45 protein-coding genes (1 of these 45 running past the window's edge) are annotated in these 57,671 nt (G+C 59.0%); 29 read left to right on the top strand and 16 right to left on the bottom strand.

Translation table 11 applies throughout. The annotated features are described in order from the left end of the window. The 7 genes from EGJ68_RS12630 to EGJ68_RS12600 all read left to right on the top strand — a co-directional run. A protein-coding gene (locus tag EGJ68_RS12630; protein WP_123034935.1) for an indolepyruvate ferredoxin oxidoreductase family protein crosses the window boundary here: on the top strand, positions 1 to 1,887 show its 3' portion. Its footprint begins 1,659 nt before the window's first position; 1,887 of the gene's 3,546 nt are visible here — the last part of the coding sequence; the start codon falls outside the window, past its left edge; it ends in the stop codon at positions 1,885 to 1,887. Between the two features lie 31 nt (positions 1,888 to 1,918). Beyond that, entirely contained in the window at positions 1,919 to 2,809 is an 891-nt protein-coding gene (locus EGJ68_RS12625) for an SDR family NAD(P)-dependent oxidoreductase (RefSeq protein WP_123034934.1), read from the top strand. Between the two features lie 49 nt (positions 2,810 to 2,858). Next, on the top strand, positions 2,859 to 4,007 hold the full coding sequence (locus EGJ68_RS12620; protein ID WP_123034933.1) for a thiolase C-terminal domain-containing protein: 1,149 nt from the start codon (positions 2,859 to 2,861) through the stop codon (positions 4,005 to 4,007). Between the two features lie 45 nt (positions 4,008 to 4,052). Next, a complete protein-coding gene (locus EGJ68_RS12615) occupies positions 4,053 to 4,454 on the top strand; it encodes a VOC family protein (RefSeq protein ID WP_123034932.1) in 402 nt (133 codons plus the stop codon). Positions 4,455 to 4,512: 58 nt separating this feature from the next. Beyond that, positions 4,513 to 5,229, top strand: a complete 717-nt coding sequence (locus EGJ68_RS12610; protein WP_123034931.1) for an SDR family oxidoreductase — start codon at positions 4,513 to 4,515, stop codon at positions 5,227 to 5,229. A gap of 235 nt (positions 5,230 to 5,464) precedes the next feature. Continuing rightward, a complete protein-coding gene (locus EGJ68_RS12605) occupies positions 5,465 to 6,085 on the top strand; it encodes a TetR/AcrR family transcriptional regulator (protein ID WP_123034930.1) in 621 nt (206 codons plus the stop codon). A 114-nt stretch (positions 6,086 to 6,199) separates the two neighbouring features. Then, positions 6,200 to 7,390 (top strand): acyl-CoA dehydrogenase family protein, encoded by a 1,191-nt coding sequence (locus tag EGJ68_RS12600; RefSeq protein WP_123034929.1) that lies wholly within the window; start codon positions 6,200 to 6,202, stop codon positions 7,388 to 7,390. Positions 7,391 to 7,598: 208 nt separating this feature from the next. Here EGJ68_RS12600 and EGJ68_RS12595 read toward each other — a convergent pair whose 3' ends face one another. From EGJ68_RS12595 to EGJ68_RS12555, 9 genes are all read right to left on the bottom strand, one after another. Continuing rightward, positions 7,599 to 8,786, bottom strand: a complete 1,188-nt coding sequence (locus EGJ68_RS12595) for a cytochrome P450 (RefSeq protein WP_158283648.1) — start codon at positions 8,784 to 8,786, stop codon at positions 7,599 to 7,601. Positions 8,787 to 8,817: 31 nt separating this feature from the next. Next, on the bottom strand, positions 8,818 to 9,624 hold the full coding sequence (locus tag EGJ68_RS12590; protein WP_123034927.1) for an enoyl-CoA hydratase-related protein: 807 nt from the start codon (positions 9,622 to 9,624) through the stop codon (positions 8,818 to 8,820). A 10-nt stretch (positions 9,625 to 9,634) separates the two neighbouring features. Then, a complete protein-coding gene (locus tag EGJ68_RS12585; RefSeq protein WP_123034926.1) occupies positions 9,635 to 10,828 on the bottom strand; it encodes an acyl-CoA dehydrogenase family protein in 1,194 nt (397 codons plus the stop codon). Further along, entirely contained in the window at positions 10,825 to 12,006 is a 1,182-nt protein-coding gene (locus EGJ68_RS12580) for an acyl-CoA dehydrogenase family protein (RefSeq protein ID WP_269845668.1), read from the bottom strand. Before EGJ68_RS12580 ends, EGJ68_RS12585 begins: the two co-directional genes overlap by 4 nt. A 70-nt stretch (positions 12,007 to 12,076) precedes the next feature. After that, positions 12,077 to 13,354, bottom strand: coding sequence for an acetyl-CoA hydrolase/transferase family protein (locus EGJ68_RS12575; RefSeq protein WP_123034924.1), 1,278 nt, complete (start codon positions 13,352 to 13,354; stop codon positions 12,077 to 12,079). A gap of 45 nt (positions 13,355 to 13,399) precedes the next feature. After that, positions 13,400 to 14,137, bottom strand: a complete 738-nt coding sequence (locus tag EGJ68_RS12570; RefSeq protein ID WP_158283647.1) for an enoyl-CoA hydratase/isomerase family protein — start codon at positions 14,135 to 14,137, stop codon at positions 13,400 to 13,402. A 29-nt stretch (positions 14,138 to 14,166) separates the two neighbouring features. Beyond that, on the bottom strand, positions 14,167 to 14,940 hold the full coding sequence (locus tag EGJ68_RS12565) for an SDR family NAD(P)-dependent oxidoreductase (protein WP_123034922.1): 774 nt from the start codon (positions 14,938 to 14,940) through the stop codon (positions 14,167 to 14,169). Positions 14,941 to 14,964: 24 nt separating this feature from the next. Continuing rightward, positions 14,965 to 16,182, bottom strand: coding sequence for an acetyl-CoA acetyltransferase (locus EGJ68_RS12560; RefSeq protein WP_123034921.1), 1,218 nt, complete (start codon positions 16,180 to 16,182; stop codon positions 14,965 to 14,967). Positions 16,183 to 16,248: 66 nt separating this feature from the next. Continuing rightward, on the bottom strand, positions 16,249 to 17,721 hold the full coding sequence (locus EGJ68_RS12555) for a zinc ribbon domain-containing protein (RefSeq protein WP_233248806.1): 1,473 nt from the start codon (positions 17,719 to 17,721) through the stop codon (positions 16,249 to 16,251). A 236-nt stretch (positions 17,722 to 17,957) separates the two neighbouring features. Here EGJ68_RS12555 and EGJ68_RS12550 point away from each other — a divergent pair, with 236 nt between their 5' ends. From EGJ68_RS12550 to EGJ68_RS12530, 5 genes are all read left to right on the top strand, one after another. Next, positions 17,958 to 19,121: an acyl-CoA dehydrogenase family protein gene (locus EGJ68_RS12550; protein WP_123034919.1), complete on the top strand. Its 1,164-nt coding sequence runs from the start codon at positions 17,958 to 17,960 to the stop codon at positions 19,119 to 19,121. A 25-nt stretch (positions 19,122 to 19,146) separates the two neighbouring features. Then, a complete protein-coding gene (locus EGJ68_RS18510) occupies positions 19,147 to 19,560 on the top strand; it encodes a PaaI family thioesterase (RefSeq protein WP_123034918.1) in 414 nt (137 codons plus the stop codon). A 336-nt stretch (positions 19,561 to 19,896) separates the two neighbouring features. Further along, a complete protein-coding gene (locus tag EGJ68_RS12540) occupies positions 19,897 to 22,164 on the top strand; it encodes a TonB-dependent receptor (protein ID WP_158283645.1) in 2,268 nt (755 codons plus the stop codon). Positions 22,165 to 22,764: 600 nt separating this feature from the next. Beyond that, positions 22,765 to 24,486: an N-acyl-D-amino-acid deacylase family protein gene (locus EGJ68_RS12535; protein WP_123034916.1), complete on the top strand. Its 1,722-nt coding sequence runs from the start codon at positions 22,765 to 22,767 to the stop codon at positions 24,484 to 24,486. A 37-nt stretch (positions 24,487 to 24,523) separates the two neighbouring features. After that, positions 24,524 to 25,411: a Coq4 family protein gene (locus EGJ68_RS12530; protein WP_123034915.1), complete on the top strand. Its 888-nt coding sequence runs from the start codon at positions 24,524 to 24,526 to the stop codon at positions 25,409 to 25,411. Positions 25,412 to 25,458: 47 nt separating this feature from the next. Here EGJ68_RS12530 and EGJ68_RS12525 read toward each other — a convergent pair whose 3' ends face one another. Together EGJ68_RS12525 and EGJ68_RS12520 are read right to left on the bottom strand one after the other, a co-directional pair. Continuing rightward, entirely contained in the window at positions 25,459 to 26,223 is a 765-nt protein-coding gene (locus EGJ68_RS12525; RefSeq protein ID WP_123034914.1) for a DUF2889 domain-containing protein, read from the bottom strand. Between the two features lie 6 nt (positions 26,224 to 26,229). Beyond that, positions 26,230 to 26,544, bottom strand: a complete 315-nt coding sequence (locus EGJ68_RS12520; RefSeq protein ID WP_123035325.1) for a DUF1330 domain-containing protein — start codon at positions 26,542 to 26,544, stop codon at positions 26,230 to 26,232. A gap of 191 nt (positions 26,545 to 26,735) precedes the next feature. On the opposite strand from EGJ68_RS12520, the gene EGJ68_RS12515 reads away from it, so the two are divergent. Continuing rightward, a complete protein-coding gene (locus EGJ68_RS12515; RefSeq protein WP_123034913.1) occupies positions 26,736 to 27,506 on the top strand; it encodes an SDR family NAD(P)-dependent oxidoreductase in 771 nt (256 codons plus the stop codon). A 24-nt stretch (positions 27,507 to 27,530) separates the two neighbouring features. On the opposite strand, the gene EGJ68_RS12510 is transcribed toward EGJ68_RS12515, so the two are convergent. Next, complete coding sequence (locus EGJ68_RS12510; RefSeq protein WP_158283644.1) at positions 27,531 to 29,213, bottom strand: diguanylate cyclase; 1,683 nt, start codon at positions 29,211 to 29,213, stop codon at positions 27,531 to 27,533. Positions 29,214 to 29,447: 234 nt separating this feature from the next. Between EGJ68_RS12510 and EGJ68_RS12505 the strand changes: the two genes are divergently transcribed. From EGJ68_RS12505 to EGJ68_RS12495, 3 genes are all read left to right on the top strand, one after another. Beyond that, entirely contained in the window at positions 29,448 to 30,875 is a 1,428-nt protein-coding gene (locus EGJ68_RS12505) for a M20/M25/M40 family metallo-hydrolase (protein WP_233248805.1), read from the top strand. Between the two features lie 148 nt (positions 30,876 to 31,023). Next, positions 31,024 to 32,166 (top strand): serine hydrolase domain-containing protein, encoded by a 1,143-nt coding sequence (locus EGJ68_RS12500; protein ID WP_233248804.1) that lies wholly within the window; start codon positions 31,024 to 31,026, stop codon positions 32,164 to 32,166. Positions 32,167 to 32,270: 104 nt separating this feature from the next. After that, a complete protein-coding gene (locus EGJ68_RS12495; RefSeq protein WP_123034910.1) occupies positions 32,271 to 33,365 on the top strand; it encodes a CNNM domain-containing protein in 1,095 nt (364 codons plus the stop codon). Here the strand turns inward: EGJ68_RS12495 and EGJ68_RS12490 are convergent. The 3 genes from EGJ68_RS12490 to EGJ68_RS12480 are packed head-to-tail and all read right to left on the bottom strand — an operon-like array spanning position 33,362 to position 37,496. Continuing rightward, positions 33,362 to 34,255, bottom strand: coding sequence for a sterol desaturase family protein (locus tag EGJ68_RS12490; protein ID WP_123034909.1), 894 nt, complete (start codon positions 34,253 to 34,255; stop codon positions 33,362 to 33,364). The two genes, EGJ68_RS12495 and EGJ68_RS12490, sit on opposite strands and share 4 nt — an antisense overlap. Further along, positions 34,248 to 36,254 carry a hypothetical protein gene (locus tag EGJ68_RS12485; RefSeq protein ID WP_199228042.1) on the bottom strand — a complete coding sequence of 669 codons (2,007 nt, stop codon included), beginning with the start codon at positions 36,252 to 36,254 and terminating at the stop codon, positions 34,248 to 34,250. Before EGJ68_RS12485 ends, EGJ68_RS12490 begins: the two co-directional genes overlap by 8 nt. Before the next feature lie 18 nt (positions 36,255 to 36,272). Beyond that, a complete protein-coding gene (locus EGJ68_RS12480) occupies positions 36,273 to 37,496 on the bottom strand; it encodes an ATP-grasp domain-containing protein (protein ID WP_123034908.1) in 1,224 nt (407 codons plus the stop codon). Positions 37,497 to 37,676: 180 nt separating this feature from the next. On the opposite strand from EGJ68_RS12480, the gene EGJ68_RS12475 reads away from it, so the two are divergent. From EGJ68_RS12475 to EGJ68_RS12465, 3 genes are all read left to right on the top strand, one after another. After that, a complete protein-coding gene (locus tag EGJ68_RS12475; protein ID WP_199228041.1) occupies positions 37,677 to 38,759 on the top strand; it encodes an ADP-ribosylglycohydrolase family protein in 1,083 nt (360 codons plus the stop codon). 16 nt (positions 38,760 to 38,775) lie between these two features. After that, positions 38,776 to 41,178, top strand: coding sequence for a S9 family peptidase (locus tag EGJ68_RS12470; RefSeq protein WP_158283643.1), 2,403 nt, complete (start codon positions 38,776 to 38,778; stop codon positions 41,176 to 41,178). Positions 41,179 to 41,272: 94 nt separating this feature from the next. Further along, entirely contained in the window at positions 41,273 to 41,845 is a 573-nt protein-coding gene (locus EGJ68_RS12465) for a hypothetical protein (RefSeq protein WP_123034906.1), read from the top strand. Positions 41,846 to 41,902: 57 nt separating this feature from the next. Here the strand turns inward: EGJ68_RS12465 and EGJ68_RS12460 are convergent, their stop codons facing one another. Continuing rightward, complete coding sequence (locus EGJ68_RS12460) at positions 41,903 to 42,259, bottom strand: hypothetical protein (RefSeq protein ID WP_158283642.1); 357 nt, start codon at positions 42,257 to 42,259, stop codon at positions 41,903 to 41,905. A 356-nt stretch (positions 42,260 to 42,615) separates the two neighbouring features. Here EGJ68_RS12460 and EGJ68_RS12455 point away from each other — a divergent pair, with 356 nt between their 5' ends. From EGJ68_RS12455 to EGJ68_RS12410, 10 genes are all read left to right on the top strand, one after another. Continuing rightward, positions 42,616 to 43,782: a metallophosphoesterase family protein gene (locus tag EGJ68_RS12455; protein WP_123034904.1), complete on the top strand. Its 1,167-nt coding sequence runs from the start codon at positions 42,616 to 42,618 to the stop codon at positions 43,780 to 43,782. Beyond that, the gene (locus EGJ68_RS12450) at positions 43,779 to 46,403 is read left to right on the top strand and encodes an AAA family ATPase (RefSeq protein ID WP_158283641.1); all 2,625 of its coding nucleotides are present in this window, start codon (positions 43,779 to 43,781) and stop codon (positions 46,401 to 46,403) included. The genes EGJ68_RS12455 and EGJ68_RS12450 overlap by 4 nt, the downstream gene beginning before the upstream one ends. 557 nt (positions 46,404 to 46,960) lie before the next feature. Further along, on the top strand, positions 46,961 to 49,348 hold the full coding sequence (gene hsdR, locus EGJ68_RS12445; protein WP_123034902.1) for an EcoAI/FtnUII family type I restriction enzme subunit R: 2,388 nt from the start codon (positions 46,961 to 46,963) through the stop codon (positions 49,346 to 49,348). 29 nt (positions 49,349 to 49,377) lie between these two features. Further along, positions 49,378 to 50,802, top strand: a complete 1,425-nt coding sequence (locus EGJ68_RS12440; RefSeq protein WP_123034901.1) for a class I SAM-dependent DNA methyltransferase — start codon at positions 49,378 to 49,380, stop codon at positions 50,800 to 50,802. A 2-nt stretch (positions 50,803 to 50,804) separates the two neighbouring features. Continuing rightward, the gene (locus tag EGJ68_RS12435) at positions 50,805 to 52,166 is read left to right on the top strand and encodes a restriction endonuclease subunit S (RefSeq protein WP_158283640.1); all 1,362 of its coding nucleotides are present in this window, start codon (positions 50,805 to 50,807) and stop codon (positions 52,164 to 52,166) included. After that, the gene (locus tag EGJ68_RS12430; RefSeq protein WP_123034899.1) at positions 52,159 to 52,728 is read left to right on the top strand and encodes a hypothetical protein; all 570 of its coding nucleotides are present in this window, start codon (positions 52,159 to 52,161) and stop codon (positions 52,726 to 52,728) included. Before EGJ68_RS12435 ends, EGJ68_RS12430 begins: the two co-directional genes overlap by 8 nt. Beyond that, positions 52,718 to 53,614, top strand: coding sequence for a Kiwa anti-phage protein KwaB-like domain-containing protein (locus tag EGJ68_RS12425; RefSeq protein ID WP_158283639.1), 897 nt, complete (start codon positions 52,718 to 52,720; stop codon positions 53,612 to 53,614). The genes EGJ68_RS12430 and EGJ68_RS12425 overlap by 11 nt, the downstream gene beginning before the upstream one ends. Before the next feature lie 97 nt (positions 53,615 to 53,711). Then, positions 53,712 to 54,641, top strand: coding sequence for a restriction endonuclease (locus EGJ68_RS12420; protein WP_123034897.1), 930 nt, complete (start codon positions 53,712 to 53,714; stop codon positions 54,639 to 54,641). A 167-nt stretch (positions 54,642 to 54,808) separates the two neighbouring features. Next, a complete protein-coding gene (locus EGJ68_RS12415) occupies positions 54,809 to 55,648 on the top strand; it encodes a DUF3883 domain-containing protein (RefSeq protein ID WP_123034896.1) in 840 nt (279 codons plus the stop codon). Between the two features lie 86 nt (positions 55,649 to 55,734). Beyond that, a complete protein-coding gene (locus tag EGJ68_RS12410) occupies positions 55,735 to 57,342 on the top strand; it encodes a class I SAM-dependent methyltransferase (protein ID WP_199228040.1) in 1,608 nt (535 codons plus the stop codon). Positions 57,343 to 57,671 lie beyond the last annotated feature (329 nt).

Below are 57,671 nucleotides of genomic sequence, written 5' to 3'. Positions count from 1 at the left end.
GATACCTTGAGCCGCCAACTGGAAGCGGAGGGGGTACGTCGCATTGCCGTCATGGGGAACGATCCAGATAGCTACCGTCCCTTCCGCCACAGTTTTGCCAGTGGTGTCACACTGCATCACCGCGATGAGCTGGATCAGGTGCAGCGCGAGTTGCGCGATGTCAAGGGTGTGTCAGTGCTGGTTTATGATCAGTTCTGTGCCACTGAGTTGCGGCGTCGGCGCAAGCGCGGAAAGGCCGAGGATCCCAATCGCAGGATCTTCATAAACCCCCGGGTCTGTGAAGGTTGTGGTGACTGCAGTATCCAATCCAACTGTATCGCGGTGGAACCTGTCGACACCAGGTACGGTCGAAAACGACGCATCAACCAGTCAGCCTGTAACAAGGATTTTTCCTGCACGAAGGGATACTGTCCCAGCTTTATCACTGTTACAGGGGGCACGCCGCGCAAGCGCAGTGTGACGGCAACCCAGGGGTTTGACCTGGAGGCGGCAATTGCGGCCCTGCCGGCACCAGTAAGTGCTTCGTCTGAGACGCCTTTTAGCCTGCTGATCACCGGCATCGGTGGTTCGGGGGTGGTCACCCTGGGAGCGCTGATCGGCATGGCGGCCTTCCTGGAGGGCAAGGGCTGTTCCGTGCTCGATGTTGCCGGCCTCGCACAGCGCAATGGACCGGTGACCAGCCATATCCGGGTCGCGGATCGGCAGGAAGATATTTTCGCCACCAGGATCGTGAAAGCCGACCTATTGCTGGGTTGTGACATTGTCGTTGCCGCCAGCGATGATGTCGCAGAAAAAATGCACGCGGGTGATACGCGCGCGGTGATCAACAGTTGTGTTACGCCAACTTCTGATTTTGCCACCAACCCGGATCTCAACCTATCCGCCGAAACCATGATCGCCGGAATCGAGGCACTGCTCGCCGACGGCGCCGCTGAGTTTGTGCCCTCTGCCGATATCGCGACCCGGCTGATGGGAAATGAGGTGGCGGGCAATATGTTCTTGGTGGGCTACGCGATGCAGAAGGGCTGGCTCCCGGTCGGTCTGCAGGCAGTCAGTCGCGCGATAGAACTCAACGGTGTATCGATTGAGATGAACAAACGCAGTTTGTACTGGGGGCGTCTGGCCGCTGTGGATCTGGCGGCCGTTCTGGCCGCAGCTGCGCCCGCGGGGGCAGAGGTCGACACGATGGAACAGCCGACACTGGCGACCTTAATCGAACAGCGCTGCATCGAGCTGCGTGAATACCAGAACACCAACTATGCCGAGGTTTATCGCGGCTTTGTGAACAGGGTGATGGCGCACGACGCGTCAGTGAACCCGGGCGATGGTCAGCTCTCGACGGCAGTGGCTAACTACCTGTTCAAGCTGATGGCCTACAAGGATGAGTACGAAGTGGCGCGCCTGCACAGTTCGCCAGCACTGGCGGAGGCGCTGCGCGAGACCTTCGAGGGTGAGTTCAAACTGACCTTTCACTTGGCACCTCCGGCCTTGGGCGGCGTTGATCCGGCCACTGGGCGCTACCCTAAGAAGGCTTTCGGAAGCTGGATGCTGCCGGTATTTCGCGTGCTCGCGAAGCTCAAGGTGCTGCGCGGTACCGCGCTCGATCCCTTCGGTTACTCGGCGCATCGCAAGCTGGAGCGCGCGCTGATCGGGGAGTACCAGGCGACCATCGAGAGTCTCCTCACGGACCTGACAGCAGACAATTATGCTCTGGCGGTGGAAATCGCATCGGTCCCGGAGCAGATACGGGGCTATGGCTCGGTGAAAGAGCTACACCTGGTGCGGGCACAGAGACGTCGGGAACAGCTGCTGTCGGAGTTCGCTGCAGTCGCGCGCAGTGGCGGCCGGCCCGATCGGGAAAAAATCATGGCCGTTGACGTCGGGTGAATGGCATATGCGGACTGCGCGGGAGGCGAGAATGAAGTTACTCGAAGGTAAGGCGGCAATCGTAACAGGCGCTGGTCGCGGCATCGGCCGCGGGCACTGCGAGCACCTGGCCCGCGCGGGTGCAGCCGTCGTTGTTAATGACATCGATGGACAACAGGCGCACGAAGTGGTGCGGGCGATAGAGGATGCCGGTGGGCGCGCGATCGCCTGTGACGCCAATGTTGCCTCAAGGGACGGGACAGAGTCGTTGGTCGATGCCTGCCTGCGTACTTTCGGCAGTGTTGATGTGCTGGTGAATAACGCCGGCAACCTGCGCGACAGAAGCTTTCTGAAAATGACCGATGACGAGTTTGACGCAGTGTGGCAGGTGCATGTCAAGGGCACCTTCTGGTGCAGCCAGACGGCTGCACTTGCCATGCGGGAACAGGGTCGCGGCGGCGCCATTGTCAACACTACGTCCGGCGCACACTTCGGCAGCTTCGGACAGACCAATTACGCGGCGGCTAAAGGCGCCATCGCCTCTATGACCTACACCTGGGCGTTGGAGTTGAGCCGCTACGGCATTCGCGTCAACGCCATCGGGCCACTGGGTACGACGCGGATGTCTGAAACCTATCGCGACGCCGCAGGCAACGAAGTACAGCTGCCGTATATTGATCCCGCCCTTAATGGGCCGCTGGTGGTGTTCCTGTGCAGTGACCGGGCCGCGACGGTAAGCGGGCAGGTATTCGGCAGCGGCGGCGAGCGGGTGGCGCACATGGTGCAACCGCATTATGGCAAGACGCTGATCAAGGCGGGCGGTTGGGATCTCGAGTCCATCGACCGCTCGATGATTGCTCAGTTGCAGGGAGAGTTCGGTGCGCTGGGCATGCTGGGTAAACCTTATCCGTTTCATCACGGTGTGGGAGCCGCTGACCAGTGAGCACAGCCATAGTGAGTACTCCAATTCTGTATGACTTGGGAGAATGCCATTGTTAAAAGACAGGACAGCCATAGTCGGGATCGGTGAAACAGATTTCGCGAAACGACTGGATGATACCGAATGGGGGCTGGCCTGCACCGCGATCAAGGCCGCACTTGATGATGCCGGCATTGCGCCATCGGAGGTGGATGCCATGGGATGCTTCACTCAGGAAGCTACACCTGAATTTGAGATCGCGCGCAGTCTGGGCTTCGGCGATGTACATTTTTTCAGCCAGACGGCGCACGGTGGCGGCGCCGCTTGTGGTGTTGTAGGGCAGGTAGCACTGGCCGTGGCCAGCGGGGTTGCGAATGTCGGTGTGGTGTGGCGTTCGCGAAAACGCGGAGATCCCGGCAAGCGACAGTGGGCGGGGGTGCAGGAGCGAGTCACCGACCACTGGAAGTGGTCCCGCTGCCAGGGCCTGTTGCGACCGGTCGATGAAATCGCGATCACTGCGCGCCGCTATATGCACGATTTTCAGGTGACACGAGAGCAGCTAGCCGAGGTGGCGCTAACCCAGCGCTTGTACGCAGCCAGGAATCCAAGGGCCATCATGCGCGACAAGCCCATGGCGCTGGATGACTACATGACTGCCCGCATGATTTCGGACCCGCTGTGCCTGTTTGATAACTGTCTCGAAAGTGACGGTGCAATTGCGATGGTGATCGTACGCTCTGACGACGTATGTGCGGCGACGCAGCGGCCAGTCTACATTCATGCGTTTTCACAGGGACTCTCGCCGCAGCACCAGCTGATGACAGATTTTCACGGCGACGACCCATTGCGCAGTTCGTCCTACAGTACCGCAGCGAACTTGTGGCGGCAGTCCGACATTCAGGCGCAGGACATCGATGTGGCTCAGTTTTATGACGCGTTCTCCCCGATGGTGCTGTATTGCCTGGAAGCGTACGGCTTCTGCGGGCGCGGCGAAGCGGCTTCCTTTGTCGCCGATGGCGGTATGTCGCTGAGCGGTGCGCTACCGGTCAATACCTCAGGTGGAAGCCTGTCCGAGGTCTATCTGCATGGGATGAACCTGCTCAGTGAGGCCGTGCGGCAGCTGCGCGGGAGCGCTGTCAATCAGGTGCCGGGCGCGCGCTCCTGTCTGGTGACGACCTGTGACAGTACACCCAACGGCGCATTGGTGTTGCGCGGCGCATAGTCGACGGCTTCGGTGCTCTTATAACTGTGATTGGAGGTAGCGATTGTGAAGCTGATCGACGATGATTTTGCGATGGGCATAGTGACCAGCAACGGTGAGCGTATGCTGGCTTTTTACTCAGATACACTCGGGTTTACGCGCAGCGGTACGGTCAGCTTTCCCGGTATGGGGACAGTTCACAAGCTCGCCCATGGCCGTTGCCATATCAAGTTACTGGTGCTGGATAAGGAACCGCCGGCAGCCAATCCCGGCGGGGGCTTTGCTGCCGCTACGGGTTTTCGTTACTGCAGTTTTCAGGTCACGCAAATTGAGGAATTGGCGGTGCAGTGCCGAGCGGCTGGTTGCCAGATCATTGTCGACCCGGCTGAGATCAGGCCGGGTGTGAAAGCGGCCGCGGTTGAGGATCCCGATGGGAATACCTTGGAATTCATGCAGTTTGACGTGTAGAGCTCCACCGCTTGCTGGCAGGTTGCCCACACATAGACACCGACACTGAGGTAGGGTCATGACCATTAACGACGATGTACACTTGCGCTGCCTGGTGATTACCGGAGCCAGTCGAGGCATAGGCCTTGCTACGGCAAGGCGATTTCTTGATGCGGACTACAAAGTGGTCAATATTTCCCGCACGCCGGCGGCGGTGGACGGCATGGTGCAATTGACTGCGGACCTCTGCGCCCCCGGCTGGCAGGACGCTATAGCGGTGGACCTGTTGGCTGCGGTAGAGGGCGCGCAGACGCTGGTTGTTGTTCACAATGCCGCGCTGCAACCGTCCGGTGCTGTGCAGGACGTGGAGCCGGAAGTGTTACGTCAGGTGATGGAGCTGAACGTGGTTGCACCCACAGTGCTGAACCGTTTGCTACTGCAGCGCATGGGCCGCGGCTCCGCGATTATCTATGTCGGCTCAACCATGAGCTTCAAAGCCACCTCCGGCATAGCGGCATACGTGGCCAGCAAGCATGCTGTACTGGGCCTGATGCGCAGCACCTGCCAGGACCTCGCCGGCAAGAATATCCATACGGCCTGTGTTTGCCCCGGTTTCACGGACACGGAAATGTTGCGGGGCTTTGGCGGCGACGCACTGGAACACCTCGCCAGCCGCTCGACGCAGGCACGCCTTCTACAGCCGCAGGAAGTGGCGGCAAGTATTCAGTTCTGTGCGGAGAACCCGGTGGTGAACGGTTCTCTGGTAAAAGCCGATCTGGGCTTCGTTGAGGGCTAGGCAGCAACGTGCGTGTGCGGGGGTGGTAAAATGCGAGTAGCATGTGAGCTTTCTATCACATTTAATACAGTTGCGGCGATAAGAGCCGTACTGTGTCGAAATAAATATATATATTACAACACCTTACATATAAGAATGACCTGTTTGGCAATGCTCGCGATCATGCCTCTGCAGGTTTTAAAAAAGGCGGGAGAGTATATCACCACGGTCTCTCCGATAACCTGAGGTGAATCCTATGAGAGCGGTAGAACAGCAGATTGAACCCCGTAAAACGCCCAAACAGGGACGTGCGATGCACACGGTGGACAGCATCATCCAGGCGACCCAGAAGATCCTGACCGACGAGGGCTATGAACGCGCCTCGACGAATTATATTTCGGACGTTGCGGGGGTGAGCATCGGATCGCTCTACCAGTATTTTCCGAGCAAGGAAGCCATTGTGGCTTCCCTCGTCGAGAAGACAGTGGTCGCCGCCGCTGAAACCATCCGCGAGGAACTTCTCGCCTGCATGGGGCTGCCATTGGAGGAGAGTACACCGCGACTGGTTCGTGTGTTGCTGGAAACGCGTCGCGAAAACGCGTTCGTATTCTTGCGTCTGCCGCGTGAAATGCCGGGCTTCCGCTCAGTGTCGCGACAATTGACCACTGAAAAATATCTGCACACTACTATTCATTCCTACTACATGCAGCATCGGGACAGCATTCGCCTTGATGATCTGGAAACAGCGATCTTTGTTACCGAACACATGGTGATCGGCTGTATTGACGCCTATCTCGACAATGAGTCGCCCAAAATTGATGAAGAGACTCTGGTGGAGCATCTGTCACTGGCAGTGCTGAGTTACCTAAGTTCCTGACGCCGGGGACCTTCATAGAAGCCTCAACTGCCTGGCGCGCCGATGCTGAAAAGCCCTGGTTGCGCCAGCTCATTAACCATGATTTTCCCTGCGGGACCTAGAGGTGAACTGACGATGAACTTTGATTTTTCTGCTGCAGAGCAGGCGTTTGTGGCGGAAGTGCGGCAGTTTATTGAGGGCGAGGCTGAATCCGATGATGCTGCTGATGTAATGAACCCGAATCGGGAGTCCGATTCCATTCTGTCGGACACCCCGGCCAGGAAGCGCTTCAACCGGAAAATGGCTGAGCGCGGTTATATCGGCATGTCCTGGCCGAAGGAGTACGGTGGTCAGGCGCGGCCCGGTATTTACGAGTACCTGTTGAATGAGGAACTTTCACGCGTGGGTGCGCCACTGATCGGAAAGGGGGTGGGTTGCGTCGGCCAGACGTTGATCCGGCACGGCTCTGACAAACTCAAGGCAGAATTCCTGCCAAAGATACTGCGTGCCGAAGTGGAGTTCGCACTGGGCTATACCGAACCCGGCGCCGGCTCCGATCTTGCATCGCTGAAACTGAAAGCCGAACGGCAGGGTGAAGGCTGGCTGCTGAACGGACAGAAGATGTTCACCACATCGGCCCACTTTGCGGACTGGTACTGGCTGGCTGCGCGCACAGACCCGAGCGCGAAAAAGCATAAGGGGATCAGCTTGTTCCTGGTGCCGATGGACGATCCCGGAATCACCATCCATCCGATCGAGACGCTCGGCGAACACGTCACCAACCAGGTCTTCATCGACAATGTATGGGTGCACGAAGACTACCTGGTGGGCGAGGTCAACAAGGGTTGGACCTATATCTGCGAGGCGCTCGATTACGAGCGCTTTACGTTCTACACATTCAGTCCTTTGGAGGAGAAGTTCAACGCACTGTTGTCGCTGGTCAAGTCCATCCGTCGCAACGGAAAAATGATTTCAGAGGAGGCTACGGTGCAGAGTCGCATGGCACGATTGGCGACCGATGTGGAGACGGCGAAGATGCTGCAGCGTCGGGTTATCTACGCGGCCTCTCAGGGCGACGTGCCCTCGATTGAGGCAGCCATGTGCAAGCTGTTCAGTACTGAGTTGCACCAGCGTTTGTCGCGTGCAGCGTTGGATTTTCTGGGAGAGGAGGGCTTGCTGCACAAGTCCTGTGATGATGCGCCTGCCGGCGGGAAGTGGGAGTGGTCGTATCGTGCCACCGCGCTGGACACCATCGGTGCTGGTACTTCGGAGATACAGAAAAACATCATCGCCAGAAAGAGGCTGGAACTTCCGCTGGAATACTGAGTACTCCAGCGGCGTTTTAATCAAAGCCCTAATAGCTATTGGTGTCCTGCGGGCCAGTCGGTGGCAGGCCATTTTGGTGACGCAGCACATAACTCCCTGCCGTTTGTCCGGGAGGGTGGCTCACCGTCAGCTTTGGTCAACGCTGATCCCGTTTTAGAGCTGTGCCTGCACTTCAGCGAAGAGCAGGGTCCCCCGTTCTGAGTCGCTGCTAGGGGAGCGGATTGAACGTGACAGGGAGATAGCAGAATCCCTGCAAAAACTCACCAAAAATGCGTTCGCTCTGGTCTCGCTGTACTTCAAAGTCGCCGAGCTGCGTAAACAACTCCTCGAGAATAACGCGGCCCTCCAGTCTCGCCAGGTGCTGCCCCAGGCAGAAGTGCTGCCCGGCTCCAAACGAAAGGCTGCGACGGGACTTGCGGTACAATTGGAACTGCTCCGGATCTTCAAATTCCCGCTCATCCCGGTTTGCGGATGCGTACAGAAACAGCACCGGCTGCCCTTGCTTCATTTTCTTGCCGTGCATCTCAACATCTTCACTGAGTACACGCCCCAGGATATTGGTGGGCTGATCTATCCTGGCGGCCTCCGCGAAGGCATTTGGAATCAGTGTGTTATCCGCGCGCACGGCACGCATATTTGAATCTTCAAGTGACAGGTAATACAAAGTGGCTGCCACGGTCAGTGGCAGCGTGTCTGAGCCAGTTATGACCAGTGCAAAGATGCTGAAGAATATTTCATCGTCTGTCATCTGCGCATCGTCGATTGCGCTTTGCATCCAGGCGTGTATATGGCTGCCTTGTGCTGCGGGGCGGGCGCGGTATTTCGCGATAATCTGGTGGATGAATGCCGAGGCATGCTCGAAGGCGCGTACACCACTGTCTGTAGTGCCTTTGTGGCCCGGTTCGCGGGTGTAATACTCATCGATCATTTGCCGTATGTAGGTGATCTCATCGAATTCCAGACCGATGTAGTTGGCAATGGTCTGCAGTGCTACGCTGCTCACCAGTGCATTGACATTCAGTGAGCCCTGCCTCAGGTGGGGTTGCAACGCCTGGCGGGTGGTTTCTCTGATCTCATCCTCCAGTGTGGCCACTGCCGCGGGCGTGTAGCGATCGCCGATTAGGTTGCGATGCTTGCGGTGCTGTGGCGGATCCATGAACAAAAACGTCTTCGGTGGCGTGGTGGGATCCAGCAGGAGTGCTTCGGGCGATGTCCCCTGCGTTGCGGTGAATCGCGTCTTCTCCATACTTACCTGCCAGATGTCCTCGAACCGGGACAATGCCCAGGCGTCAAACTCCTCGATATAGTAGACAGGGTCAGACGCCCGCATTTGCTTGTAGGTGGGCCATGGATCTTTCCACAGTGATTCATTGAAAGGACTGTAAGCTATTGACATGTGATCACCTTGTTGTGAACGCGTGATTGATTCATTGTGCGTTGAGCACGCTGGCAAGTGCTTCGAGGTGCTGGTCGCTGGCATGGCACAGGCTCTGCTGGCTGGCGCAGTAGTCGAGAAAATCCTGTAGTGGTAGTCTCTGACCTGCTTGCAGCAAGCGCTTGCTGATCCGCAACGCATGCCTGGGTTTGCTCGCGAATGTGTGTGCCAGCGCGACTGCCGAATCGAGTAATTCCTCACTTGGAGATATCTGCAGTATCAGGCCATAGTCCAGTGCTTGCTCGGCATCAATTAGCCGTCCGGAGAACGTTAGTTCTGCAGCGCGTTGCGGGCCTACCAGTTTTGGCAGGAACCAGGCGCCGCCGTCACCCGGTATGATGCCGAGGTTGACAAATGTCTCGCCGAAGCGCGCATGCTGTGACCCGATGCGGATGTCGCACATGCAGCTTAAGTCCATGCCGGCACCGATAGCGGCACCGTTCACGGCGGCAATGACAGGGACTTCCAGTTGATAAATTCGGGTCGTCATGGTCTGTATGCCACGGCGATAGTTGTCCTGTATCTGCAGGCCATCGCCGGCGAACATGCCCTTCTTCTGGTGCATATCCTTGATGTTTCCGCCCGCCGAAAAGGCTTTTCCCCTCCCTGAAATCACTAGTGCGCCGACTTTGGCGGTGCGGTTGATCCAGTCGCAGACGGCAACGATGTCATCCAGCAAGTGAGTGCCCGTAAGGGCATTGCGCACGTCATCGCGATCCAGCAGGAGTACCGCGACACCGTTCTCAAGTGACAGTCTCGCATCTCGGGTGAGAGGTAATCGATCCGGGGAAGATTCCATAATATGCTCGCTATCCAACGCTTGGGTGTGCCCGTGATTCGGAGCCGTTCACCGAATTTCCGGCCGTGCCGTCTTCATCCCCATCCCCAGCCTGGCGTGCCACCACCTGCCGGTCGCTGCGGGCGGTCAGGAATGGCCAGAGGTCTACACCGCTCAGCTGCCGCAGGCTGTTGCCTAGTGTTAGCGCCCAGTAGCGGTCATTGCCGAAATCCGAGCGCCACGCAAAGAGTCGCTGGGTGAACTGGTGCAGTGGGTGCTCGAGGGTGAAGCCGATGGCACCGTGCACCTGGTGTGCGATGGTCGTCGCTGGTGCTACCGCTATATTGGTTCGCAACTTCGCCGCGGCGATTTCAAACTCAGCAGCTTCAGTTCCGCCCTCCGTATCCGCCGCGCGCGCGGCGCTCAGTGCAGCACATTGCGCTGCAGCTACCTGTTCCGCCAACCTGGCAAGGTCGTGCTGTATCACCTGAAACTTCCCGATGGCGCGCCCGAACTGCTTCCGCTCCAGCGCATAGTTGATGGAGCGGCTGAGTATCGATTGCATTGCGCCGGACATCTGGGCGCTGCGCAGCAGTGCCCCCGCCGTCATCAGGTTAGTGAAGGTGGGCATATGCCATAGTGCCGTTAGCGGCAGGCGACGCCAGCGCAGGTGGGCGCGCGGCTCTGCGGCGGTATTCCTGAAAGTGTCAACCTCACAGACACTGCGGGTCACCAGCTGGTCGCGTGCCAGAAGCGCCAGTACGGATCGATCCCCTATCGTGGCACTGACAAGAAGGTTCGACTGCGGTGTCCAGGCCGCATTACGCAAGGCGCCTGATAATAGCGGCACGTCCCCGTTCAGGGTGATGATCGCATCACTGCAGTGTGCGAGGGAGATCGGGACCTCCTCCAGCTTTGGCAGCTCCTGCGGTGAAAGTGACTGTGCACGGTGCATATAATGGCGGGCTATCATGGTCTCGCCAACGGGGAGTGGCAGTGCATACTCGCCGAACAGCTGGAACAGCTTTGCAGCCGTTGCCCAACCACCGTCGAAGCCTCCTGCATCCGCCGGCAGCATGAAGTACGGCAGGCCGAAATCCTCGACTTTCTGCCACAGATGTTCCCGTGACATGCTGCCGCCGTCTGTCGCGTCCATTTGCGTCTGGCTCAGCTCCTTGCAGAGCTTACGGACCATGTCGATCAGCAGTGCGTTATCGGAATTCATCTCAGCCCCAGCCCTCGTGCAATGATCCCGCGCAGTATTTCCCGTGTGCCGCCGCGCAGAGAGAAAGAAGGCGCGGCATTGAGCAGGTAGTCCAGTACCGGTAGAAGCTGTGCGTAGCGGATATTGTCTTCGCCGCCGTCGAGGCAGGCTTGGATACGGTGCGGCAGTTCCTGCTCAAATGTAGCGCCAAGGTCTTTCACCATCGCCGCTTCTAGTGAGGGGTCAGCGCCATTGCAGATCTGCCCGGCGACGGACATCGACATCTGCCGCAATGTCCATAGCTCCGCAACGATCTCACCGAGCGTACAGGCGCCGATATCATCTGCGTCCACCTGAAGCGTATCCAGGAACTCCGGGATCAGTCGGTAACTGCTGAGATAGCGTTCGGGGCCACTGCGTTCCAGCGACAGTTCATCATTCACCTGTTGCCAGCCCTCGCCCTCAGTTCCGATTAGACAGTCATCAGTGACGAATACATCATCGAGGAACACTTCACCAAAATGCTTCTCGCCGGTCTGGTCGGTGATTCCGTTCACGGTGATCCCGGGTAACGACAAGTCGATCAGGAACTGGCTCAGTCCTTGATGGCGTGCATGGTCGGCATCGCTGGTACGAACCAGCGCGATCATCATGTGAGCTCTGGTGACGTGTGTAGTCCACAATTTGGCTCCCCGGATGCGCCAGCCACCGTCGACGCGCACGGCCCGCGTTGAGATGGAGGCCAGGTCTGAGCCGGAATTTGGTTCGCTCATACCGATACAGAAAAACAGCTTGCCGCTGGCGATACCCGGTAGGCACGCATTGCGTGCGCTGGGATTGGCGTAGTTAATGAGGTGGGTGCCGCTCTGACGGTCTGCGATCCAGTGTGCGCCCACCGGAGCGCCGGCGGCGAGTAGTTCCTCTATAACGATATATCGCTCGATGGCAGGGCAGCTTCGACCGCCGTAGTGCTCAGGCCAGTGCATGCCGATAAAGCCGGCCGCACCCAGGTGTTCACTGAAGTTGGCATCAAACCCGGTCCAGCTTTGTGCGCGTTGTGCGGCGGGCATGTGCCGTATTTTTTCGTCGACCAGTGCTCGCACTGTGTCTCTCAATGACTGGGAGTCAGCTGCATGTTCAACTGGATCAAAATGGAATAGAGACAATGGGAACGGCCTTTTTCTCAGGGTGACTGTCACCGAATCACGGTGCTGGCGGTGCTTGCGTAAATATTAATACGAGCATCCGCTCAGCTTGTACTCGCTTCGCTCAGCGGTTCTCCCATGCATGCCAGAGTTCATCCCGGTAGTCAGGCGCGGCTATGTCTACCAGTAATTGCGCTCGCGCTTCGGTGCACTGACCAAATAGCGCGGCATGGCCGTATTCCGTGACCACGTAGTCGACGTCAGCGCGGCACAGTGTGGTGATAGGGCTGGATAATCCCGCAACTATCCTCGATTTCCTGCCGCGCATAGCGGTTGCCGGAAGTGCGATAATTGATTTGCCGCCGCGCGAGGCGCGTGCACCGCGTGCGAAGTCCACCAGGCCTCCGCTGGCACTTACTTGCCGTCCGTTGATGGTCTCTGCATTGGCTTGCCCATAGAGGTCGACCTCCAGAACAGAATTGATGGAGATGAATTGGTCGATGGAGGCCAGGATTCGCAGGTCGTGGGTGTAGTCGACGGGCTGGAATACGATATCCGGGTGACGCTGTATCCAGTCATAGAATGCAGAGCTTCCCCAGGCCATGCCAGTGACGTGGCGGCCGCGGTCGACCGATTTGCACTCCCCGGTGACAACGTCTGCTTCGATCAGCTCACGTACCCCATCGCTAAGTAGCCCGCTGTGGAGACCGAGTCGCCGGTGGCCGGCCAGATGTTTCAGGATGCATCCGGGCAGCTTGCCGATGCCGATCTGTATGCAGCTTCCATCGTCGATCAGGTCAGCGACATTTCGTGCGATTGCCAGTTCCGTCGCGCCCGGTACAGCGGGTTCGCTGCAGGGCAGCGGATGATCAACGTCCACTCGATAGTGAATTGCCGACAGCGGTATCCTTGGCGACGACACGGGAGCCGGCATCTGCGAGTTGACTTCGGCAATGATACAGTCGCACTTATCCAGTATCGCGGGGACAAAATCTACTGAGATTCCGAGGCTGCAGAAGCCCTCTGTATCGGGCGGGGCGACTTGGATAACCGCCACATCAAAGCGTTCGCCGGCTTCCAAAAACCGACTGGTATCGCGGTAGTGCAGCGGCAGGAAGCGAATAGGCCGGTGTGTAGCGCCGGCATCGAGGCCGGCGTGCATGAATGTTGAGCACAGGTGGGCGCCCCGGTGCATTGTGAGCGGTGCCAGTGCAGCGTTAATACCGGGAATAGATACAGTCAGGTACTCGACGGCGGCATCGTCGGTTTGCCCCGGATGGTCGGGTCCTCCCGACAGAGCGGTAATCAGGTCACGCGGCTCACCAATGCCAGCCTGCACGAATACGCGGTAGCCCGGTTTTATCAGTTGACGAACGGTATCTATTTCAACAGTACTCGGCATAGACTCTCGTCATCGCGTGTCAAACACGATCCTCTGAATGGGAATTCAGGATTTCTCTGGTAGCTTTAGATTTGGCAGTAGGCGGTTGATGGCCTGGGTTTCAGCGTCGATTCGCTGTTGAATCGCTTGCACCTCGTTGCCTTTCATCAACTGCTTGGTCGCCAGTACGGCACCTCGGGGTTGGTTTGCGAACGCTTTGCAGTATTCCAGCGCCTGGTGGTAGAGGGTATCGCCGGCCACGATGGTGTTGAGCAGGCCGAGCTCCAGTGCCTCTGCGGCCTTTAGCTTTTTCCCCAGCATCAGAATCTCGGCCGCCTTCTGATAGCCAAGGCGCTGTGGTAGCAGGGCTGTGGAGCCGAACTCGGGTACCAGTCCAATGCTCACAAACGGAAAGCTGAGCTGGGTCGTTGTGCTCGCGCATACTATATCGCAGTGCAGTAGCAACGTTACGCCCAAGCCGACGGCGCTGCCATTGACTGCCGCCACCAGTGGCTTGCTGAACTCGGCCAACGTCATCATGAAATTGAACCCTGGCCGTTCCCGATAGGGAGTGTCAGCCAGGGTTTCAAAGCCACCGACATCATTCCCGGCGCAGAAGTAGTCGCCGCTGTTGGTGATCATTACGACATTGATGTGGTCGTCGGTTTGTGCACTCTTCAAGGCGTGCACAAGCGCCCAGTACATACACGGGGTGAGAGCATTTTTCTTCTGTGGCCTGTTGAGTGTGAGCACCAGTATGCTGTCGATCAGCGTCGTCGATATGTATTCCGATTCCGTTGTCATGGTGGGCACCCCGTGTCCTGACTTGGAAGTCAGGAACTGATGTAGAAGCCACCATCGATGCTGAGATGCTGGCCTGTGATGTAGGAAGCGGCATCGCTGAGCAGGAAACATGTCGCCGGTGCCACGTCCCCGGTCGTCGAGAAACGGCCCAGCGGAATCTGTGACAGATACTTGTCGCGAAATTTCTCCTGACGGATCGTCGCGGTCATTGCGGTCTCCACCATGCCGTAGCACACGCTGTTGACATTGATGTTGTAACGTCCCCATTCGCGTGCGGAGCACATGGTGAGGCCAAGTACGCCGGACTTTGCCGCGCCGTAGTTGATCTGTCCGATGGTGCCGCGACGTCCGGCGTCAGATGAAATGTTGACGACGCTGCCTGGATTCGGGTCGCCCTCTTTTGCCTTGCTGATCAAATGCCGTCCCACAGCCTGCAGGCAGATGAAGGCCCCCGTAAGGTTGACGCCTATCACCTGGTGCCATTGCTCAATAGCCATTTCGCTGGCCATTGCAGCCCTTACAATCCCGGCGTTGTTGATCAGTCCATGGATGTCACCCTGCTCAGCCACTATGCTGTCGACCGTCGCATTGACAAACTCGGGGTCGCTGACATCGCCGCAATAGGTGCTCACGCGGGAAGCGCCCAGAGCGTCGCGGGCTTCGGCCAACATGCCGGCATCGATATCGACAAGCGCGACCTTCGCTTCCAGGGACAGCAGCTGCTCGGCTAGTTGGCGGCCAATTCCCTGGCCGCCGCCGGTGACCATGATTACACGGTCAGTCATCATCATTGGGTTTTGCATTACGTACGTCCTTTGTTGATCATGCTAGCGATAGCCATCGTTCTCGTAGAGTCCGAGGATGGATACGCTGCAGACATTCTTGTTAGGGAATCCGCCGAGGTTGTGGGTCAGCCCGGTACGTGGACGGTCAAGCTGGCGTTGACCAGCACGGCCTTGGAGTTGGAGGTACAGCTCATAGGCCATACGCAGGCCGGTGGCTCCGATTGGATGGCCAAAACATTTGAGGCCGCCGTCGATGTTACAGGGGACTTTCCCGGTGGCGTCAAACTTGCCGGCCAAGATGTCGTCGCAGGCGTTTCCGGTGTCTGAAAGTCCAAGGTCTTCCATAGTCACGAGTTCCGTGATTGAGAAGCAGTCGTGGACCTCAACGAGATCGAGATTACTTACCGGGTCTTCGATACCGGCTTCCCGGTAAGCGCGGGCTGCTGCGACCCGGGTGGTGAGCGCATAGCTGCCGTCCCAGGAGTCGTGGGACAATTCAGAGCCGTTGCTTAGTGCCAATTGCATGGATTTGATGCTGACCAGGGTGCCGGTCTTGCCCAGTTCGGCGGCTTTCTCAGGTGTGCAAACAATGGCGCAGGCGGAACCGTCGCTGACGCCACAACAGTCGAACAGGCCGAGCGGGTAGGCGATGGTCGGTGCCGCGAGAATTTTCTCTATCGTCGTGCGACTGCGCAGATGAGCCTTTTGGTTAAGGAACCCATTCTCATGGCTTTTCCAGGAGACATGCGCCATAGCTTGCTTCAGTTTTTGCATGCTGATGTTGTGGCGGGCGCTGTAGGCACTGGCGAGCTGGGCAAAAGAACCCGGCGCTGTGGCGCTGGGGCTCCATAGGTCATCGAAGGTGCCCTTTGTGCGCTCTGGCAGCCCGCCATAGCCGGTATCCTTGAGCTTGTCCACGCCCAGCGCCAAAGCGATATCACAGGCTCCGGAGGCGACACCATAGACCGCACCGCGCAGGGCTTCGGTACCGGTGGCACACATATTTTCCACGCGTGTCGCCGGGATATTTGGCAGGCGCAGCGTCTCGGACAGGGACAGTGCAGACTTACCCAGATTCTGTTCGTCGACGGAGAGTCCAAACCAGGCAGCTTCAAGCAGGTCTCGCTCGATGCCGGCGTCTGACAGTGCTTCGCTGAACGACTCGACGATAAGGTCTTCCGCGCTGCTACCCCAATGTTCGCCAAAGCGGGTACAGCCCATGCCAATGATAACCACCTTGTCTTTAATACCCTGGGCCATGATTCATTCCTTTATATGCTGGCTGCCAATAGCAACCCGGTGCCGTGCCGTTGCGGTAGGCACAGATCAGCTTGCGCCGAGACAAGGCGCCGCCTTCCAGAAGTAGCGCCTGAAACCGCGCTTGCTGTCTTCGTCTTTGATTCGAAATACCATGCGCAAGGGCGTGCCCACCTGTACTTCACCCACCGCGAAATCGGCAAACTCCATCATCACCACACCGCCGCCCTCGAAGCGAACGTTGCCGTATTTCAGGGGCGGGTTGTAACAGAGCGCCAGCCAGTCCTCGGTGTAGGATTTGACGGTTGCGCGTTTGTCCTTGAAAGGCTCGTCGTGTTGCTCGCCGGAGCGACGACATTCGGGGTTGGCGCAGATGGGTCTTCGCGGGAACTGAGGCGTATCGCAGTGTGTACAGCGGCCGCCGATGAATCCTGTTACCGTGCTCCGATGCCGGAAGAACGCAGATTGTGACGTTCTATTGTCGCGTTCCGCCCGCATACCCCAGTCGAGCTCCACCAGCTGGTTGATCGACAGATAGCGCTGATAATTGTCGTCCTCTACACCGCTATTCAATAGTTTCTGAAGCGGTTGCTCGGTGTGAAGTCGTGTGACCAGTTCAGTCGCCCGGAAAAGCAGTGCATCGCAACCCTGGCCAAATCCTATCAGCAGTATTTTGTCGCCAGGTTGCGCATTCTCAAGGACATGGTTGAGCATTAACAGAGGATGTGCGCAGCCACTGGTACCGCACTCGAGCTCTAGATTGTTGCTGATCGCTGTGCCTGCAATCCCGCAATGCGTCGCGATTGCACTGCCTGTCTTGCTATCGACCCCGGGCAGAACCAGATGCGAAATCTCACTGCCAGCCACAGCCAGCGTCTCCAGCAGCTGTGAGATCGCCTCGGGAATGATTTTTAGAAGCCCTTCATCGCGGACCCAGCGCTCCTCCAGCTGGTAGTCGAACTCGGCATGCTGAGCCCGGTAGTGGTCCGTCATATCGATGGCGCTCGAGTAGCTCCCGAGATAGTGAGCGAGCACGTTGTGCTGCCCCGTGATCACAGCGGCGCCGGCATCGCCCACTGACATCTCCAGTGTGCTTGCCGGTAGCGTCCTGCGCTTGTCGGCTGCGATGAGCAGCTGTGTCTCTCTTGATTCCAGTGCTGCGATCAGCGCTGAGGTGGCGCAGCGTAGTGAGCCCGTGACATCAAGGGTGCGCAACGCCGAGGGCAAGGAGAGCGCCTCACGGATGATGCCGGCATTCTGGCGATCAGCAAACGGCAATGTTGTAGACGCAAACTGCAATACTTGCACGACGTCGCGACATCCGGCCGCCTGCGCAGCGCGGGCCGCGGCCACAGCCATGGTGATTGCGTCTTCGTCGTGCGAGCACACCGCGCGATGTCCCTTGCCCCTGCCGACCAGGCCAGGATTGGCCCAGCTGTTTGCTGCGGCAATTGCCTTGCGGGACAGCCGGGTTCTCGGGATATAGGAGCCGATTGAGGTAATGCCGGCTCCACTAGTGGATGTGGTGTCCATAGGCTGCATAGATTAGTCCCTGACAAACCCTGCTCGGGCATGCTCGATGGTTGTATTCGCTCGGGAGAGCAATCCTAATCTGAGAGAAAACTCACATTAAACTCGTATGGTACGCAGTGGCACTGTAGGGAAGTGACGGTGTCAGTGTTGCTGAAGTACACGGCGTCGAGAACGCGAGTTCAATGTAAGCGAAGTATCACATTACCATCCCCGGTCGATGGAAAAGCCGTAGGGGGTAAGCAGGCGTGAATCAGTTCGAGGAGTCCGAACAAACTGCGATGATTCGCAGCAGTCTCAAGAGTTTTGTTGAAAAGGAGATGCCCCGTGACCTGGTAAAGCGTTGGGACAAGGAGAATTACTTTCCCCGTGATGTTCACGACAAGCTGGTGGAAATGGGGTGTATGGGCTTGACAGTTTCCGAGCAGTACGGGGGCAGTGGCAAGGATATCGTCGCCACCGTCGTTGTGATTGAAGAGCTGTGCTCACGCAGTATGTCCGTGGGCTGCGCCTATATACAGTCCAGTTGTTACGCTGGCCTGAACCTGGAGGAGGTCTCCAGCCACGAACAAAAAGAAGCACTATTGCCACGAGTCGCGCAGGAAGGTTTGATGTTCGCGTATGGCCTGTCAGAGCCGGATGTGGGTTCAGATGTCGCCAGTGTGAGAACCTCCGCTATTCGCAATGCCGATACCGTTGTGATCAATGGCAGCAAGCGGTTCTGCTCTGGGGCGGCTATCTCCGATTACATCTATACCCTTGTCAGGACCGGGCCGGCTGACCAACGCTACAAAAACCTGTCCTTGGTACTGATTCCTCCGACGACACCGGGGGTGTTGCTGGAGCCACAGGACACGCTGGGGCTGAAAGGTGGTGGTACCTTTGACGTGAGCTTCGTTGATGTCGAGGTGCCGATGGGCAATGTTATCGGTGGTGAGGAGGGCTGGAACAGGGGTTGGGAGAAGTTGGCCGGACCTGGACTGGACATTGAGAAGGTTGAGGTGGCGGCGATGGCGCTGGGCATTGCCAGAGCCGCCGTCGAGGACGCCTGGAATTATGCGCAGGAGCGCATTCAGTTTGGCAAGCCCATCTGCTCATTACAATCGATCCGTCACATGCTCGCGGATGCCAGGACACGACTGGAGGCCTGCCGTCTAATGACTTACAACGCGGCGCAAATGGTCGATCAAGGCAGGCCTGCCGCCGTCGAAACCGCCATGGCCAAGCTGTTTGTCTGTGAGACTGCGCGTGAGATCGTTCTTAGCTGTCAGCAGATTATGGGTGCGTATGGATATGTGGGAGATTTTGATATGGAGCGCTACGTGCGTGACATCCTTGTGATGCCTATACTCGGTGGTTCTTCTGCCATACAGAAGAACAATATCTGCAATCGGTTGAAGTTGCCCAGGTAGGGCGCAGTTGGCATGCCAAACAGAGATGTCCCGCAATGCCGTGACGACGGGGGCGACTGTGGCGGGCTTTAACGAACTGCTAGGCATACAACTCTGCGGCTATGAAAATGGCGTATACCGGCTGGAGCTGGCGGTAGGACAACAACACCTTCATGGGGCGGGCAGCGTGCACGGTGGCGTATTTCTGGCACTCTTGGATACCGTAATGTCGCGGTCAGTGCAATCCGACAGCCCCAGGGTTTCCCTAGCGCCGACAATGCAACTGTCAGGTAATTTTTTCCGGCCACTGGCTAGGGGTCGAATCTATGCGGAGGGGCGAGTGATCAACAGGAGCAGAAAGACTGTAGTCGCAGAGGGAAAGCTCTTTGACGCCCAGCATCGCCTTTTGGCGCAGGGCGGCGCGATTTTCCTTGTGACGGAACGCAAGCCCCTTGCCTGATTAAAGGTCTGTCTTGTTTCCGAACGCGCTGTTGCAATTTACGGTCAAGAGTGGCTTTGCAGCGGGCTGACCGGGAGTAACGGCGGGCTGGTAGCTCAAATGTGAGCCGAATAAAAGTTACATTCCTCATCGGTCTTCGATAGTAGTGGAACCCAAGCAAGCAAAACACGAGTACTTAATAAGCAATTCGATGCACTAGAATTTTCTGCGTTCACACATAAATAACATTCAACGCAAAATATGGAATTTAATGGCATGACTACACATAAGAATCACGGTGTCAAAGGGCGAGGTGCAGTGCGTTGCAAAGGCGCGTGCACACCCGTAAGCAGGGGCATGGCGATGGCAACTTGCGCATTGACCTTGGCGGTGCAGCACGCGACAGCGCAACAGGGTGTCGGTCCTGCGTTGGAAGAAATCGTGGTTACCGCAGAGAAGCGGGAGCAGTCACTGCAGGATGTGCCGATCTCGCTTGTCGCCATGGGGGTCGAGTCTCTGGAGAAGTTCGGCATTGATGAAATCGAGGATATCGGTGCCAAAGTCCCAAATGTCATCACCAATGAATACTTTGGTATCGCCACGACCTTCCGTTCGTTCATTCGCGGTGTCGGTGCTGTCACGGTGGAAGTCACCCAGGATCCTGCCGTCGCTCTTTATACCGATGGTATCTATGTCGGCTCATCCTTTGGTGGTTCCTTCGAAGCATCGGATCTGGAGCGGATTGAGATTCTTCGCGGGCCACAGGGTACGCTGTACGGTCGTAACGCCACAGGTGGCGCGATCAACCTGATCAGCAGAAAACCGGAGATCGGTGAGTTCACGCTGAGACAGTCTTTCACTGCGGGCAACTATGACAGGGTCAAGTCGAATACAGGGATCAACATTCCGTTGGGTGAGAGTGCGGCCGCTCGGATGAGTCTGCTGGTATCGCAGCGCGATGGCCTGGTGGAGAATACGGGCATTGGCGAAAACTGGGGCAAAGAGGATAGAGTCGCAGCTCGCGTCGCGTTCAGGGTGGAGCCTACAGACACACTGCTCATCGACTTTGTTGCCGAGGCGACGCAAATAGAGGACACCGCGCGTTATTCACAAGTGCTGGGTGGCTACGCCGAATCGGTAGCGGGCACAGATACTCCGGTTTTGGTGCCGCTGGGTCCACCTGGGGCTCCAATCGCCAGTATCTTCTATCCGGATCCGATCACGGATAACCGCCTGGATAAGGGCTATTCGATTTTCGACGTGCAACCGGATGAAAACACCGTCTGGGGTAGCTCGCTCACAGTCTCCTGGGAGCTCTCTGAAAATATGCAGCTGAAGTCAATCACGGGATACCGCGATGTCGATGCCACGCAGTTCACTCAGGTCACAGGCACAGTGCAGACCTATTTGGAGATTCCCGGTGTACCCTTTCCGATTGGTCCCTCTCCTCTGGGGACTGGCGGTGAGTACCGCCAGGAGTTCACGCAGACCACACAGGAGTTCCAGCTCATTGGTGATACCGGTTTAATGGGCGGGGATATCGAGTACGTCTCGGGGATCTACTACTACGACGACAACAGCAAGAACCGGGATCTCAGTGCTAGCATTGGCGGACCGAAACTGCCAGGCACTGACGAGACTGAGACTGAGAACAAAAGTATTGCCGTCTATGGTCAGGCGACTTATACGCCCGTGGGGAGCGCGTTTCATGTGACCGTTGGGGCACGCTATTCGGAAGACCAGCGCGAGGCGGTTCGCAATAATACCAACTCCAGTAACCCCTTTATCGATACCAAATATAAGAAGGAATTCGATAATTTCAATCCGTCTTTGACGATCGCCTATGACGTCTCTGACTCAGTCAACATTTACGGGTCGGTCGTTACCGGTTATCGCTCAGGAGGTACGTCAACCCTCTCTTATGAAGAATTTCTCTTCCAGGAGGGTGCTGATGAGGAGACCATAGTTTCCTACGAGTTGGGTATCAAGGGTGAGTACTGGAATCACAGGGTTCGTTTGAACGCTGCCGTGTTCGATATGGAATACCAGGATTACCAAGGCAGCATACAAACGGGCCCCACACCGGCAGATCGTGACAACCTTAATCTCGGCGATGCCAGCATCAGAGGGGCCGAGTTTGACCTGACGGCGCTCTTGTCAGAGTCCTTCACCCTGACATTGGCCGGCGGCTACCTGGATACCAGCCTCGACAAAGACAGTATTGACCCCAATACGGGTGCACCACCGACACCGCTGGTGGACGAATTGCCCTACGCGCCGGAGCTTAGCTACAGTGCCAGCCTGGATTACGCGCGAACCGTATTCAATGGCCTGCTGCTTCAAGCCAATATCAACTACTACTACGAGGATGAATCGGAGTCCGGAATCGTACTGGGTACATCCAATCGTAACGACAAATACGGTTTGCTTGACGCAAGCGTGTCTCTGTCACAATTTCGCTTCACCAATGGTGACTTAAAGGTCTCCATCTGGGGGCGCAACCTTACGGATGAAGAGTACGCTGTCAGTGATATCGGTGCCTTTGCCGACTTCGGAGCGTCCGGAATCTCGCCATTTGGCGACCCGAGAACTTACGGGGTTACAGTCAGCTACGTGTACGAGTAATTGTTGCTAGAATCACTCCAGGTCGCGAATGGAGCTTATTAGGCCGTTTTTAACCGGCCTTTTTTTTGTGCAAAAAAAACAGGGCTTACGCCACATCGCTAGATCAATCAGGTCTACTTCGCGTTCGGAGCGTTTGGTTTTCGTTGGTTCACAGGATACGTTCAACTTGGAGCGACATACTGCGGATGGATTTTGACAGAGGATGTACCTCAATTTGTGAAGGCCTCCCTGACCAGAGATATTGCGCCCGATTTATTACGCGATCTTACCCAGCCGGAAGATCGCAGGGACAATTTTCCGATGCTCTGGGCAGTCTGGTTAAACTCGACCTTCCGTAACCCCCCTAAGTCGTCGCCCCGACAGAAGACGTGATGCTGTCTGCTGCGCGAGGAGCGTGCGGCCCTCGCGCGCTACCAACGCTTGACCCGCATCGCTCAGGCCTTTTATTCTCAACGAGAATTAATAAGCTTTGCTAAAAACATTCGATATGCTTATTGCCGTCCCGAACCTGGCGTTCACGGCGCACCTCCGGAAACCGACAGTTCCTGTGCGCGCGGGTGCCCGATGAATGCGTCAGTTCATCTTTTGAGGAGTGATTATATGAATAATAAAACCCTGATTTCTGGCGGAATGGTCGTCGATGGCACAGGCGCCCCAGCGTTTACAGCGGACGTTCGCGTGCGCGACGGCCGCATTGCCGAGGTGGCCAGCGGCCTGCAGCCGGAGGTGCAGGAACAGGTGGTGGATGCCAGCGGCTGCTATGTGTCGCCGGGTTTTATCGAGACTCACACCCACTTCGATGCCAACATGTGGTGGCAGCCGGATCTTGATCCGTTGCCCGGCTATGGTGTAACCACCACTATTCTCGGAAACTGTGGCTTTACCGCAGCGCCGGTTTCCGATGACCCTGCAGTGCGCAGGGAGATGATCAACATCTTTTCCTTCTTTGAGGATATTCCGGTGGCGCCCTTTCTGGAGCACTTGCCCTGGGACTGGCGCAGCTGGCCGGAGTACAAGGCGTCCATGACCAGTAAGGTCAAGGTGCCCGCCAACTATGGCGCTTTTGTTGGTCACCTGGCGATCCGCCTGGCGGTGATGGGCATGGAGGCCTGGGAGCGCGGCGCAACGGCCGAGGAGGTGCAGCGCATGTGTGCGATGTTGGATGAGGCTCTGGCCGCAGGTGCCCTGGGTATGTCGTCTAACCTGCTGGACCACGACGGCCAGGACCGTCCAGTGCCAACCCTGAAGGCGGATGATGCCGAGTGGCGGGCCCTGCTGGATGTGCTGGCGAAATATCCAGGTGCCACGCTGCAGGTGATCGTCGATACCTTCATGCGCAAGACGGCACCGGATTCCATTGCACGCATCGACCGCTTGATCGGCGACCGACCGATTCGCGCTCAGGTGGCGGGCATGGCGCCGACCCTGGCGTTCCAGAAAGACATCGAGGACAAGGTTGGTCCCCTTCGCGAGCGCTTCAAGCGCGAGGGACGGGATATCCGGGCAGGCTTTGCCCACGTGCCCCCGACCAGTGTTATCAGCATTAAAAAGTCTCTGATTTTCGCTCAGTCCAATGACTATGTGTGGCACGAAGTGGTGCTGGCGGAGAGCGAGGAAGAAAAACTGAAGCTGCTGCAGGACGCGGATTGGCGCGAACGCGCGCGGGCCAGCTGGGACGAGAAAGTCTGGAAACACTCGCCTTTTGCCAACCCGCAGAGCTTGCTGCTTATCAACTCAGAAAACGGCGTGGGCCCCGTGGATATCTCCCTCGCCGACTATGCGCAGGAGCTGGGTGTGCATCCCTCCGATGCCATGGCCGAATGGCTGGTAAAGAACTCCGTTCACTCCACAGTGCACATGGCACCCTTCCCGCAGAACGAGCAGATGGTGGTGCGACTGATCAAGGATCCGTGGACGGTTCCCAACATCTCTGACGCCGGCGCCCACGGGCAGATGCTTTGTGGGGGCGGTGAAAACATTCGCTTGCTCAGCTATTACTGCCGGGAGAGGGGCTGGATCAGCGTGGAGGAGGCGGTGCACGCCCAGACCGGAAAAGTCGCAGACTTCTTTGGCCTGCAGGAGCTGGGCCGGATCGAGGTGGGTCGACGCGCAGACATCACGGTGTTTAACCTCGAGGAGGTGGACCGCCGTCCTATGAAGAAGGCCTTCGATGTGCCCGACGAAAACGGCGGCACTACCTGGCGCTTTACCCGTGATCCGGCGCCCATGCGCCTGACCATGGTCAACGGCGAGGTCACCTTCGCCGACGGCAAGTCCACGGGGGCCGCTCCCGGCGAGATGCTCAGCCCGGCCGGCGCCTGAGGCGCCGCGTTCACCTGCCAATGTGACGGAGGCACCGATGACAGACAAAAAAATACCTTACCTGATGAAAGGGGCGACGGCACCCACCTCCGCAAGCTCAATATTAATCAGCTCGTCACGGTATCTGAATGACGCGCGGGTGCGGGAAGGCATAGCCCTGCGCATGCTGGGACGCAACGGGCGTGATCTGCCCCCGACCTACAGCTTGCCAGCGCTCTACGAGGCACTAGGTGCAGTGGAGGATTACGCAGAGGTTCAGCGACTCTTCGATGCGGAAAAAAAGGTGAATCCACGTTTCGCGGACTGGCTGTCGGAACGCTATCTCTCCACCATGGAGCGGGATGACTTCAGGCACTACCCGCCGGAGAGTGTGGGCGGTATCTACTATCGCTACTTGCACGACCGCCAGTTCGAACCCAACATCATCGAGTTGCATGAGCCGGAGAGCGACCTGGATTACTGGCAGATGCGCAGCTCCCAGATTCACGATGTGTTCGAGCACATCCTCGCGGCTGCACCGTTCGACATCATCAATGAAATGGTGCCAACCGCGATGAAAATCACCAGCGTCCACAGCGTTCTCAGCCCCGGGCTCGCGGGCAAGTTGACCATCATCAACAGCACGCTACTGTCGGGTCAGCTGATGCGCGCCACGCTGCATTACCCCGAATGCATGACAGCAATCATTGAGCGCATGGAGCGCGGGCTGCTGATCGGCCGCACGTCCGAGCCCTATTTCATGCTGAAATACGAGGACATCCTGCACCTGACCCCGGAGGCAGCGCGGGAGGCAATCGGTATGCGCAATGTACTGGCGAGGGATTATCCGGAGCAGTCCAACGTGATCAGCGAGGGTGCGTACTTCGAGGAAATGGAAGAAGTGAGGGCGCGAGCGCGTCAGCGCGAAGCGCTTGAGGCGGTGTGAGAGGCAAGCGCACCGCAGGCTAGCCAGCGGCCGTGACCATCCGGTTTTCACACAAACTTCAGCAGCAGCTCCGGCGTTTCTGTGAAGTCTCGCACGCTGTGTGGCCGGTGTAGCGCTTGCTCGACTATCTCCGCTGAGTAGCTGTAGCAAACATTGCCATTCTGGTGTTTTCTAACCGGCTCATTTGCCTCTCCGAGTGCATCGGCAAAGCGCCGCGCTTGTGCCACGAAATTACCGCGCTGCAGTACCAGTGCCGCTTCCAAGGCGTCGCCGCTGAAACAGTCTCGAGCCCAGCTGGAAAAGCCGCGGAACAGGGTGCGCCCGGCAAGCGGTTCCGGCCCTGTCAGCGCGAGGCCGCTGGCATACCACCGGTGCACGGCTTTGTCGTTACAGTGCACACTAAGCTCCGAAACACCGTAGTGTTCATCGGTCACAGCGACATCGTATTGCCGGTCAACGGCGCCACGCGGAATATGATTGATCGCAAGTATGCAAAGGTCCAGCCAGTGCGTGCAATTGCTAGCCGGGTCGGCGCGCCGGCTCAGTTCCTTGGCATCGCTGTGAACATCAGCGCCCACCAGCCGTTGCAGGCGGACGAGGGCGCCGGGGCAGGTGGACAGCGGCGTGCGCAAGGCATCGCCGGTGATGCCTGTGATAAACAGGTCATCGTGCTCAATACCAAGGCGAAAGCCGTGGTTATTGTCTTCCAACTCGGCAAATACGTGGCCTTCACCGGGCATCAGCCGGATACGGCGCCGGTACACGCCCGTGCCGTAGTGTGGGTTGGTGATGGGCAGGTCTGGAATGCTCATGTCTGCCTACGCTCGCGGCGGCAGCCCGTGCAGTAGGGTGAGGAATTTGAGTTCGGTGCCTGCGCGGCGAAATTCAGACAGTGCCTGGTAGTCCGGGTCTGCGTACCAGGCCCGTGCCGCCGCTTCGCTGGGGAACTGAAACAGCACCACGCGCCCCTCGCGTGGTTCAGGGCCCTCCAGGGTGTCCGGATTGTCATCGTAGGTGAAGAAGCTGCCGCCGTGGCGCTTGAGAATCGGGAAGAAGCCTTTTTCGTATTGGCGGTATTCAGCGGCGTCGTGAACGATAAAGTTGGCCACGATGTAGGCGGGTGCATCAGCCACGGTGATGTCCTCAATCAGATTGAAGCGCACACAGTACAGGGTTCGGGGTTTACCTGCGAGAAGCAGGGGGAGGCAGTATCATCAGGCAGGCTCATACATTTGAACTGGCGGACGCTTTCTGCCCGAGTCGACTAGGTTAGCGTGGCCCAGTGCTCTAGATTGTCCGTGACTATGAAAAAGAGGCTGCGTAAATGAGCAAGTCAGCAAACCCTGGCAGTGGAGTGATTATCACCGGTGGCGCGTCCGGCATTGGCCTGGCGAGCGCAGAAGCCCTGGCAGAGGTGGGCAGGCCAGTCGCGGTCTGGGATATCAACGCCGAGCGCAGCGTGGCGGTGGCGGCGGACCTGGGTGAGCGGTATGGCGTTGTCACCGTGGGTGTGGGCGTCGACCTCAGCGCGATGGCCAATATCGCGCCGGCCTTGCAGAAAACGCGGGCAGCGTTGCCCAGCATTGGTGGCCTGGTGCACGCGGCCGGCATTTCGCTTGCGGTGCCGGTTGAGGACATGACGGAAGCGCAGTGGGATGCGGTGCTCAACGTCAACCTGAAGGCGCTGCCGTTCATGGTGCAGCAGTTGCGCAGCCTGCTCGCGGCGCAACCGGGTTCGGCCGTTGTTGCCATTGCCTCCATTAATGCCACGCTGGGTAACCAGATGAACCCGGCTTATACCGCCTCTAAAGGCGGCATGTTGTCGCTGGTGCGCTCACTCGCGGATGACCTGGCGCGCGATGGTATTCGCATCAATTCCGTCACGCCGGGCTATATCCTCACACCCATGATGCAGCCCGTGGTGGAGCATCTTGAGCCCGGGCATTTCGAACGCCCGGTGATGCTCGGCAGAATGGGGGCACCACGTGAAGTAGCGGCGGCAGTGCGCTTTCTGTTGTCTGACGATGCCAGCTACATTACCGCAGCCGAGCTGGTAGTAGACGGCGGCACTATCGCCTCGCAGCGCACACGCTAGCGGAATTCCGGCTCCAGCGGCGCGTCAGGCGATGTGCCCGGCTGCAACCACGCGGTTACGCCCTTCGTGTTTTGCCTGATACATCAGGCTGTCGGCGCGCACCAGCGTATCCCAAATGCTGCGGTCGCTGTCGTGCACCGGGGCCACACCAATGCTGATAGTGAACCGCTGACCGGCGACGTGCAGCGCACCGACGGCCTGCCGCAGGCGTTCGGCCAATACCGTGGCGGAGCGCAGATCCGTTTGCACGCAGAGGATGGCGAACTCCTCGCCACCCAGGCGTGCCACCAGGTCCAGTTCGCGGGACACCCGCGTGAGGCAATCCCCCAGTGCCTGGAGTATCTGGTCCCCCACACCGTGGCCATGGGTGTCGTTAACCACCTTGAAATGATCAATATCCAGCACCAGCAGCGTGAGAGGAACGCTGAATCGCTCGCGGCGTTCGAACTCGTCCGCGGCACGCGCATCCAGGCCACGTCGATTCAGCAGACCTGTGAGTGGGTCGACGAATACGAGATCTCTCTCCAGCGAAAAGCGGCGCAGCACGGCGTAGCTGAAAAAGGCCAGGGTCATGAGCAGGCCGATGGCGGGCAGATGTAGCAACCAGTCCATATTGGGCAGCAGGCCATTGACGCGCAGGGTGTTCAATATAGCGGCGGTAGGCGCCAGCACCCAGCCGAGGGTGAAAACGCCCGCCTGCTTGACTTTGCGATGCCAGAGATACAGGGCCAACCCTGTGGTCAGCAGTGGGCCGATAAAGATCACCACCAGACTGAGCAGCGTGGCCAGTAGCGGCGGCAAGTCGTGCAGGAAGGCGAGGCCCAGGGCGAGCCACTGCAGGCCCGCGACCAGCTTGTCCGCAATGGGGGCCTTGTGCGCGAGGTCAAGAAAGGCGCGGTAGAAGCGGCTGCCCTGGTGCATCAACAGCGCCAGGCTCAGCATGTGCAGCTGATTGGTGTACGGCGTGAACGCATCGGGCAGTGCGTAGTGCACATAACCCATGAGAAAGCCCACGTAGCTTGCGTACAGCGCAAGGTAGGTGCCGAGGATAATGGCCAACCGGCTGCGCACCATGATGGCACTCAGAACCAGGTAGAATGCCGAGATCAGGACCGCACCAAACAGGGCACCGTAGATCAGTGCGAGGGATTGCTCAACGCGATTGTAGGAGTTGGGCGCATAGACGGACATGTCGAAATTCAGGTTTGACTGCGTTTCCACGAACAGAAAAACGGGCGTGGCGGACTGGGCGGGCAGTTGTAACAGAAAGGAGGGGGTGCGGGGCCGCTCGTTGCTCGTGGTTGTTTGCAGATCACCGCTGCGTCTTTCATGCCAGCTGCCGTCGGGGCGGGGCTGCCGAATCACAACCAGATCGGTGGGCGCGTAGTGGTGGCTAAGCACCACCGCGGTGGGTTGATCCATGGTGTTCTTGAGCTCAAGCCGCGCCCAGACTCCCTGCCTTTGCAGGCCCAGGTTGAGATCGGTCGCCGGGCTGAATTCCCCGGCAGCCCAGCGAGCGGCAATAGCCTCAGGCGTCTGATTCACGCTTTGGTCGAGGAGCAGTTCCAGATTCTCGGGCCGCAGGCCTATGGCTGTTTCTGCGTGCGCGTCTAGCGTGATGGCCTGGCTGCCGAACGCGCCTTGACAGCCGGTGACAGCCATCAACCAGAACAGGAACCACCGCAGGGGTGACAGTTTGCGTGTCATTGCGGCACCAGAATATGGCCCATTTTCTGCCCCGTGTGCGGGGGCATGAGCGCGTTTGTCTTCATTAAAGCGTAGCATACCCTACATTATTGGAGCGGTTAATTCGCCTGGGCTGCGCGCTGGCTGCAGCGGGCCACCCGGGGGTGATGGCGTACAACTCCCCTCTGAGGATGCGATGTATGGTGAATTCGGCGATAATGGGTGCGTTTTTTTCGCATATTCAGGGCTGATTTGATGGATTTTTCCCCCGTACTGCGGCGTGTTTGCGCCTTCGCCATGTTGTTACTGACGTTCACTGTGCCCGCGGCGCAGAGTGAGGGGCCCACGGCGGAAGCGGTCGGGCTCGGCCCGGCGAGCGTGGCGCACGCGCGCACCCTGCGTGACCGAGCGCTTGATGGCACCATGGCCTGGGATATGGTGGAGGCGCTCACCACGGAAATAGGCCCGCGCCTGGCCGGTAGCGACAGCGAGGCCCGCGCACGAGAATGGGCAGTACAGCGCCTGCAGCGCATGGGATTTGCCAATGTGCGCATTGAGCCTTTTACCATTCCTGGCTGGACCCGCGGTGTAGAGCGCGCCGAGCTGCTGGCACCGTTCCCCCAGCCGCTCTCAATAACCTCACTCGGCGGTTCGGTGGCCACACCGGAGGCGGGCATTGAGGCAGAACTGGTCGCCTTCGAGAGCTTGCAGGCGTTGCGCGCGGCGGACAGCGGCAGCCTGAGCGGCAAGATTGCCTACGTCAGCCACGCCATGCAGCGCAGCCAGGACGGCTCCTCCTACGGGTTCTACGGCGAGTTGCGCCGGGTAGGGGCCAGTGTCGCGGCTGAGAAGGGTGCGCTGGCGATTGTCATTCGTTCCATCGGCACGGATGATCACCGCTTTCCCCACACCGGCCAGATGCGCTACGCAGACGGCGTGCCGAAAATCCCCGCAGCGGCACTGTCCAATCCGGACGCAGACCAGATTGAGCGCATACTGCGTCGGGGCTTGCCGCTGCAATTGCACCTGCTGCTGCGCCCGCAAAGCGCGGCCAGTGCCCCAAGTGGCAACGTCATCGCTGAAATTGTGGGGCGTGAGCGGCCAGAGGAGATCGTGATTATCGGCGGTCACCTGGACAGCTGGGACCTCGGTACCGGTGCGATTGATGATGGCGCTGGCGTGGCGATCACCACCGCGGCGGCCAAGATGATTCTGGATTCAGGCAAGCGGCCGCGGCGTACTATCCGGCTGGTGCTCTGGGGTGCCGAGGAAGTGGGCTTGCTGGGCGGCTACGAATACCTCAACGCGCACCGTGAGCAGCTCGGCCAGCACGTGATCGGCACCGAAAGTGATTTTGGCGCAGAGCGCATCTGGAAGATGACCGCACAGGTGTCCCCGGCCGGCCAGACGGTGGTGAATGTCATGGCAGAGCTGCTGGCTCCGCTGGGCATAGCGCCCGGCGACATGAACACCTCGGGCTCGGGGCCAGACCTTGTGCCCATGGTAGCGGCCGGCCTGCCATCGCTGCGCCTGGTGCAGAACGGCATGGATTATTTCGACCTGCATCACACGCACGACGATACGCTGGATAAAATCGACCCGGTGGCACTGGACCAGAATGTGGCGGCCTACGTGGTGTTTGCGTGGCTGGCGGCTGACAGTACTGCCGACTTCCGCCGCTGATACGCTGCAGGGGCAGGGTTTACAGGGCGCTGCCTCTGGTGCTCAATGCGAGTAGCCTGGGTCTGCGCGCGAGTGGGCAGGAGGGTCGATTGGCTCCAGCACGCTGCGCGCTCATCACGACGAATAATAACTGCGGAGTATGCGTATCATGTATCAATCCAATGCACCTTGGGTATCCTTGCCGGTCCTTGCACTCGCCCTGGTCGGCTGCAGTGATGGTACCGATACGCCGCCATCGCCCCCCGAGATACTGCCGGCCTATGACTTTACGGCCGTGGATCAGCGCTTCCAGCAGTTCCTCGATGAAAGCACCATATTCGACGGCATCTCCGTCACGCTGGTAGACCAACGGCAGGGCACTGTGCATGAGGCCGCCTTTGGTGACCACAGTGTGGAGACGATTGTCATGCTGGCATCCACCAGCAAAGTACCGGTGGTGATGCTGCTGATGGCGCTGAACGATGATCCCGATGCCGGTTTCTCGGTGGAAGAACCCATCGGCGGCTACCTGCCCTGGGAGGGTGTGTACGGAGACCGCACCGTCACGCAGCTGGTGAGCAATACCTCGGGTATTCCCGGGCTGGGTAGCCTGGGCGTTTACGGCGCTCACCTGTGCCAATATGCCCCCGGCGGCACGCTGGAGGCCTGCGCGCGCACCATTTACAGCACCGAGTTGGAAGGCACTGTGCCGCCTGCCAGCAAATTCGACTACGGCGGCTCCCAATGGCAGCTGGCGGGCGCGGTTGCAGAACAGGTCAGCAACAGTACCTGGCGTCAGGCCTTTGATGCCTACATCGCAGAACCGTGTGAGCTTGAGGTGTTTCAGTTCGGCAATATGTGGTCCAACCTTGAGGGCTGGAGCGGAAGCCCCGACAGCCTGCAGGGCCTTGATAACCCCAACATCGAAGGCGGCGCCATTTCCAGCCTGCAGGATTACGCCAAGCTGTTGCTCATGCACCTCAACGGTGGCCGCTGCGGTGACAACCGCGTGATGTCGGCAGACTCGGTCGCGTTCATGCAGGTCGACCGTGGCGGCGAGTTTGGTGTGCCCTATGGCATGGGCTGGTGGATTGTGACGCCCGAAGCGGCAGGGGATGCGCCCACAGTATTCTACGACCCGGGCGCCTTCGGCGCCGTGTCGTGGATTGATACCGAGCGGATGATTGGCGGCTACGTCGCCATCGACGATTACACCCGTCGCGATTCCGGTGCCCCCGTGAACCTGGTGCTCGAGGACATCATTCCGTTGGTGGCACAGGCGGTCGATGAGGCGCGTGCAGCTGTCGACTAATGGAGGCCAAGGTGCCCGGTGTATCGCGCTGGACGCGATGGGGTTAAGTGCGTACAGTCCAGCCTATCCCCGATCCAACCGCTGCTGGAATCCACCGGTTATTCATGAGCCTGCTTCTCGCCTTTGCCATCCTGTCCATCGCTGTGTCCTTTGTGTGCTCCATACTGGAAGCGGCGTTGTTGTCCATCACCCCCAGTTACATCGCCCAGCAGAAACAGGAACACCCCAAGCGCTGGGAAAAGCTGAAGGTGCTGAAGGATCACATTGACCAGCCCCTGGCAGCCATTCTCACCCTGAACACGGTGGCACACACAGTGGGGGCCACCGGTGTCGGTGCGCAAGTGGTGAAAATCTACGGCGATGGGTTCCTCGGTATTGCATCCGCCATTATGACGCTGCTTATTCTGGTGTTTTCCGAGATCATGCCGAAAACGATCGGTGCCCGGTATTGGGTGCTCATGGCGCCGGCGCTGCCGTCCATACTCAACGGTCTGATTTTCATTCTGAAGCCGGCCATCTGGATGTCCGACCAGATCATGAAACTGTTTGGCGGCAAACCGCCGGAGCACGACATACGCCTGGAAATCAAGGCGCTCTCGCTACTCGGCCGTGAGCTGGACAAGATCGACGAGGATGAGCAGCGGGTCATCTCCAACGTGCTCGACCTGCACGAGATCAACGTGCGCCAGATCATGACCCCGCGCGTGGTGTGCCAGACTCTGGCGCCGGACCAGACCGTGGCCGAGTTCATCGAGCAAATTCAGGAGCACCAGTTCTCGCGCTATCCGGTACTGGATGCGGACGAGGCACCGCTGGGTATTCTGTTTCGCCACGACGTGATTCGCGCGGACGAAGGGCAACGGGTGGCCAACCTGATGAAGCCCGCCACCATCGTCACGGACCGCGCCAACGTGGAATCGGTGATGACGCGGTTCATTCGCGAGCGCCAGCACATGTTTCTGGTGTACGACGAGTACGGCAGCTGGCTGGGTGTGGTGACCATGGAGGATGTGATCGAGGCGCTGATAGGCCAGCCGATCATGGACGAAAGCGATGACATTCCCAACCTGCGCCGTCACGCGAAACGGCGCTGGAAAAAGCGCCTGCAAAACCTCACCGTGGAATCCGAAGCGGAACTGCTCGGCAGTACCGCGCGCGAAGATGACGAGGACATCCCGGCCCCGAATCGCCCCCGCTAGTGGATACCCGCCTGCGCGCGCAGCGTGGAGGCGCGCTTGTCGGGACCATCCGCCGACCAGCCCGGCGCCAGAAAGAGTATGCGCAGGCGGTCGCCCCAACGGTGCGAGCGCTTGAGGTCACGCCAGATGGCGCGATATTCATGGCTGAGCACGGTCCACGGGTTGTCTGACTCGATGTTGCTGGTTAGCCCGTAGACCACAGGCTCGTCGTCGCGCTCGTCGGCGAAAGTGCCGAACAGCCGGTCCCAGATAATCAGCACACCGCCGTGGTTGCGGTCCAGATAGCGCACGTTGGAACCGTGGTGTACCCGGTGGTGGGAGGGGGTGTTGAACACGGCCTCGATCCACGGGTGCAGTTTGCCCACGGCGCGGGTGTGTATCCAGAACTGGTAAAACAGGTTCAGGCTGATGACGGTGATGATCATCGCCGGATCGAAGCCCAGCAGCGGCAGCCACATCCAGAACAGGAACTTGTGCACGCGCTCACCCACACCCTGGCGCAGCGCAGTACCGAAATTCAGGTACTGCGATGAGTGGTGGTTGACGTGGCCCGCCCACAGCAGGCGCACCTCGTGGTTCGCACGGTGGAACCAGTAGTAGGTGAAATCATCGAGCACAAACAGCAACAGCCACGCCCACCACTGGCGAGCGATCACATCGCGCAGCGGGCTAATCTCGTGCAGGTAAACAAATGCCGTGAGCGCCAGCAGGCGGGGCAGGAGTTCGACGATCGCGGACGCCGCGAGCATGGAAAAAGACGCCAGCGTGTCGCCCAGCCGGTAGCGGCCCAATTGGTGGCGCTGGGCGTGCCAGGCCTCCAGTAACACGGCTGCCAGGTACAGGGGCAGGGCGAACAGGCTCAGGTCGTCCTGCAGAATCTCCTCAAGCATGCGGGCTTACGCTCGCCTGCAGCGCCGTGGGCGGGATGCGATCTGCGCCCCAGCTGCGGTGCACCAGGCCGGTCACGCGGTCCAGCTCTTCCTGCGCCACGTCCGCCAGCGCGCCGGGCTCCAGCGGGTCGTAATGAAAGATGTACAGGCGGGAGAGGAACTCCTCAAAGGGCAGGGATGATTCGCCAAAGCGTTCGCCGTTGCCGGCTGTGCTCACTTTCACGCCATCGCCCCAGTCCTGGCCGCTGTCGTTGTTCGGGTTGTAGAAATACACACGCATGGTGTTGCCTGGGTCGATGTTCACACGCAGCAGTGTGATGGCATGCCAGCCAACAAAACGCGCGGCGCTGTCGGTGACGGCGATGCCAGCAGGCTGCGGGTGGATCACTGGCAGGCCACCATTATAGTAGGGATGGTAGCTCGCATAGAAGTGGCGCAGAAAGGCGTCCAGGTCGGCCAGTTGTCCGCTGGCGACATCCACGTTGATACGAAAGCCGCGGCCGGACCACCAGCCGTGAAACTCGGGGTTGACCCAGCGGTGCGGGTCACCTTCGCGGCCGAGGCAGCGGCGCCCCATTTCCGCGTAGATGCGGTCCAGGTGTGGCACCACCAGCAGTGATACCGGATCCAGGTCCAGTGGCAGGGTGGCGGCAAGTCCGCCCTCGCTGTCGTTGGAAGATATCGGCTGCCCTTCAAAATGCATGATGATCTCGTTGTCCCGCGCTGCCCAGGCGACCATCTGCAACAGGTAGTCCGGGTCGCTGTACGCCCACATGGACAGGGCGCGGGCCGACTGGCAGGTCGGGTTGTTGCCCTGGCCTACGCCCAGTGGCTGCCCGAGCATGCACAGTACGCCTTCCAGCAGCCGGGCGCGGGGCGATACGTTGGCGCCGTAAGCCAGTGCCAGGCGTTCCCGGGATGCCGCCGACAGCTGCAACCCCAGCTGGCGCAGCAGGGCGGGCGCGGCGGCGGGCTGATAGAGAATACCGCGTTCCAGCATCAGGGCCAGACCGTACACCGCCTGCGCCGTATCCGGCTGCACACAGCCGTGAATCAGCGCATGCACCAGGTCGCGGTAACAGAGCAGGCAATCGCGGCCAGTGGCGGAAAGCCCCAGCGCTTCTGCCAGCAGGTGGTCGTTCTGTTCCAGCAGGAAGCGCAGCAGAACGGCGTGGTAGGGCGACACCAGGCCAGTGTCGTGCATGGCGCGCGCGCAACCGATCGCCTCACTCTGCAAGCCGCTCGGGTCCATGCTCTGCAGGCGCTCAAGGTACACCGTCACACCGGGGTCCTCGGCACAGCCGCGGGTGGGGCTGAACAGGGCACTCACCAGGCGGTTGGCACCCTGGCCACTGCTACCCAGGTCGATATCCGGGTTCGCCTGGCAGCTGGCGATCTGGGTGATCATGTGTTTGACGCTGTCCACCTGGATGGGCCGCTGCTGCAGCATGCGCCAGATCTCGTCGATCAGCTGGTCGATCACATGTTCGTAGCCGATGCGCTCGGTAAGGTAGTTGAAGAGATTGCGCGGCAGCTGCGCCAGCTTGCCCTGGGTGGCCCGTTCCGCCTCGGTGGGCGCGCCGAAGAGCAGGTGCAGGTTGATGGCGATCACCTGGGTGAGGTAGTGGTGTGCCTGCTCTGCGGGCAACTGTGGGTGACGGTACTCGCCCAGGGCCACACTCAACAAGCGCAATTCCGATAGCGCCTCGATGACCACCGTGTGGGCATCGGCACTGCCCAACGAATGCGGCGTGAGGGCGGGCACCAGAATTTGCGGCGTGGCCCAGTCGGAGCCGGCAAACACCCCGGCTTGTTCAATCGCTTGCGCGCGCGCAGCTACGGCGGCGCAGCCACCCGGCAGCACCATCACCCGCCGCGCCGTATCCAGCACGCGCGGCAGTTTGCCGGGCTTGGCGAAGTCCCGCGCCGCCGCCAGCAGGGCGGTGGCCTCGTCCAGCATGGCCAGCAGGCCGTTCAGTTTGTCGCTTTCTGCCGTCACCGCCAGCGTTGCTTAGTGCTAGACATAGTAGTCGAGGTCTTCCTGATGTTTGAGCAGGTCGCGTAACTGGTGTGCGTCCGGCCCCTTGAAGTACACCAGGCCCCAGTGCGTACCGAAAGCGGTGCGCTTGGTGACGGTCTCTTCCAGCGGCGGCGTCAGCTCGTGCGACTCAAAGTAGGGATGATCTTCCACTTCCTGCGGAATTTCCAGTGTGCTGACCACGCGGCGGCGCGGGTACACCCCGAAACAGCCCGCGTAGCCGTTGGCGTCCTCAATTTCCCGGGGAAAGAATGCCGCGACTTCCTCGGTAGTCGCGTTGGGGTCAAACACCAGCATGCTGGCCTGGTAGGCGTTGAAACCGTAGACCCGCTCCAGCAGTTCGAACACCTTGAAGCCGGGCGGACGATAGGCGACTTCGCCGAAGTACATTTCGCCATCACTGGTTACGAAATATTCCGGGTGAATCAGGCCAAACTCGATATCGAAGGCTTTGATGAGCTTTTCGATCTGGGCGGTGATCTGCGCACGGTAGGCTTCGAGGTCTGGCGATGCCGGTACAAACACCGAGTACCCCAGGGTGACGTATTCGGAAATGTTGAGGAAGGCGATTTTCCCGTTGTGAATCCAGGCTTCCACCGCAAATTCCCAGCCATCCAGGTGGGACTCCATCAGCACCGGGAATTCCTCGTCCGGAATCGAATCCACTTCATCGGGCGTGCGAATCACCCGGTGGCCCAGGCAGCCTGCCTTGTCGAAAGCCTTGAGGTGAATGGGGTCGTTGGGGTCACCGTCGAGTTTCAGCAGCGTCTGGTTGACGCGTTTCAGAAAACGGATGACATCGGCCTTGTCGTGGGCCTCCTCAAAGATACCCACGCGAATGCCGCCCAGTTGCGCGCGGCGCTTCATCAGTGCCTTGTCGCGCAGCAACAGCGACTGGCCGTACAGGCGCGGGTTGTCCAGCAGCACCGAATTGATGGCTCCGGCCCATTCCACGGTTTCTTCGTACAGCGGGACAGCAACGTCTACGCCCATGGACTTCAGTGTTTCGGCGATTTCCAGGGAGCGGTCGTTGAGGCGCTCGAAGTTCCAGGAAACATAGGGGATATTGTGTTGTTGGCAGTACTCTTCAGCCCATTCCGGTGCGACGACAACATAGCGTCGGTCAAAATTTTCTGCGGCTTCTACTGCGTTCAGGCTCCAGCCCAGCAGGGCGATGTACCCTTTTTGCGGATCTTTGTCCATGATGCGCCTCCCATGGTCGGCGAAGTGAAAGGTTTGCCGCGGAGTGTTGAGGGCAAACCCGATGAAGAACCGACCAGTCTACAGTATTTGACCGCGCTTCACATTTGGGGGCGCACGGCAGGCTTTTTCCCACCGCCGGTTTTGACTATGCTGGGCCACCGGAAAATCGCGAGAAATGCTATGTCTACAGACTTTTATACACATTCCACGCCGACGCTGCGCAGCCGTTTTCGCGGTTGCCTGCTGGCGGGCGCCGCCGGCGATGCGCTGGGTGCTGCTGTGGAGTTCGACAGTCGGGCGACCATGATTTCCTGCTTCGGCGAGGGCGGTATTCGTCACTATGCGCCGGCTTACGGCTTGCCCTGCGCCATCACCGACGACACGCAGATGACGCTGTTCACTGCCGAGGGCCTGATTCGCGGCCTCATGCGTTACCGGCAAACCGGGCTGATCGAGTATTCGCAGGTCACCGCCTGGGCCTACCAGCGTTGGCTGCTAACGCAGGCGCAAGGCAACCGGTTTCACCTCGACCCCCTGCACCCGGACAGCGGCTGGCTGTATGAGGTGCCAGCGCTGCACAGCCGACGCGGCCCGGGGATGACCTGCCTGAGCGCCCTGCGTGATACGGAAACGCCGGGTGACCCGGCCCGCAACAACAGTAAAGGTTGTGGTGGCGTCATGCGCATGGCCCCCGTTGGCCTGTTTGCCGATTCTGCAGAAGAAGCCTTTACGCTGGGCTGTGAGCTCTCGGCACTCACCCACGGCCACCCCAGCGGCTGGTTCGCTGGCGGCGCCATGGCCGCCATGATCAGCACCCTCCGCGACGGCGGTGACATGGATGATGCGCTGGCGGTAGCCTTGGACAATCTGGCCGGCCAGCTGGATGCGGACGAAACCATAGCGGCCCTGGAGCGTGCGGCAGACCTCGCGTCAACTGACGTACCCTATGCCGAAGCTGTTGCCCAACTCGGCGAGGGCTGGGTGGCCGAGGAAGCACTGGCCATAGCGGTGTACTGCGCGCTGGTGGCGACGGACCTACACGAGGCGCTGGTGATTGCCGTGAATCACGATGGCGATTCCGACTCCACTGGCGCCATCGCCGGCAACCTGCTCGGCGCCCACTGGGGGGAGGAGGCCATTCCCGCCAGCCTGCTGGACCCGCTGGAGCTGCGCGATGTCATCACCCAGGTGGCCGACGACCTGCTTGACTGCGTGGATTGGCAGCCGGATGCAGCCGTGCTGCAGCGCTATCCCGCGTTCTGACTCAAGGAGCATAGTTGTGAAAACGCGATTGACCGCACTGCTGGCGGCACTGGGCACTTCCGCTGCGCTGGCAGGCGTGCCTGACCTGGAACAGATCATGGCCGACCCCGACTGGATCGGTAACCCGCCCACCGAGGCCTATTGGGGCGATGACGAGCGGGCGGTGTATTACCGCCAGAAGCGGCTCGATTCGACGCTGCAAGACACCTGGCGGCTGCCGCTTGCAGGGGACGAGCCAGAACGCCTGACGCTTGGCGATGCCGTCACCAGCAGCAACCGTACACGGGTTTACAACGCGGCTCGCACGCGCGTGGCCTGGCTGGCCAACGGCGATGTGTATGTGCGCGCGCTGCCGGCGGGGGCCATCCGCCAGCTCACCCGTACCACCGCGGCGGAAACTGCGCTGCAGTGGATGGCAGAGGGCAGCCGCCTGGCGTACCAGCAGGACGGTCACTACCTCATACACAACCTGGAAACCGGGCTCACCGCCCAGCCGGCAGATCTGCGCTTCAGCGCAGACCCCGCAGCAAGCGAGGCCTTTGATGCCCTGCGCGAGCAGCAGCTGCGCAACCTGTCTACCTTGCGGCGTGAGGCCGATCAGGCGCGGGAGAAAGCCGATCTGCGCGCCGCACAGGCGCGAGAGAATCCTCAGGCCGCGCCCTCGCCGATCTACCTGGGTGATGACTGGGTGGAGGTGCGCCGCTCACTGTCGCCCACGGGCCGCCACCTGCTGCTCGTGGTGCACCGTGCAAGCTGGGAGACTGGCGAGGCGGGCCGTATGCCGAACTATGTCACCGCCGAGGGCTACACCGGCGTGCGCGACGTGCGCACACGGGTAGGGCGCAACATGCCGGCGCCGCACACGCTGCTACTGGTCGACCTTGCGCAGGGCAGCGTGCAAACGCTGGATTACGCAGCCCTGCCCGGCTTCAACACGGACCCGCTGGCAGCGCTGCGCCGCTCGGCCCTGGCCTGGCACGTTGAGCAAGGTGCCGAGCGCAGCGCGGTGGAGGCCGCACTGCAGGCGCCCGAACAGCGCCCGCTGGAAGTGAAAGCGATTGTGTGGAACGCGCAGGGCACGCTGGCGGCATTGCAACTGCACAGCCGCGACAACAAGGACCGCTGGCTGGCCACGCTCACCCCGGAGACCGGCAAGCTGCACAACCAGCATCGGCTCACCGACTCCGCCTGGATCAATTACGACCACAACGCCTTCGGCTGGATGCCCGATGGCAACACCCTGTGGTTCCTGTCGGAAGAGTCCGGTTACTCCCAGCTGTACCGTAAATCGCTGGATAGCCGGCGTCACCGCGCTATTACCTCAGGCGATTTCGTGGTGCGCGAGCCGGTTCTGAGCCCCGATGCACGCTGGTTCTACCTGGTTGCCAACCGCAGCCATCCCGGCAACTACGCCGTGTACCGCGTGCCCGCAGCCGGTGGCGAGTTGCAGCAGCTCACCTTTCTCGACGGCGTGGTCGCGTTTCAGCTGGCGCCCTCCGGCGAGCAGCTGTTACTCAGTCGCTCCTTCGTCAACCGGCACCCGGACCTCTACCTGCAGTCCACTGCGCCGGGCGCTACCGCACGTCAGCTGACCGACACCGTCAGCGCCGCATTCAAGGCGGTGGATTGGGTGGTACCGCAGATTGTGCCCGTGCCGTCCTCGCACCATGACAGGCCCATCTACAGCAATATCTACCTGCCGCCGGGCCATACGGCGGGAGAGCGTTACCCGGCGGTCATGTTCGTACACGGCGCGGGCTATACGCAAAACGCCCACCGCGGCTGGTCTTACTACTTTCGGGAGTACATGTTCCACAGCCTGCTGGCGAATGAGGGCTTTGTGGTTATCGACATGGACTACCGGGCCTCCAAAGGCTATGGCCGAGACTGGCGCACCGCCATCTACCGCAACATGGGGCGCCCGGAACTGGAAGACTTCAAGGACGGCATCGACTATCTGGTGGCGAACTACGGCGTGGAGCGCAGTCGCGTGGGTATTTACGGCGGCTCCTACGGCGGCTTCATGACCTTCATGGCGCTGTTCCTGGAGCCCGAGCTGTTCGCGGCGGGGGCCGCCCTGCGCCCGGTGGCGGACTGGATGCACTACGAACACGAGTACACCGCGAACATACTGAACACGCCGGATATCGACCCCGAAGCCTACCAGCGCAGCTCCCCCATCAACTACGTGCAACACCTGCAAAAGCCCTTGCTGATTGCGGCGGGCATGCAGGACGACAACGTGTTTTTCCAGGATGCCGTGCTGGTGGTGCAGCGCCTGATTGAACTGAAAAAAGAAAACTTCGAGATGGCGATTTACCCGCTGGACCCACACGGCTTTGTGCACCCCGAATCCTGGCTGGACGAATACCGGCGCATTCACAAGTTAATGCGGCAGGAGCTCACGCGGGGCGGGTAGTTAGCGGGCCATCTACCGTCGTGTTTTTGTGCTAGATTCTTTGAGGCACCTGCGGGTGCCACTCATAACATCAACCCAAAGCAGGACTACTCGAATGACAACAATCCGCTTGCTACTGTCCGCCGCGCTGCTCGCTGTTACCACGCTGGCTACCGCCGCCGATGACGCACTGCCCTCCGTCTCCGCCAGCCGTATGGTAGAGGCCTCCGCATCCGTTGCGGCAATCAACCATGAAACCCGGGAAGTCACCCTCTCCACCGAAGCCGGCGAGTCGGTGTCATTCACCGCCGGTGACAACGTGCGCAATCTCGATCAGGTGGCGGTGGGTGACGTGGTCACCATGACTGTGCTGGAAGAAATCAGCCTGTCGCTGGTGCACCCCGACGAGCCGATGGCAGCTGTGGAGGGCGGCATGGAAGCGGTAGCCTCGGCCGCCGAGGGCGACAAGCCCGGCGTGGTAATGGCTGACGTGGAAGTTGTTACCGCCACCGTAGAGGCCATCGACCTGGAAGCCGGTACCTTCTCGCTGAAGGGCCCTGAAGGCAACGTGATGGAGTTTGAAGCCCGCAACCCCGAGAACCTGAAGAAAGCCAGCGTGGGTGACCTGGTGGTGTTTGAGCTGGACCGCGCCGTTAGCCTGGTGGTGGAAGCGCCGGAAACGATGTAGTCACTCCGTTCGTGCCGCGCGGCAACGCCGCGCGGAACAGAGCTGATCGGGAGACGTTTACAGTAAGCTCTGTATTGCCGGTACTGCTACCGCCAGCAAGGTCACACCCATGAGCGCCGACAGCACCCGGAAGTTGCCGTTCATGGTGGCTTCGAGGGAGGCGAGCTTGACGTCCTGCTGGTTGAGACGGGTGGTGATGAATGTCTCCAGTTCCGCTTTCAGGCCCGTTCTCACATCATTGATCTGGCGCTCGATACCGACAAACCGCTGATCAATATCGATAAACCGCTGATCAATGGCAGCAAAGCGTTTCTCGAATTTGGCATCCTGCTCCGCAAACGCCGCGCGCAGAGTGGCGTCCAAGTAGTCCTTGGTGACGATGTTGTCCGCATAGAACCCGAATGCTTCCGCCATCAGTTCCGCCTGCACCTCCGCCTGCTGCTCAGGTACCCCCGCGGTTTTAAGCCGCCGGGCATACTGCAGCGAATCAAATGCCAGTGTTCCCGCAGTTTAGCCTCCCGATCTGCACCTGCCAAGCGTGTGCCATCATGCCAAATCAGGGCACAAAGCCGTACATCAGATCCGTCCAAAACCATCCCCAATCCGCCCCAAAACCCACACCTGCCTGAAAACGCGACCTGTACAGCCGTCCACCATGGCCAGTACGCCCAAGCGCCAGTACTGTGAGGGACTCAAAGTCAATCACAGCGTGCGTAGGCAGGGGGTGCGGTTTCCCCCATACTTCTGACAATTGGGGGAAATAACAACACGTGAAATTCATCCATACATCCGACTGGCAGATTGGAATGACCCGTGCCTTTCTCAGCCAGGAAGCCGCGGCGCGCTACAGTCAGGCGCGTATTGATGCTATTCGTGCGCTGGGAGAACTGGCCGAGAAGCACCACGCCAAGTTCATGGTGGTGGCGGGGGACGTGTTCGAGTCCAATCAGCTGTCCGCCCAGACCTTGAGCCGTGCCCTGGATGCGCTGAACAGCGTGCCAGTGCCGGTGTTCCTGCTGCCCGGCAACCACGACCCGCTGGATGCCTCCACCCTGTTTCGCAGCAAAGCCTTTCGAGAGCAGGCGCGCAGTCACATTATCGTGGTCGAGAACAGCGAACCCATTCCCGTGCCGGGGCTTCTCAACGTGGAAGTGGTGGGCGCACCCTGGTTCAGCAAGCGCCCGGGAACGGACCTCTGCGCCCAGACGCTGAAAGCCCTGCAGCCCGCCCCGGGCGTCACTCGCATCCTGCTCGGCCACGGCCAGGTGGATTCCCTGTCGCCGGACCACAGCCAGCCCGGCGTTATCAGCCAGGCGCTGCTGGAGCAGGCGCTGGCGGAAGGCCGTGTGCAGTATGTGGCCTTGGGTGACCGCCACTCCCTCACCAACGTCGGCAACAGCGGGCGCCTGTGCTATTCCGGCACGCCGCTGGTGACGGACTTCGACGAAGTGGAGCCGAACAAAGCGCTGCTGGTAGAGCTGGACAACGACAGCTGCAGCCTCACCCCACTCAGCACCGGAATCTGGGACTTCCAGGCCGTACAGCGGGATATGAACGACCCCGAAGACCTGGCCGCCTTCAAACAGTGGCTGGATGCCATCCGCGGCAAGGAATGCACGGTGCTCAAGGTGGGCTTCACCGGCAGCGTCAACCTGGCGCTGGCGGCGGAGCTGGACGCGCTGCTGGAAGCGCAATCCCATGTCTTCGCCAGCCTCAAACGCAGGGAGCGCACCACGGACCTGGCGGTGATCCCCGATGCCCTGGACGACAACGCCATCGCGCTCAGCGGCTACGCCGACGCCACCTGGAAAGCCCTGCTGGCCCGGGCTGCCACGGACGACACTGCCACCGACGCCCTGCGCCTGATGTACCGGCTGGCGGGTGGCGCCGGCAGCGGTGCAAAAGGCGCCGCCGACAAGGGAGGGCGTGGCGCATGAAGCTGCTCACCCTCATCCTGGAAAACTGGCGCGGTGTGAGCGCAAGCCACATTGAATTCGATGGCGGCGTCACCCTGATTGAAGGCCCCAACGAGGTGGGCAAGTCTTCCCTGGTCGAGGCCCTGCGCATGCTGTTCCGGGACAAGTCCGGTTCCAAGAGAAAAGAAGTGCAGGCGGTGCAGCCCGTGGGCGACGACGTGGGCAGCAGCGTCGCCGCCGAAGTGCGCTGCGGCGAGTATCACTTCACCTACAGCAAAACCTACAACCGCAAGCACGGCACCGAACTGCGTATTCTCGCACCGCGGGCGGAACAGCTCACCGGCGACGACGCCCACAACCGCGCCTGGGACATCCTCAGCGGCCACATGGACATGGCCCTGTGGGACGCCCTGCTGGTGGAACAGGGCAAGGAGATTGGCGGCGTCAAGCTGGCGGACTCCGACGGCCTGGCCCGGGCCCTGGACAACGCCGCCGGCGGCGCCGGGGTCAGCGGTGAGGAAAGCGCCCTGTTCGACGCGGTGCAGGCCGAATACGAACGCTACTTCACCCTCAAGACCGGCAAGCCGCGCTACGCCGACGCGCAACAGCGGGTGGAGGAACATCAAGAGCGCGTGCAGCAACTGCAGGCCACCCTGCGCGAACTGGACGACGACCTGCGCCGCTTCGAACACGTTTCCGCGGAAATTTCCCGCCTGCAGCGCGCCGTGCCCGAACTGGAAGCGGCCCAGAAACAGTACAGCCAGCGCTGGGCGGCGATCGATGGCCTGCAGTCCCGCCTGACCGCCAAAGAGGAAGAAGGCAAGCCACTGCAGGATTTGCTGAACCACGCCCGCAACCAGTGGCAGCAGCGCCAGCAGGCGGCGGCAGACATCGCCCGCCGGGCACAGGAACTGGAACAGAAGCAGGCCGCCCTGCAGCCCCTGGCCGAGCAGGTGGCGGAACTTGAGCGCAACGTACAGGTCGGCGACGCCACCCAGAAAGAACTGCAGACCCGGCGCCGCGCCCTGCAACAGGCGCTGCAGCAGGCCCGCCGCGATGCCGCCTACCTGCAGGACGCCGCCGAACTGGCGCGCCTGCAGCAGCTGCTGGCACGGGTGCAGGCCCAGCGCGGGGAACTGGCTGCGGCGCGCAAGCTGCTAGAGGGCATCCACATCACCAGCGCCGGACGCCGGGAGATCCAGGACGCCGCCAGCGCCCTGGACGTTGCCCGCCGCACCCGCGACAACGCCGCCACCCGCGTGCGCATCGAAGCCCTGCAGGCAGTGGACTGGCGCCTGAACGGCGAAACCCTCAGCCTGCGCCCCGGCGAAACACTGGAGCGGCAAGTAGCCGCCACCCTGCAGTTGGAGATTCCCGAACTGGCGCGCATCAGCATCGCCCCCGCGGCTTCCGCCGGCGAGCTGGCGGCGGAAGTGGACGCCCGGCAGCAGGCACTGGACGCCCTGCTGGCCGGCTTCCAGGTGCACAGCGTGGAACAGGCCATCACCCGGGACGAACAGCGTGCGGATGCGGAACAGACCGTGCGCACCCTGCGTGACCGCATCGACGACACCCTGCAGGGCGCGGACGAAGAATCCCTGCAGGCGGATTGCACGCGGCTGCAGCAGGCCTGCGACGATGCCCTGCAACAGCGCGACCCGGGCCAGCCCCTGCCCGCCAGCACCCACGAGGCCAAGCAGCAGCTGGAAACCGCCATCGAGGCCCTGGACGCCTGCGAATCCGAACTGGACCAGGAGAACGGCCGGCTGCAGGAACAGCGCGCCGAACTCGCCCGCGCCCAGGCCAACCAGCAACAGGCCAGCGTGGAGGTAAACGCACTGGCCAGCGTACTGGACGACAAGCGCAGCAGCCTGGCCACTGCCGTGGAGGCCGAACCGGATGCCGCGCTGGAACAGGCGGTCACCGAACGGGAACAGCAACTGGCGGCCATCACCGCGGAACTGGAACAGCTGCGCGCACAGCTGGCCGCGGAAGACCCGGACACCGTGAAGCTGCAACTGGACAACGCCAGCCACGCCCTGCGCCGGGCCGAGCGCGACATCATCGAGCAGCAGCAGGAACAGGCCGTGCTGAAAAGCCGTCTGGACCGCGCCCAGGCCAATGGCCTGTTCGAGGAACTGGAGGCCGCCGAGCAGGCCCTGGCGGAAGCCGAGGACACCCTGGCCGCCACCGAGCGCCGCGCCGCCGCAGCCAAACTGCTGTGGGACACGCTCAACGAGCACCGCGACGCCTCCCGCCAGGCCTACGTGCGCCCCCTGCGGGAGGGCATCCAGAACCTGGGTAAGATCGTCTTCGGCAGCGACTTCGATATCACCCTGGCCGAGGACTGGACCATCTTGAAAGTCATTCGCGGAGGCCTGCCGATAGACTTCGATGCCCTCAGCGTCGGCGCCAAGGAACAGCTCGGCATCCTCACCCGCCTGGCCGCCGCCCGCATCGTCGCCGACGAGGGCGGCGTGCCGGTGATTATCGACGATGCCCTGGGCTTCTCCGACCCCAGCCGCCTGCAAAGCATGGGCGCGGCGATTGCTGCGGCGGGCAGGGATGCCCAGGTGGTGGTGCTAACGTGTACGCCGGGGCGGTTTATGTATTTGGGTGAGGTGGGGGTGAGGAGGTTGTGAGTGTATGCAGCGCAATTCGACGGCCGGTTAATCCCGTTGGATTGTGGGTGGGGTGAGTGTTGTATATATATGACTGTAGGGGAAAACCGGCGAGTTCTGAGCGAGGTTTTAGGGAGTTAGCCGGACCGGTGTTATACGGCACTGGCTTTCTAATACGCTGTTATTGAGCGCGGTCCACCAAGGAACCGAGAAATGGAGTTCACGACCACACAGGCGCTTCGACCGGCGGATCCGATCTCAAGAGCTTGGTGTGCTTTATATCGCTGCGCTTCCGTTCCTGGTGCGATTTATAACCGAAAAGCGTCTCCGCGGAGACGTTACTTCGTCTTCTGCAGTGCAGCCTGTGAAGGCAGCAGCTCACGAGGGCTGGGTAGTTTCGTTCACGGTGCCTCTGTCGGGCCGAGGCCTTCGCATTCGCTCCGGCAACGTGGTAGTCGGATTGCCTTTCCCGGCGCTGCAATAACCAGGCAGGGCAGAGGACGGCGAGACCGCCGCCTCTGCCTTCAGCGTTATATGCCCAACCAATCCCGAGCCAACCAAGGGGACCCGACCACCGAATGACGAATAAAAAAGATCTATCAGAACGCGACATCTGCACCAAGTTCATCACACCTGCTTTAGAAAAAGCGGGCTGGGATATGCTGAAACAAGTCCGTGAAGAAGTCGGCTTCACAGACGGCCGCATCTATGTAAAGGGCAATCTCACCACCCGTGGCAAGCGCAAGCGGGCTGATTACATTCTTTATTACAAACCGAATATCCCTATTGCCATCATCGAGGCCAAAGACAACAAGCATTCTGTGATGGCAGGCATCCAGCAGGGGCTGGATTACGCAACCATTTTGGATATCCCCACGGTGTTTAGCAGCAACGGCGATGCCTTCTACGAACATGACCGCACAGCCAGCAGTGGAAACGTAGAGCGTGAACTTCCTCTGCATAAATTCCCAACACCGGAACAACTGTGGCAGCGCTATAAGTGCTACAAGGGCATCATCACGCCCGAAGCCGAGCAGATCAGCGCCCAGGACTATTTCTTCGACGGCACCAACCGCAGCCCACGTTACTACCAGCAGATCGCTATTAACCGCACGGTAGAGGCGATTGCCAACGGCCAGCAACGCATTCTGCTCACCATGGCGACCGGCACCGGTAAAACCTATACCGCCTTTCAGATTATTCACCGCCTGTGGAAAGCCGGGGCCAAAAAACGCATCCTGTTCCTGGCTGACCGCAACGCACTGATCGACCAGACCCGGCGTGGTGACTTCCGTCATTTCAAAGACAAGATGACGGTCATCAAGCACAAGAAGATCGATAAATCCTATGAAATTTATTTGGCGCTCTATCAAGGATTGACCAACTACGACGAAGATAAAGACGCCTATCGCGAATTCAGTCAGGACTTTTTTGATCTGATCGTCATCGACGAATGCCACCGGGGCAGCGCTTCGGAAGACAGCGCATGGCGTGAGATTCTGGATTACTTCAAAACCGCCACTCATATCGGTCTGACCGCCACCCCCAAGGAAACCGAAGCCATATCCAGCACAGAATACTTCGGCGACCCGATCTACACCTACTCACTCAAGCAGGGCATACAGGACGGCTTTCTCGCCCCCTACAAGGTGCTACGGGTTGGCCTGAATGTTGATCTGGAAGGCTGGCGGCCCGAAGCAGGCAAGACCGATAAAGATGGCCAGTTGGTGGATGATCGCATCTACAACCGCAAGGATTACGACAAGAGCCTGATCATCGACGAGCGCACAGAATCCGTGGCCAACAAGATCACCGAATACCTGACCAAGACCAACCGCTTCGATAAAGCCATCGTGTTTTGCGTCGATATCGATCACGCCCAGCGTATGCGTGCCGCTCTTGCAAGCGCCAACAGTGACTTGATGGCGCAGAACCCCAAGTACATCATGCAGATCACTGGCGACAATGACGAAGGCAAGCGCGAGCTGGACAACTTCATCAACCCGGAAGAACGCTACCCAGTCATTGCCACCACCTCCAAACTTATGACCACCGGGGTGGATGCGCAAACCTGCAAATTGATTGTGCTCGACAGCAACATCGCCTCCATGACCGAGTTCAAGCAGATCATCGGTCGCGGTACCCGCATCAACGAAGAGTTCGGCAAAACTTTTTTCACCATTCTTGATTTCCGCAATGTCACCGACCTGTTTGCCGACCCAGATTTCGACGGCGACCCAGTGCGCGTCAAAGAGCTGGGTGAAGAAGACGAGTTTGAAACCCCGGAAGACGAACTGGCTGAAGGCGACACTATCACCGATGACGAGGGCGATGAAATCATCTTTGAACCGTCACCCGAGCCACCGGACATTATCACCGGCGGCGACATCATCAGCGAACCGCGCCCCAAGTACTACGTCAACGGGGTAAACGTCGCGATTCTGAATGAACGCATTCAGTACATGGACGGCAACGGCAAACTGATCACCGGCAGCCTCAAAGACTACACCCGCCAGAAAGTCCGCGAGCAATACCGGTCGCTGAATGACTTTCTCAAAAAATGGAACAGCGCCGACAAAAAGCAGGCCATCATCGACGAGCTGTCTGAACAAGGTATCGTGCTGGAAAACCTGAAAGAAGCGATCGGCAAGGAGATGGGTATCTTCGACATGATCTGCCATACCGCCTTCGATCAGCCTCCGCTTACCCGCGTCGAACGTGCCAAACAAGTCAGAAAGCGCGATGTATTCACCCAGTACGGCGAGCAGGCGCGCAAGGTGCTGGAGGCGTTATTAGACAAATACGCCGATGAAGGCATTGAGAACATCGAAGATATCAAGGTGCTCAAGGTCAACCCCTTTGACCAGTTCGGCACCCCGACAGAAATTATCAAACTCTTTGGCGGCAAGCCCCAATACTTGCAGGCCCTAACCCAACTGGAACAAGCGCTTTACCAAGCGGCGTAATAACAAACATAAGAGAGCAGTAAGCAAATATGGCAAACATATCAGGCATCGTAAAATCCGCCCGCAACATCATGCGCCAGGACACCGGCACCGGCAGCGACGAGCTGCGCATTCTGCAACTGGGCTGGATGTTGTTTCTAAAAATCTTCAGCGACAAGGACAAAGAGCTGGAGCTGATGGACGATAACTACACCTCGCCTATCCCCGCTGAACTGCATTGGGACGAATGGGCCGGTGATGACGAAGGCATGACTGGCGACGAGCTGTTGCAGTTTGTCGATCGCAAACTGTTCCCGACTCTCTCCGAGATTGATCTGTCCACTGCCAAGCGCCGTGCCGTGCTGGTGCATGAGGTGTTTGCCAATAACTACAACTACATGAAGTCCGGCATTCACCTGCGCCAGGTGATCAACAAGCTCAACGAGATCGACTTCAACAACAGCAAAGACCTGCACCTGTTCGGCCAGATTTATGAAACCTTTCTGAGCGAACTGCAAAGCGCCGGCACCCTGGGCGAGTTCTACACCCCACGCGCCATCACCCAATTCATGACCGAAATGGTCAACCCCGAGCACGGCGAAACTGTGCTCGACCCGGCTTGCGGCACCGGCGGCTTCTTAACCTCCGTTATCGAACACCTCAAAGCCAGCGCCAGCAGCGTGCAACAACGCGAGGCTATTGCCAAAAATGTGCGCGGCTGGGAATACAAACCGCTGCCCTATATGTTGGCCAACACCAATCTGGTGCTGCACGACATCACCACCCCCGACATTCAGTTCGGCGACTCGCTGCAACGCCCCTTGAGCGAATATACCCGCAAAGACCGGGTGGATGTCATTATCGCCAACCCGCCTTTTGGTGGCGTGGTGTCCAACAACAACGAAAACAACTTTCCACAAACCTACCGCACCAAGGAATCGGCCGATCTGTTCCTGATCCTGATGATCCACTTGCTCAAGGACGGCGGCCGAGCGGCGATTGTACTACCCGATGGCTCGCTCACCGGCGACGGCGTCAAACAACGCATCCGCCAGAAACTGCTGGAAGACTGCAACCTGCACACCATCGTGCGCCTGCCCAACTCCGTGTTTCAGCCCTATGCCTCGGTGGCCACCAACCTGCTGTTCTTCACCAAAGGCGAGCCGACCAAAAATATCTGGTACTACGAACACAAACTGCCGGAAGGCTACAAGGCCTACTCCAAAACCAAGACCATTCAACTGGCCGAATTCGAGCCCCTGAAAAGCTGGTGTGCAAACAGAGAGGAAAGCGACCAAGCCTGGCAGGTGGAGTTCGACATCATCAAGGCCAATGGTTATAACCTCGATATCAAAAACCCGCACCGCGCCGAAGAAGAAAAACAGCACAGCAGCACCGAACTGCTCGACCTGCTGCACCAGAGCTTTGCCAAGGGCGATCAGCTACTGGAGCAATTGCGGAAGGAGTTGGTGTAGTGGTGTTCCCTATCGTAAAACTCAATCAGGTGCTCTCTGAAAGTAAGGTTGAGGCATCAACCGCTGATACCTCAACGCGAATTCGTGTGCGTTTGCATGCCAAAGGTGTCGAGAAACGTCCTGAGATGAACGACAAGGCAGGAGCGACGAAATATTATGTTCGTCGAGCTGGCCAGTTTGTGTATGGCCGACAAAATTTACATAAAGGCGCGTTTGGTGTGATCCCGCCAGAGCTGGATGGTTATCAATCCAGTTCGGATATTCCTTCTTTTGATGTTGATGAAAACTGTTTGCCCGAATGGATAGACCTGTTCTTAAAACAAGGTGGTTATTATTTGGAGCTTTCAAAGTTAGCATCGGGTGTTGGCTCGCAAAGAATCAGCCCAACCAAATTTCTGAGCCTTGAAATGCCACTTCCTTCTATTAAAAAGCAAAGAAAAATACTGGATCAGGTTGAGTTTTATAAGGTTTCGCAAAAACAGCTTTTATCCGAACTCACCCACCAAAAAACCCTGCTGAAAAAACTGCGCCAGCAGATCTTGCAGGAAGCCATCGAAGGCAAACTCACCGCCGATTGGCGAGCAAAAAAACCCGATTTGGAACCGGCCAGCGAACTGCTCAATCGCATCGCCGCCGAAAAAGCGCAACTGGTCAAAGACAAGAAAATCAAAGCTCAAAAAAACCTGCCGTCCATTACGGCCGAGGAAAAACCGTTTCAATTGCCGCTGGGGTGGGAGTGGTGTCGTCTTGGTGAATATGCGCGCTTCGAACGAGGGCGTTTTTCGATCAGGCCCCGTAATGATCCTACCTGTTTTGGTGGAGAGTATCCGTTTATTCAGATCGGCAGTCTGGATAGCATTGGGACTATTGTCACCGACTATAAACAAACGCTTAACGAGAAAGGTTTTAAAGCATCGAAGCTATTCTTAATGGGCACAATCATGGTCGCAATTGTTGGAGGAACAATTGGCAATCTTGGCGTTCTTGGTAAAGATATGTGTTTCCCCGATAGCATGGTCGGCGTCCAGCCCAACAAAACAACATCACAGGATTACATTCTTCTTCTTCTAAAATATTTCCGGCCATACGTTCTGAGCTTGTCCTATCAAATGGCTGGACAGCCGAACATTAAGCTACCAACACTAAATAATCTGGTTTTAGCTCTACCCCCATTGCTTGAGCAAGAAGCCATCGTGACCAAGGTTGAAAACCTGCTCGACCTCTGCGACCAACTGGAAACCCAAATCACCGAAAACCAGAGCCACGCCGAGCAACTGATGCAGGCGGTGTTAAAAGAAGCCTTCAGCCACAACAGCGCCGCCGAACCCGCAGCCACCGCGCCCAAGGCTACCGCCCATGCTTAACAAACTCGCCAAATTGGCGCTGGTCTCCACTGCACTGGCACCCATCTGCCTGACCCTGTGGTTTGTCGAGATCAGCAGCGTTTGGCAAAGCAGCCGGCCATTCGTGGACAATCTCGCCGCCCACTGGCAGGCAGGCAGTGGTTATCTGTTGGCGGCGCTGCTATTAAGCGGGCTTTGTTTTGGGCTGGTGCGGCTGTCGGCCTCGCGCCACGGATTGGAGCCCTTGCCAGTCAAAATCAAGGCCGTGAAAACCGTGGACAAGGAGATCGTCGGCTTTCTGCTGGTTTACCTGCTGCCACTGATCAACCAGAGCCAGAGCACCATCAGTCTGCCGGTACTGGTTTTTGTGGCGGTCATTTTCTTCTTTATCGTTTACAACTCCCACGCCTATCACTTCAACCCCTTGCTGGGTTTTTTCGGCTATCACTTTTTTGAAGTGACCATCGAGGGCGACATCACCTATGTGCTCATCACCCGCCAGAACATCACCGACTGCCAAGCCGTCTCGCAGGTGGTACAACTAACCGAATACATGATTTTGGATGCCAACCATGCCCAATAACAACACCCCAGCCAATCTGTTTGCCCTGGTCGATAACGACGACGCGTCCATCCGCCGCATACCATTAACCGCCGCGCTCAACACCGAACTGGCACAACTGTTTACCGAACAGCAAACCGCGTTACTGGGCGACAAACAAGCCATGTCATTCACCGGCAGCTACAACGTCGATGAAGGTGAAATCTTTACCATTGCCGAGTACCCGCTGCCGCCCGTTATCGGCCATGCCATCAGTAACCCGCTCACCTGTCAGGTGCTGGACCTCAATACCGAAACGCAGCGCATCAAGGCATTGTTTAGCGGCATCTGGTCAGCCGCGAATAAAGCAGTCAATTTTCAGGTTTTCGATGCCGGTAAGTTGCTCAAGCGCGGTTATACCCTGATAGGCAGCGGCGATACCTACAAGAAACTGGAAGAGCCGGGGCTGATGCTGCAAGACAAACTTACCGCCCATTACCAAAACGGCACCCTGCATTTCAGCTCCTATCACAACACCAAGCGCTTTCTGGATCTGGCCGACTACTACCGCGAAGCCACCGATACCGACCTCGACGCCTTCGCCGCCAGCGACCTGTTTGCCTTTGAAGATGAAGCCGGATTCAAGGATCAAGCGGATTCCATTATTCGCAAGAAAATTGCGCTACTTCAGAAAAATGAGGTGCTGAAAGACATCGCCGTCACCGACATTCAAATCGTCGCCAACAACTTCAACGCCGAATTACCCGAAGAGCACCATATCAACATCGCAGTGAACGAAGACGGCAAGCTGGTTATCCCGGAAGACAAAAAGCAACTGAAAGAACTTATCCGCTTTCTGGACGAAGACTACGTCACCGCACCACTGACAAAAAGAAAGTGCCTGACTAATTCCAAACAGTACCTTTGAGCCACTGATGAAAAGGCATATAACAAAGTGCTGCACGCGGATAAATTACTCGCTGTGCTCGCAATTTACCGGTGAGCACGGCGTTAGAGGAAAAACCATGACTATCCCCAAGCACGACGAAATCAGGGTGCCAGCGCTCCAGCTCCTCGCAAAGCGTGGTCAGCTCAAACTTTCAGAGTTTGAGTCACCTTTGGCGGAGCACTTCGGACTCACTGATGAAGAAGTTCACACGGAGTACGAATCGGGTAACGGCAAGATTTTTTATGATCGCATCAGTTGGGCGTTGAGCTACATGAACATGGCAGGATTGCTCAAAAAGCCTAAACGCGGAATCTATGAGATTAGTTCCCTTGGTTCAGCCAAACTGACTGTTCCCCATGAGATCAATGGCTTTATTGCTGTGGAGTTTGCAAAAAAACAGCAGAACAAACCAACTAAGCCAGTCTCGGAATCTACAGAAACTGAAGGTTTGACGCCGCAAGAAGAACTTTATTCGTCAGCTGAGAAGATTCGCGAATCGCGGTATCAGGAGCTGCTAGATACCATTTTGAGTAAAACCCCGCGTGAATTTGAGAAGCTTGTGGTTTTGCTTCTGCAGGGCATGGGATACGGCGGGGAAATAAAGCAATCAGGCTTGGTTACCTCGTATACCAACGATGGTGGCATTGACGGAATCATCAAGGAAGACGTGCTCGGACTCGGGCGCATTCATATCCAAGCAAAACGATATGCTCAAATCAATAGTGTAGGTCGAGAAGAGATACAAAAATTTGTTGGTGCACTTGCAGTCGCACAGTCGAACAAGGGTGTGTTCATAACGACATCAAGCTTTTCGAAAGGTGCGGTTTCGTATGCCGAAAGTCTGAATGGTGCGACAACCCTAATCCTGATAGACGGGCAGCAACTGGCAGCTTACCTCTACGAATATGGTGTTGGTCTGCAGGTCGAGCAAACCATACAAATCAAGAGGTTGGACAGCGAATTCTGGGACTCGATGGAAAATGACGCATCTACAGCTGAATTGTAACAAGGCGCTGCAGGCGAGGTGTGACCCGCTGCCCATTTTTGCTTTCGCAAAGAACGCCATCGCATCAAATGCGCTTGAGCGTGGGAGTTAAAAGGGGAGGAAGGTGGAGCGATCAAAGTCTAGAGCAAAGGTCGAATTTTAAAATTTGATTTCGGAGGAACATACAGATGGCTTGGAGCAGGCGAGAATGTAAAGCCATAGTCGCCGACTACTTTTCCATGCTTCACAAGGACGTCCTCGGCGAAAAATATTCGAAGTCGGAACATCGCCGAATGCTCATCAGCCAGTTGCAAGGTCGCAATCATGGTGCTATTGAGTTCAAACACCAAAATATTTCTGCGGTACTGTCGCAACTTGGTCGGCTAACGATAAAGGGTTATCGGCCGGCCTGGAACTATCAGAAGCTGCTCTTTGATGTAGTTGAGGAGTATGTGAATGCAAACGAGTCACTGGTTCAGTCAACAGAGGATTTCCTCATATCAAGGCTGCCAGTCTCTCCGATCACACCGACAGCAAACGTTTGGGATGACGCCCCTGAGAGGGATCTTCTAAAATTTCAGAGGCAGGCTGAAAATGCGCCAAGTTTTACCGCCCATAAGCTTGATTTCTCCCAGTTGGAGCGTCGAAATCGAAGGCTCGGTGAGCTGGGCGAGGCCTTTGTTCTTGAGCTAGAACGGCAGCGATTCTTGAACATCGGGAAGCAAGACCTTGCGGCTGAAGTTCAATGGAGTAGCAAGGATGTCGGCGACGGTCTAGGCTATGACATCAGGTCTTTCGATGATAGTGGCGATCAGGAAAAATTCATCGAGGTGAAGACTACAAATGCAGGTAAGTACCAGCCGTTTATGATTTCAAAGAACGAGGTGTCATTCTCGAAAATATCGTCTTCACAATACAGCCTGTATCGTGTCTTTCAGTTTTCCGATACTCCGCGTATCTACCGGCTTGATGGCGATGTATCTAGTCTGGTGAACCTGACTCCTACCAATTTCCGTGCTTCGTTTTGATGGCCAGCTTGAAGCAATATAATATTGATGCTGGAAAATTATCTGCGATCTATGATGAAGCTGCTGAGGCGATACACAGTTCCTGGTTGTCACACGATATAGTGGACGTTCCCGGCTTCGCCTGTGACATAGGCGCCGGCTCCGGCCGCGACGCCAACTGGCTGGCCGCCAAGGGCTGGGGCGTCATCGCCGTCGAGCCCAGCCACGGCATGCGCGAACTGGCCATACCCAAGTCCCACCCCAACGTCACCTGGCTGGACGACTCCCTGCCGGAACTCTCGCGCCTGCGGGCCCTCGGTCACCGCTTCGACCTGGTGCTGCTGAGCGCGGTCTGGCAGCACGTGCCGCCCGGCCAGCGCGAGCGCGCCTTCCGCATCCTCACGGAGCTACTGAAGCCCGGCGGCACCCTGGTGATCACGCTGCGCCACGGCAGTAACGAGCAGGAGAACCGGGAGCGCGGCTTCCATCCCGTGTCCGCCGCGGAGCTGGCGGTGTTTGCTCAGCGCTGCGCGGTGGTGATGCGTGATCCCGTCACCCAGCCGGACCAGACCCGCGCCCATGTTCAGTGGGAAACCGTGGTGTTCACCATCCCGGATGATGGGACGGGCAGTCTGCCGCTGCTGCGCCACATCATCGTCAACGACAACAAGTCGGCGTCCTACAAGCTGGGGCTGCTGCGGGTGCTCACCCGGATTGCGGAGAGCGCGCCGGGCGTGGTCATGCGCCGCTCGGATGACTGGGTGGACATTCCGCTGGGCATTGTCGGGCTGTACTGGCTGAAGCAGTACAAGCCGCTGCTGATCAACCATCAGCTGCGGGAGCGGCCGGAGTCCGGGCAGGGTTACGGCTTCGCGAAAGAGGCCTTCTGGAAGCTGGCGCAGATCTCCCCCTATGACTTGCGCGTGGGTGGCCATCTGGCTGCCGATCACGCCGCCATTGTCACCCAGGCCATTCGCGATGCCTGCGCCAATATCACCACCATGCCCACGCGCTACATCACCTGGCCCGGCCGCGCCGAGCCGGTGTTCGAGTTCGAGCGGCGCACGTTTCGCTTCCGGCCACAGCCGATGGTGATCTCCCCGGAGTATCTGGCGCGGTTTGGCGTGTTCCGTATCCCCGCTGCCATCTGGCAGACCCTGGGGCAGTACGCCTGCTGGCTGGAGCCCGCGATCCTGCGGGAATGGGCCGCCCTGCACAGTCAGTGGAATGTGAACGACCCGCGCGCCGGCGACCAGCAGGTCTTCGCCTGGGAGGAGGGGCGGCGCGATACCAGCCTCGCGGCGGGGCGGATGCTGGACCTGCGGCAGCAGGGCGTGGACATACCCTGTGTCTGGAGTGCGCGCCCTGTCCGCGATGCCAGCAGGCTGCATATCGACCACTGCTTCCCCTGGTCGCGCTGGTTCAACAATGACCTGTGGAACCTCCTGCCCGCCCGCAGCGACATCAATCTCGCCAAGGGGGACAAGCTGCCTTCCGCGGAAACGCTGTCCTCGGCCCACGGTCGCATTCTGCACTGGTGGGAGCAGGCCTGGCTGGGGTCGCCGCACCGGGAGCGCTTTCTGCTGGAGGCCGCTGTGTCCCTGCCGACTCTGGTCGGGCAGCCGGCGCCGGCGGATATCTACCAGGCCATGCTGCACCAGCGGGCGCGGTTGAAGGCGGATCAGCAGTTGGCGGAGTGGAGGTTTGCGCGGTAGTGGATGGGCAGCAGCACCCCACAAGCGCCTCGATGGTAAAGTAAGCCAGAGCACTACGTAATTATAAAAACACATTCCAGGGAGCCAACTTATGCCCACCAAGCAACAAATCGACCACGCCATCAACGAACTTCACTGACGACATCGTCTTCGAGGCCCCGTACTTTTCGCATCAAGGCTGACCATTGCATCAAGGCAGTATGTTGACCAGCGCCTTCCCCCGCGTCCGCCACCGCTTCGGGTACCAAACAGCATTCGGCACTTCCGCCAGCGTAAACCGCCAATCAATGCAAGGTTCCAGCTCCCCGCGCTCTGCATAGCCCGCCAGC

Origin of the sequence: Haliea alexandrii, from assembly GCF_003719295.1 — a bacterium.
Taxonomy (GTDB): Bacteria; Pseudomonadota; Gammaproteobacteria; order Pseudomonadales; family Halieaceae; genus Haliea; species Haliea alexandrii.
This window is presented reverse-complemented; position numbering and strand designations above follow the sequence as displayed.

Bases quoted from the DNA above. Each gene is read 5' to 3' on its own strand.
- EGJ68_RS12625 (WP_123034934.1), top strand. From the start codon at position 1,919: ATGAAGTTACTCGAAGGTAAGGCGGCAATCGTAACAGGCGCTGGTCGC.
- EGJ68_RS12610 (WP_123034931.1), top strand. From the start codon at position 4,513: ATGACCATTAACGACGATGTACACTTGCGCTGCCTGGTGATTACCGGA.
- EGJ68_RS12605 (WP_123034930.1), top strand. From the start codon at position 5,465: ATGAGAGCGGTAGAACAGCAGATTGAACCCCGTAAAACGCCCAAACAG.
- EGJ68_RS12600 (WP_123034929.1), top strand. From the start codon at position 6,200: ATGAACTTTGATTTTTCTGCTGCAGAGCAGGCGTTTGTGGCGGAAGTG.
- EGJ68_RS12595 (WP_158283648.1), bottom strand. From the start codon at position 8,786: ATGTCAATAGCTTACAGTCCTTTCAATGAATCACTGTGGAAAGATCCA.
- EGJ68_RS12590 (WP_123034927.1), bottom strand. From the start codon at position 9,624: ATGGAATCTTCCCCGGATCGATTACCTCTCACCCGAGATGCGAGACTG.
- EGJ68_RS12585 (WP_123034926.1), bottom strand. From the start codon at position 10,828: ATGAATTCCGATAACGCACTGCTGATCGACATGGTCCGTAAGCTCTGC.
- EGJ68_RS12575 (WP_123034924.1), bottom strand. From the start codon at position 13,354: ATGCCGAGTACTGTTGAAATAGATACCGTTCGTCAACTGATAAAACCG.
- EGJ68_RS12570 (WP_158283647.1), bottom strand. From the start codon at position 14,137: ATGACAACGGAATCGGAATACATATCGACGACGCTGATCGACAGCATA.
- EGJ68_RS12565 (WP_123034922.1), bottom strand. From the start codon at position 14,940: ATGCAAAACCCAATGATGATGACTGACCGTGTAATCATGGTCACCGGC.
- EGJ68_RS12560 (WP_123034921.1), bottom strand. From the start codon at position 16,182: ATGGCCCAGGGTATTAAAGACAAGGTGGTTATCATTGGCATGGGCTGT.
- EGJ68_RS12555 (WP_233248806.1), bottom strand. From the start codon at position 17,721: ATGCAGCCTATGGACACCACATCCACTAGTGGAGCCGGCATTACCTCA.
- EGJ68_RS18510 (WP_123034918.1), top strand. From the start codon at position 19,147: ATGTCCCGCAATGCCGTGACGACGGGGGCGACTGTGGCGGGCTTTAAC.
- EGJ68_RS12540 (WP_158283645.1), top strand. From the start codon at position 19,897: ATGGCGATGGCAACTTGCGCATTGACCTTGGCGGTGCAGCACGCGACA.
- EGJ68_RS12535 (WP_123034916.1), top strand. From the start codon at position 22,765: ATGAATAATAAAACCCTGATTTCTGGCGGAATGGTCGTCGATGGCACA.
- EGJ68_RS12530 (WP_123034915.1), top strand. From the start codon at position 24,524: ATGACAGACAAAAAAATACCTTACCTGATGAAAGGGGCGACGGCACCC.
- EGJ68_RS12525 (WP_123034914.1), bottom strand. From the start codon at position 26,223: ATGAGCATTCCAGACCTGCCCATCACCAACCCACACTACGGCACGGGC.
- EGJ68_RS12515 (WP_123034913.1), top strand. From the start codon at position 26,736: ATGAGCAAGTCAGCAAACCCTGGCAGTGGAGTGATTATCACCGGTGGC.
- EGJ68_RS12510 (WP_158283644.1), bottom strand. From the start codon at position 29,213: ATGACACGCAAACTGTCACCCCTGCGGTGGTTCCTGTTCTGGTTGATG.
- EGJ68_RS12505 (WP_233248805.1), top strand. From the start codon at position 29,448: ATGGATTTTTCCCCCGTACTGCGGCGTGTTTGCGCCTTCGCCATGTTG.
- EGJ68_RS12500 (WP_233248804.1), top strand. From the start codon at position 31,024: ATGTATCAATCCAATGCACCTTGGGTATCCTTGCCGGTCCTTGCACTC.
- EGJ68_RS12495 (WP_123034910.1), top strand. From the start codon at position 32,271: ATGAGCCTGCTTCTCGCCTTTGCCATCCTGTCCATCGCTGTGTCCTTT.
- EGJ68_RS12490 (WP_123034909.1), bottom strand. From the start codon at position 34,255: ATGCTTGAGGAGATTCTGCAGGACGACCTGAGCCTGTTCGCCCTGCCC.
- EGJ68_RS12480 (WP_123034908.1), bottom strand. From the start codon at position 37,496: ATGGACAAAGATCCGCAAAAAGGGTACATCGCCCTGCTGGGCTGGAGC.
- EGJ68_RS12475 (WP_199228041.1), top strand. From the start codon at position 37,677: ATGTCTACAGACTTTTATACACATTCCACGCCGACGCTGCGCAGCCGT.
- EGJ68_RS12465 (WP_123034906.1), top strand. From the start codon at position 41,273: ATGACAACAATCCGCTTGCTACTGTCCGCCGCGCTGCTCGCTGTTACC.
- EGJ68_RS12460 (WP_158283642.1), bottom strand. From the start codon at position 42,259: ATGGCGGAAGCATTCGGGTTCTATGCGGACAACATCGTCACCAAGGAC.
- EGJ68_RS12450 (WP_158283641.1), top strand. From the start codon at position 43,779: ATGAAGCTGCTCACCCTCATCCTGGAAAACTGGCGCGGTGTGAGCGCA.
- hsdR (WP_123034902.1), top strand. From the start codon at position 46,961: ATGACGAATAAAAAAGATCTATCAGAACGCGACATCTGCACCAAGTTC.
- EGJ68_RS12440 (WP_123034901.1), top strand. From the start codon at position 49,378: ATGGCAAACATATCAGGCATCGTAAAATCCGCCCGCAACATCATGCGC.
- EGJ68_RS12430 (WP_123034899.1), top strand. From the start codon at position 52,159: ATGCTTAACAAACTCGCCAAATTGGCGCTGGTCTCCACTGCACTGGCA.
- EGJ68_RS12425 (WP_158283639.1), top strand. From the start codon at position 52,718: ATGCCCAATAACAACACCCCAGCCAATCTGTTTGCCCTGGTCGATAAC.
- EGJ68_RS12420 (WP_123034897.1), top strand. From the start codon at position 53,712: ATGACTATCCCCAAGCACGACGAAATCAGGGTGCCAGCGCTCCAGCTC.
- EGJ68_RS12415 (WP_123034896.1), top strand. From the start codon at position 54,809: ATGGCTTGGAGCAGGCGAGAATGTAAAGCCATAGTCGCCGACTACTTT.